The 57,671-nt window shown below is 46.2% G+C and carries 61 protein-coding genes and 1 pseudogene (1 of these 62 running past the window's edge); 60 read left to right on the forward strand and 2 right to left on the reverse strand.

Translation table 11 applies throughout. The features are described from left to right. The 5 genes and pseudogenes from ACAN55_RS00005 to ACAN55_RS00025 all read left to right on the forward strand — a co-directional run. Window positions 1–627 (forward strand): annotated as a pseudogene (locus tag ACAN55_RS00005) (DNA ligase); the annotation flags it as partial. Beyond that, window positions 624–926 (forward strand): EscU/YscU/HrcU family type III secretion system export apparatus switch protein, encoded by a 303-nt coding sequence (locus ACAN55_RS00010; protein WP_379126486.1) that lies wholly within the window; start codon window positions 624–626, stop codon window positions 924–926. The pseudogene ACAN55_RS00005 and the gene ACAN55_RS00010, both read left to right, overlap by 4 nt. Next, window positions 923–1,309, forward strand: coding sequence for a YraN family protein (locus tag ACAN55_RS00015; RefSeq protein ID WP_379126488.1), 387 nt, complete (start codon window positions 923–925; stop codon window positions 1,307–1,309). The genes ACAN55_RS00010 and ACAN55_RS00015 overlap by 4 nt, the downstream gene beginning before the upstream one ends. Before the next feature lie 330 nt (window positions 1,310–1,639). After that, window positions 1,640–1,882: a hypothetical protein gene (locus tag ACAN55_RS00020; protein WP_379126490.1), complete on the forward strand. Its 243-nt coding sequence runs from the start codon at window positions 1,640–1,642 to the stop codon at window positions 1,880–1,882. Between the two features lie 166 nt (window positions 1,883–2,048). Continuing rightward, on the forward strand, window positions 2,049–2,558 hold the full coding sequence (locus ACAN55_RS00025) for a metallophosphoesterase (protein ID WP_379126492.1): 510 nt from the start codon (window positions 2,049–2,051) through the stop codon (window positions 2,556–2,558). Window positions 2,559–2,695: 137 nt separating this feature from the next. Here ACAN55_RS00025 and ACAN55_RS00030 read toward each other — a convergent pair whose 3' ends face one another. Together ACAN55_RS00030 and ACAN55_RS00035 are read right to left on the reverse strand one after the other, a co-directional pair. Continuing rightward, window positions 2,696–4,564, reverse strand: a complete 1,869-nt coding sequence (locus ACAN55_RS00030; protein WP_379126494.1) for a YifB family Mg chelatase-like AAA ATPase — start codon at window positions 4,562–4,564, stop codon at window positions 2,696–2,698. Window positions 4,565–4,775: 211 nt separating this feature from the next. Beyond that, window positions 4,776–5,204: an organic hydroperoxide resistance protein gene (locus ACAN55_RS00035; RefSeq protein WP_379126496.1), complete on the reverse strand. Its 429-nt coding sequence runs from the start codon at window positions 5,202–5,204 to the stop codon at window positions 4,776–4,778. A 144-nt stretch (window positions 5,205–5,348) separates the two neighbouring features. Here ACAN55_RS00035 and ACAN55_RS00040 point away from each other — a divergent pair, with 144 nt between their 5' ends. The 55 genes from ACAN55_RS00040 to ACAN55_RS00310 all read left to right on the forward strand — a co-directional run. Next, a complete protein-coding gene (locus tag ACAN55_RS00040) occupies window positions 5,349–5,816 on the forward strand; it encodes a MarR family winged helix-turn-helix transcriptional regulator (protein ID WP_379126498.1) in 468 nt (155 codons plus the stop codon). 331 nt (window positions 5,817–6,147) lie between these two features. Beyond that, window positions 6,148–7,308 carry an ADP-forming succinate--CoA ligase subunit beta gene (gene sucC, locus ACAN55_RS00045; RefSeq protein WP_379126500.1) on the forward strand — a complete coding sequence of 387 codons (1,161 nt, stop codon included), beginning with the start codon at window positions 6,148–6,150 and terminating at the stop codon, window positions 7,306–7,308. Window positions 7,309–7,370: 62 nt separating this feature from the next. After that, window positions 7,371–8,300 carry a succinate--CoA ligase subunit alpha gene (gene sucD / locus ACAN55_RS00050; protein WP_379126502.1) on the forward strand — a complete coding sequence of 310 codons (930 nt, stop codon included), beginning with the start codon at window positions 7,371–7,373 and terminating at the stop codon, window positions 8,298–8,300. A 144-nt stretch (window positions 8,301–8,444) separates the two neighbouring features. Further along, window positions 8,445–9,563, forward strand: a complete 1,119-nt coding sequence (gene dprA, locus ACAN55_RS00055; RefSeq protein WP_379126504.1) for a DNA-processing protein DprA — start codon at window positions 8,445–8,447, stop codon at window positions 9,561–9,563. Window positions 9,564–9,699: 136 nt separating this feature from the next. Further along, complete coding sequence (topA, locus tag ACAN55_RS00060) at window positions 9,700–11,796, forward strand: type I DNA topoisomerase (RefSeq protein ID WP_379126506.1); 2,097 nt, start codon at window positions 9,700–9,702, stop codon at window positions 11,794–11,796. Window positions 11,797–11,821: 25 nt separating this feature from the next. After that, entirely contained in the window at window positions 11,822–13,180 is a 1,359-nt protein-coding gene (gene trmFO, locus ACAN55_RS00065; RefSeq protein ID WP_379126508.1) for an FADH(2)-oxidizing methylenetetrahydrofolate--tRNA-(uracil(54)-C(5))-methyltransferase TrmFO, read from the forward strand. Between the two features lie 14 nt (window positions 13,181–13,194). Further along, window positions 13,195–13,737, forward strand: coding sequence for an ATP-dependent protease subunit HslV (gene hslV, locus ACAN55_RS00070; RefSeq protein ID WP_379126510.1), 543 nt, complete (start codon window positions 13,195–13,197; stop codon window positions 13,735–13,737). A 26-nt stretch (window positions 13,738–13,763) separates the two neighbouring features. Continuing rightward, entirely contained in the window at window positions 13,764–15,164 is a 1,401-nt protein-coding gene (gene hslU / locus ACAN55_RS00075; RefSeq protein WP_379126512.1) for an ATP-dependent protease ATPase subunit HslU, read from the forward strand. 371 nt (window positions 15,165–15,535) lie between these two features. After that, a complete protein-coding gene (gene flgB / locus ACAN55_RS00080; protein WP_379126514.1) occupies window positions 15,536–15,943 on the forward strand; it encodes a flagellar basal body rod protein FlgB in 408 nt (135 codons plus the stop codon). Window positions 15,944–15,949: 6 nt separating this feature from the next. Continuing rightward, on the forward strand, window positions 15,950–16,405 hold the full coding sequence (flgC, locus tag ACAN55_RS00085) for a flagellar basal body rod protein FlgC (protein WP_379126516.1): 456 nt from the start codon (window positions 15,950–15,952) through the stop codon (window positions 16,403–16,405). 27 nt (window positions 16,406–16,432) lie between these two features. Next, on the forward strand, window positions 16,433–16,744 hold the full coding sequence (gene fliE / locus ACAN55_RS00090) for a flagellar hook-basal body complex protein FliE (protein WP_379126518.1): 312 nt from the start codon (window positions 16,433–16,435) through the stop codon (window positions 16,742–16,744). Between the two features lie 33 nt (window positions 16,745–16,777). Then, complete coding sequence (gene fliF / locus ACAN55_RS00095) at window positions 16,778–18,361, forward strand: flagellar basal-body MS-ring/collar protein FliF (protein WP_379126520.1); 1,584 nt, start codon at window positions 16,778–16,780, stop codon at window positions 18,359–18,361. Window positions 18,362–18,365: 4 nt separating this feature from the next. Continuing rightward, window positions 18,366–19,385, forward strand: coding sequence for a flagellar motor switch protein FliG (gene fliG, locus ACAN55_RS00100; RefSeq protein WP_379126522.1), 1,020 nt, complete (start codon window positions 18,366–18,368; stop codon window positions 19,383–19,385). After that, window positions 19,378–20,229, forward strand: coding sequence for a FliH/SctL family protein (locus ACAN55_RS00105; protein WP_379126524.1), 852 nt, complete (start codon window positions 19,378–19,380; stop codon window positions 20,227–20,229). Before fliG ends, ACAN55_RS00105 begins: the two co-directional genes overlap by 8 nt. Further along, on the forward strand, window positions 20,222–21,535 hold the full coding sequence (gene fliI, locus ACAN55_RS00110) for a flagellar protein export ATPase FliI (RefSeq protein ID WP_379127516.1): 1,314 nt from the start codon (window positions 20,222–20,224) through the stop codon (window positions 21,533–21,535). The genes ACAN55_RS00105 and fliI overlap by 8 nt, the downstream gene beginning before the upstream one ends. Window positions 21,536–21,544: 9 nt before the next feature. Further along, complete coding sequence (gene fliJ, locus ACAN55_RS00115; RefSeq protein WP_379126526.1) at window positions 21,545–21,988, forward strand: flagellar export protein FliJ; 444 nt, start codon at window positions 21,545–21,547, stop codon at window positions 21,986–21,988. A gap of 17 nt (window positions 21,989–22,005) precedes the next feature. Continuing rightward, window positions 22,006–22,944 carry a MotE family protein gene (locus ACAN55_RS00120; RefSeq protein ID WP_379126528.1) on the forward strand — a complete coding sequence of 313 codons (939 nt, stop codon included), beginning with the start codon at window positions 22,006–22,008 and terminating at the stop codon, window positions 22,942–22,944. Window positions 22,945–22,967: 23 nt separating this feature from the next. Next, window positions 22,968–24,365, forward strand: coding sequence for a flagellar hook-length control protein FliK (locus ACAN55_RS00125; protein WP_379126530.1), 1,398 nt, complete (start codon window positions 22,968–22,970; stop codon window positions 24,363–24,365). 15 nt (window positions 24,366–24,380) lie between these two features. Continuing rightward, on the forward strand, window positions 24,381–24,875 hold the full coding sequence (flgD, locus tag ACAN55_RS00130; RefSeq protein ID WP_379126533.1) for a flagellar hook assembly protein FlgD: 495 nt from the start codon (window positions 24,381–24,383) through the stop codon (window positions 24,873–24,875). Beyond that, a complete protein-coding gene (locus ACAN55_RS00135; protein ID WP_379126535.1) occupies window positions 24,872–25,255 on the forward strand; it encodes a TIGR02530 family flagellar biosynthesis protein in 384 nt (127 codons plus the stop codon). Before flgD ends, ACAN55_RS00135 begins: the two co-directional genes overlap by 4 nt. 117 nt (window positions 25,256–25,372) lie before the next feature. Then, window positions 25,373–26,191 carry a flagellar basal body rod protein FlgG gene (gene flgG / locus ACAN55_RS00140; protein WP_379126537.1) on the forward strand — a complete coding sequence of 273 codons (819 nt, stop codon included), beginning with the start codon at window positions 25,373–25,375 and terminating at the stop codon, window positions 26,189–26,191. A gap of 82 nt (window positions 26,192–26,273) precedes the next feature. Continuing rightward, a complete protein-coding gene (locus tag ACAN55_RS00145; protein WP_379126539.1) occupies window positions 26,274–26,498 on the forward strand; it encodes a flagellar FlbD family protein in 225 nt (74 codons plus the stop codon). Further along, the gene (locus ACAN55_RS00150) at window positions 26,495–26,962 is read left to right on the forward strand and encodes a flagellar basal body-associated FliL family protein (protein WP_379126541.1); all 468 of its coding nucleotides are present in this window, start codon (window positions 26,495–26,497) and stop codon (window positions 26,960–26,962) included. Before ACAN55_RS00145 ends, ACAN55_RS00150 begins: the two co-directional genes overlap by 4 nt. 39 nt (window positions 26,963–27,001) lie before the next feature. Then, window positions 27,002–28,000 (forward strand): flagellar motor switch protein FliM, encoded by a 999-nt coding sequence (gene fliM / locus ACAN55_RS00155; RefSeq protein WP_379126543.1) that lies wholly within the window; start codon window positions 27,002–27,004, stop codon window positions 27,998–28,000. Continuing rightward, a complete protein-coding gene (fliY, locus tag ACAN55_RS00160; RefSeq protein ID WP_379126545.1) occupies window positions 27,990–29,309 on the forward strand; it encodes a flagellar motor switch phosphatase FliY in 1,320 nt (439 codons plus the stop codon). The genes fliM and fliY overlap by 11 nt, the downstream gene beginning before the upstream one ends. 27 nt (window positions 29,310–29,336) lie before the next feature. Continuing rightward, window positions 29,337–29,702, forward strand: a complete 366-nt coding sequence (locus ACAN55_RS00165; protein ID WP_019910416.1) for a response regulator — start codon at window positions 29,337–29,339, stop codon at window positions 29,700–29,702. 12 nt (window positions 29,703–29,714) lie between these two features. After that, entirely contained in the window at window positions 29,715–30,239 is a 525-nt protein-coding gene (locus tag ACAN55_RS00170; protein ID WP_379126549.1) for a flagellar biosynthetic protein FliO, read from the forward strand. After that, window positions 30,236–30,994, forward strand: coding sequence for a flagellar type III secretion system pore protein FliP (gene fliP, locus ACAN55_RS00175; RefSeq protein WP_379126551.1), 759 nt, complete (start codon window positions 30,236–30,238; stop codon window positions 30,992–30,994). Before ACAN55_RS00170 ends, fliP begins: the two co-directional genes overlap by 4 nt. A 20-nt stretch (window positions 30,995–31,014) precedes the next feature. Continuing rightward, window positions 31,015–31,287 (forward strand): flagellar biosynthesis protein FliQ, encoded by a 273-nt coding sequence (gene fliQ, locus ACAN55_RS00180; RefSeq protein WP_379126553.1) that lies wholly within the window; start codon window positions 31,015–31,017, stop codon window positions 31,285–31,287. Window positions 31,288–31,292: 5 nt separating this feature from the next. Next, complete coding sequence (gene fliR / locus ACAN55_RS00185) at window positions 31,293–32,087, forward strand: flagellar biosynthetic protein FliR (RefSeq protein ID WP_379126555.1); 795 nt, start codon at window positions 31,293–31,295, stop codon at window positions 32,085–32,087. Between the two features lie 12 nt (window positions 32,088–32,099). After that, window positions 32,100–33,194 carry a flagellar biosynthesis protein FlhB gene (flhB, locus tag ACAN55_RS00190; protein ID WP_379126557.1) on the forward strand — a complete coding sequence of 365 codons (1,095 nt, stop codon included), beginning with the start codon at window positions 32,100–32,102 and terminating at the stop codon, window positions 33,192–33,194. A gap of 20 nt (window positions 33,195–33,214) precedes the next feature. After that, window positions 33,215–35,248 carry a flagellar biosynthesis protein FlhA gene (gene flhA, locus ACAN55_RS00195; protein ID WP_379126559.1) on the forward strand — a complete coding sequence of 678 codons (2,034 nt, stop codon included), beginning with the start codon at window positions 33,215–33,217 and terminating at the stop codon, window positions 35,246–35,248. Next, window positions 35,245–36,636: a flagellar biosynthesis GTPase FlhF gene (gene flhF, locus ACAN55_RS00200; protein ID WP_379126561.1), complete on the forward strand. Its 1,392-nt coding sequence runs from the start codon at window positions 35,245–35,247 to the stop codon at window positions 36,634–36,636. Before flhA ends, flhF begins: the two co-directional genes overlap by 4 nt. Then, window positions 36,633–37,514: a MinD/ParA family protein gene (locus tag ACAN55_RS00205; RefSeq protein ID WP_379126563.1), complete on the forward strand. Its 882-nt coding sequence runs from the start codon at window positions 36,633–36,635 to the stop codon at window positions 37,512–37,514. Before flhF ends, ACAN55_RS00205 begins: the two co-directional genes overlap by 4 nt. A 35-nt stretch (window positions 37,515–37,549) precedes the next feature. Continuing rightward, a complete protein-coding gene (locus tag ACAN55_RS00210; protein ID WP_379126565.1) occupies window positions 37,550–38,959 on the forward strand; it encodes a protein-glutamate methylesterase/protein-glutamine glutaminase in 1,410 nt (469 codons plus the stop codon). A 33-nt stretch (window positions 38,960–38,992) separates the two neighbouring features. Further along, window positions 38,993–41,074: a chemotaxis protein CheW gene (locus ACAN55_RS00215; RefSeq protein WP_379126568.1), complete on the forward strand. Its 2,082-nt coding sequence runs from the start codon at window positions 38,993–38,995 to the stop codon at window positions 41,072–41,074. A gap of 27 nt (window positions 41,075–41,101) precedes the next feature. Continuing rightward, window positions 41,102–41,563 (forward strand): chemotaxis protein CheW, encoded by a 462-nt coding sequence (locus ACAN55_RS00220; protein ID WP_379126570.1) that lies wholly within the window; start codon window positions 41,102–41,104, stop codon window positions 41,561–41,563. A 3-nt stretch (window positions 41,564–41,566) separates the two neighbouring features. After that, on the forward strand, window positions 41,567–42,193 hold the full coding sequence (locus tag ACAN55_RS00225) for a chemotaxis protein CheC (RefSeq protein WP_379126573.1): 627 nt from the start codon (window positions 41,567–41,569) through the stop codon (window positions 42,191–42,193). Further along, a complete protein-coding gene (locus ACAN55_RS00230; RefSeq protein ID WP_379126575.1) occupies window positions 42,186–42,683 on the forward strand; it encodes a chemotaxis protein CheD in 498 nt (165 codons plus the stop codon). The genes ACAN55_RS00225 and ACAN55_RS00230 overlap by 8 nt, the downstream gene beginning before the upstream one ends. After that, complete coding sequence (locus ACAN55_RS00235) at window positions 42,680–43,099, forward strand: hypothetical protein (protein WP_379126577.1); 420 nt, start codon at window positions 42,680–42,682, stop codon at window positions 43,097–43,099. Before ACAN55_RS00230 ends, ACAN55_RS00235 begins: the two co-directional genes overlap by 4 nt. Before the next feature lie 95 nt (window positions 43,100–43,194). After that, window positions 43,195–43,983 (forward strand): FliA/WhiG family RNA polymerase sigma factor, encoded by a 789-nt coding sequence (locus ACAN55_RS00240; protein WP_379126579.1) that lies wholly within the window; start codon window positions 43,195–43,197, stop codon window positions 43,981–43,983. 29 nt (window positions 43,984–44,012) lie between these two features. Continuing rightward, window positions 44,013–45,422 carry a flagellar assembly protein A gene (locus tag ACAN55_RS00245; protein WP_379126581.1) on the forward strand — a complete coding sequence of 470 codons (1,410 nt, stop codon included), beginning with the start codon at window positions 44,013–44,015 and terminating at the stop codon, window positions 45,420–45,422. Window positions 45,423–45,466: 44 nt separating this feature from the next. Further along, on the forward strand, window positions 45,467–45,787 hold the full coding sequence (locus ACAN55_RS00250) for a hypothetical protein (protein WP_379126583.1): 321 nt from the start codon (window positions 45,467–45,469) through the stop codon (window positions 45,785–45,787). A gap of 35 nt (window positions 45,788–45,822) precedes the next feature. After that, window positions 45,823–46,398: a hypothetical protein gene (locus tag ACAN55_RS00255; protein WP_379126585.1), complete on the forward strand. Its 576-nt coding sequence runs from the start codon at window positions 45,823–45,825 to the stop codon at window positions 46,396–46,398. Then, window positions 46,395–47,027, forward strand: coding sequence for a hypothetical protein (locus ACAN55_RS00260; protein WP_379126587.1), 633 nt, complete (start codon window positions 46,395–46,397; stop codon window positions 47,025–47,027). The genes ACAN55_RS00255 and ACAN55_RS00260 overlap by 4 nt, the downstream gene beginning before the upstream one ends. Before the next feature lie 169 nt (window positions 47,028–47,196). Then, on the forward strand, window positions 47,197–47,898 hold the full coding sequence (gene rpsB, locus ACAN55_RS00265; RefSeq protein WP_379126590.1) for a 30S ribosomal protein S2: 702 nt from the start codon (window positions 47,197–47,199) through the stop codon (window positions 47,896–47,898). 133 nt (window positions 47,899–48,031) lie between these two features. Next, on the forward strand, window positions 48,032–48,682 hold the full coding sequence (tsf, locus tag ACAN55_RS00270) for a translation elongation factor Ts (protein WP_379126592.1): 651 nt from the start codon (window positions 48,032–48,034) through the stop codon (window positions 48,680–48,682). A gap of 203 nt (window positions 48,683–48,885) precedes the next feature. Beyond that, window positions 48,886–49,614: a UMP kinase gene (pyrH, locus tag ACAN55_RS00275; protein ID WP_379126595.1), complete on the forward strand. Its 729-nt coding sequence runs from the start codon at window positions 48,886–48,888 to the stop codon at window positions 49,612–49,614. Next, on the forward strand, window positions 49,614–50,168 hold the full coding sequence (gene frr / locus ACAN55_RS00280; protein WP_379126597.1) for a ribosome recycling factor: 555 nt from the start codon (window positions 49,614–49,616) through the stop codon (window positions 50,166–50,168). Before pyrH ends, frr begins: the two co-directional genes overlap by 1 nt. 78 nt (window positions 50,169–50,246) lie before the next feature. Then, on the forward strand, window positions 50,247–51,014 hold the full coding sequence (gene uppS / locus ACAN55_RS00285) for an undecaprenyl pyrophosphate synthase (protein WP_379126599.1): 768 nt from the start codon (window positions 50,247–50,249) through the stop codon (window positions 51,012–51,014). A gap of 21 nt (window positions 51,015–51,035) precedes the next feature. Further along, window positions 51,036–51,839: a phosphatidate cytidylyltransferase gene (locus ACAN55_RS00290; RefSeq protein WP_379126601.1), complete on the forward strand. Its 804-nt coding sequence runs from the start codon at window positions 51,036–51,038 to the stop codon at window positions 51,837–51,839. A gap of 20 nt (window positions 51,840–51,859) precedes the next feature. Next, on the forward strand, window positions 51,860–52,999 hold the full coding sequence (locus ACAN55_RS00295) for a 1-deoxy-D-xylulose-5-phosphate reductoisomerase (protein WP_379126603.1): 1,140 nt from the start codon (window positions 51,860–51,862) through the stop codon (window positions 52,997–52,999). A gap of 135 nt (window positions 53,000–53,134) precedes the next feature. Continuing rightward, window positions 53,135–54,409, forward strand: a complete 1,275-nt coding sequence (gene rseP / locus ACAN55_RS00300; protein ID WP_379126606.1) for an RIP metalloprotease RseP — start codon at window positions 53,135–53,137, stop codon at window positions 54,407–54,409. 25 nt (window positions 54,410–54,434) lie between these two features. Further along, on the forward strand, window positions 54,435–55,883 hold the full coding sequence (gene proS, locus ACAN55_RS00305) for a proline--tRNA ligase (protein ID WP_379126608.1): 1,449 nt from the start codon (window positions 54,435–54,437) through the stop codon (window positions 55,881–55,883). 134 nt (window positions 55,884–56,017) lie between these two features. Then, window positions 56,018–57,671 carry the beginning of a PolC-type DNA polymerase III gene (locus tag ACAN55_RS00310; protein ID WP_379126610.1) on the forward strand. The gene runs 2,669 nt beyond the window's last position, so only the first 1,654 of its 4,323 coding nucleotides appear in the window; its start codon is at window positions 56,018–56,020; its stop codon lies off the right edge, out of view.

Below are 57,671 nucleotides of genomic sequence, written 5' to 3' on the forward strand. Positions count from 1 at the left end.
GGCGCGGGCAACGCCGCCGCGCACGGGCAAGGGACGCCGCTGGCACAGGCGGCGTCCTATGCGGCAGCCGGCGGCGATGAAGCCGCCGGCACGCTGAAGGGCGTGCTGCTGCAGCTGCTTGGCACAAGCGACGTTCCGCCGGCGGTGAAGGATGCCGCTGGCCAGGTTGTGCAGCAACTGACAGGACAGCAACTGCTGCTGAATACGGACCGCACGGCGCCATTCGCTCAGGTGACGTTGTTTCTACCTCTGAAAGGGCCGGACGGCGAAGAGACGGCATCCGTTCATATTCAGTCCCGCAGAGGACGCAAAGGTGAACTGGATGCGGCGAATTGCCGGTTGTGGTTTGATCTGAACATGAAGCAGATGGGACAGACCTTGGTGGATGTCCAGGTCGTCGATCATATTGTGAGTCTTAAGCTTCACAATGATAACCCGTGGGTGCTGGATTTGCTGGAGGAACGCCGGGATGATATTAAAACGGCGGTAGAATCCATTGGCTACCAGTTGTCCGCTCTTAAGACAGAACCTCTGCCTGTGCACAAGACGGCGGAGTCTGAGCGAACTGGCGGCAAGCTGGCGGATTTTGTACCGGACGCCTATAAAGGAGTGGACTTCCGGATATGAGTGAACCCTCTGAAGAAATTGCACAGCGTATGAAAAAAGCGGTAGCCCTTAAATACGTACCAGGCCAAAGTGATGCACCGGTTGTGATCGCCAAGGGGCAAGGGGCTGTCGCGGATATGATTTTACAGAAAGCCAAAGAGAACGGGATCGCAGTTCAAGAGGACGCAGCACTCGTGGAAGTACTGTCCAAGCTTGACTTGGATCAGCAGATTCCGCCTGAACTCTACCAATTGGTTGCGGAAATATTGAGTTATGTATACCGGAGTGACCGGTTGGCCGGAGCACGGAGGCAAGAATGACCCAAACAGGTTCCGGAGTTTTATATAATCGCAAACAAAAGGGACAGGCTGCCGAAGAAGCTGCAGTGACGTATTTAACTTCTCTCGGTCATACCGTTCTGGCGAGGAACTGGCGCTGCCGAAGTGGTGAGATCGATATTATCTATGAAGCGGACGGGCGGCTATTTGTCGTAGAAGTGCGAAGCCGCAGTCACAATGTGATGCAGGGAACACCAGAAGAATCAGTAAATACCCGCAAAATAGCACAGGTTCGCAGTACAGCGGCGGTATATCTGCACACAACACATCAAACGGAACGACTGCTTTCATTTGAAGTGATCAGTGTGAGGCTGAACAAGGATTTGAGTATAGCTTCTTTACATCATATACGGGAGGCGTTCTAAGAATCATACACTTCCTCATTTAATGAAAATAATTGGATTTTTTTGCCGAATGTCATCCGGAAGCCTGCACTTATGGGTCATTTGAGAACCTAAATGGGTAAACAGTATTGTAAACTTCAATGTCACGTAGAGGGGGGGGCTGGCCGGTTGAATAAGCAACCATATGACGTACATGTTGGTTTTGAGTGTCAGCAATGTACCCATAAAATAGAAGCGGTATTCAGCGGGAATCCGATCTTGGTTATATCATGTGCTAAATGTTATAGGACATACACCATTATGCGTCCAACGATAGCTGAGGAAATTTTGATTGACTGGGAAAATGAAGCCATGTTTCAAAAAATACGTGCCGACCGTACCCAAAGTGATAACAGCAGCTTGATGTCGCTGATTATTAAGGTCATCGAGCTTTTGACTTGGCGCGACAAAGGGGATGGACAGGTTATGGCGATCCAGGCTATGCGGGAATGGCTCGTCAAGAATGAAACCGCAGTTTCCCCGATTACGGAACTCATGCAGACCCAAGTCGATGAGAAGCGGAGAAGATTCAATAGGCGTGATTTTGGAAAGTAACCCGGTGACATGTGTCGAATATTCGGCGATAGGGAATTCCTTTCGGAAATAAGGAAATCGGATACATCTTTATTAAAGCTCCTGGAATGCTCCCAATATTGGAGAGCCGGAGCTTTTTTTGTATAGTGAAGGATAACTGAAAATGAGATGAAGGGAAGCGGATGATATGCAGGACGTTTATTTTACCTCAGACCATCATTTTGGACATAAGCAAATTATAGATTTTGAATCCCGGCCGTTTACGGATGTGGAACAGATGAATGAAACCATGATCTCGGCATGGAACAGTGTTGTTGCAAAAGGAGACAAGGTTTTTCACCTCGGGGATTTTTCCTTTTTGAATAAAGAAACCACCCAGGCAATCCTTGCCAGGTTGAATGGCTATAAAATACTGATAATGGGCAACCACGACCGCGGCCGAAGCCGGACCTGGTGGCTGGATGCGGGTTTTGCCGAGGTCATGGAATATCCGCTGATTTATAAGGAGTTCTTCTTTCTCTCGCATGAGCCGATGTACATGAATAAGCATATGCCTTACGTGAATGTGCATGGTCATATCCATGGGCAAAAGTATGAAGGGAAAAATCACTTCAATATTTGCGTAGAACACTGGGACTACAAGCCCTTGTCCTTTGAACAAATTCGTGATGCGGTAGTTGTGAGCGAAGAGGGCTAATAATTTCCGATATGGCCTATTCAATGGTAGCTGTAATTGTTCTTCACTAGATAATGATTTTGTAAAAGGGGTTCCTTGGCCTAACAGCCTAGGATACCCCTTTTTTTTGAATTCCAAATATTTTACGCACCTGTGTCTCAGCCGTGCTCCTCTGCCACCGCTTGCCGGTCCAGATTACGGTATTGAACAGCTTCAGCAAGATGAGCGGCTGTGATTTCTGTGGCCCCGTCCAGATCGGCAATAGTGCGTGCCAGCTTAATGATGCGGTCATGCGCCCGCATGCTAAGGCCGAGAGACTCCAGGATATGCTGCAGCATCTCTGACTCGGCGGCCCTAAGAGCGGCGTAACGCCGCAAAGCCGAGCCGGATAGCTCGCTGTTCCAGGAGATGGGAAGATTCTTGTAACGTTCGCTTTGTATCTGTTGGGCAGCTACGACATGCTCTCTCATTTCTGCTGAGGAGAGTGTAGGTCCTCTCCGGTCCAGATCCTTTGGCCTGGGAACATCAACCTGAAGATCGATACGATCTAGAAGCGGGCCTGAAATTTTAGATCTGTAATGGGCGATGCGGGCAGGACTGCATGTGCATCTCTGCTGGAGGCTCCCGCTACCCAGAAATCCGCAGTGACATGGGTTCATTGAGCAGGCCAGCATGAATTGTGCCGGAAAGGTGAAAGCTGCCCTGGCTCTGCTGATCGTCACGACCCTGTCCTCCAGTGGCTGCCGCAGTACTTCTAGCACATAACGCGAAAATTCCGGCAGTTCATCAAGGAACAGCAAGCCGCGGTGTGCGAGGCTCACTTCACCAGGCTTCGGAACGCCGCCGCCACCGATCAGACCGGCAGCTGATATCGTATGATGAGGTGAACGAAAGGGTCGGCTGCGTAGCAGTCCGCTGTGAGCATCCTTCAGCTTGCCTGAAGCGCTGAAGATCTTGGTTACTTCAAGTGCTTCACTGTCGGTAAGTGGAGGCAGAATTCCTGGCAGACGTTTAATTAGCATTGTTTTCCCTGTCCCTGGCGGTCCAATTAGAAGAATATTATGCATTCCCGCGGCTGCTATGGTTAAAGCTCGCTTCACATGGTGCTGGCCGATCACATCGCTGTAGTCGTCAGTCATATCCATAGCTACGGGCTGTACCAGAGTATGAATGGAGACAGGAGGGATGTATTTCAAATGCTCGATTGAGAGTGCCAAGACTGGTGGTGGCTCTTTGCCCGTATCGCTACCACCACCGCCACCTCCATTGCTGACGGTAACGGGAAATGGGAGTACGTTTAATGCCGCAACATCCGGACTGTTTATCGAAGACGACTCAGTATCCACCGGATCAAGGTACTGTAACGGGTGCTGTTCTCCTGAAAGAGATGGCGGGGTTCCGAAATCGCCGGATACCCCCGTCGTGGAGACACCGTATAATTCCACGCCGGATTCTCTGCGTGTCGGTGTCCCGTTACCCCCGGAGAACACTGGCTCGCCATCAATCTGATCATATTTCTCTTCATTCCTCCCTGGCGGCAGCTCTCGCAGGTGATCGGCGGCATATATGGTCATGCCGCTAATTAATGCTGCTTCCGCCGCGTTCCCTCGCGGCAGCAGTACCGCTTTGAAGCCGGCCCGGCGTGCGGCTTCAACCATCGCCAGTACGCCCGTTACCGGGCGAAGGCTGCCGTCAAGGGCAAGCTCTCCGATCAGCAGCATCTCCCCGGCAGAAGGCATGACAAGCTGTCCGCTTGTCGTCAGGATGCCGAGGGCGATGGCCAGATCGAAGGCCGAGCCTTCCTTGCGCAGGTCTGCCGGCGCAAGATTGATGGTGACGCGCTGCTGGGGATAGCGGTACCCGCAATTTTTAACCGCAGCGCGTACCCGTTCCACCGCCTCCCGGATCGCCGAGTCCGGGAGTCCGATGATATTCGATTGCGGGAGGCCGTTCGCCAGATCAATCTCCACACCGATCATTACGCCTTCTATGCCATACAGGCATGCACTGTACATCTTTCCATACATAACAAAAAGCACCTCTTCTTCGTTAGGTTTATGTCCTTAACTGGACGTCAAAACACTAAGAAAAAAGGTGCTTCCTTATTTTCCGGGCAGTATGTTCAATACATTCTCGTTCCATTATACAGAGCTTCAATGGTAAAACACAATGTCCATTTGTGCAGAAAGAGCCCTCCAATAGTCAGGTAAGGCTCAGGCTGGTCTTCAAGAGTATCGGTTACAGCACGTTCAGCTCTACAGCAATATTACCGCGGGTAGCGCGGGAATACGGGCAGGCAGCATGTGCACCTTCTACAAGCTTCTCTGCAGTTTCGCGGTCTACACCTTTTACCAGGACATCGAGCTTAACCGCGATTCCGAAACCGCCGTCTTCCACTTTGCCGAAGCTGACAGTCGCCGTAACTTCGCTGCCTTCAATTTTAACTTTACCTATACGGGCAACCATGTTCAGTGCACTGTCGAAGCAGGCAGAGTAACCGGCTGCGAACAATTGTTCAGGGTTAGTGCCTTCTCCGCCAGCGCCGCCCATTTCACGCGGAGTACTGATTTCCAACCGCAGCTCAGGGCTGCTGGACTCCACATATCCGCTTCTTCCGCCTACCGCTTTAACCGTTGTTTCATACATTTTTTGTTGTATAGTCATCATAATAATTTAATCGCTCCTGTCATAATTGTTTGTATACAATATAATTTAACACAATATAAATAGAAGTCAAATTATTTTTCGCTATTAACATGATATGAATTGCATTTTGTGATAAACTAAGGGCAAAAGGCGGGTGAATTTGATATGGATAAAAAGACAACAACTCCTGAACTGCTGCTAGAGAATCAGCTCTGCTTTACCATTTATGCCTGCTCACGGGAAATAACCAAGCTGTATCAGCCTTATCTGGACAAGATTGGGGTTACCTATTCCCAGTATCTTGTGCTGCTGGTGTTATGGGAGAAAGAGCAGTGTACAGTCAAGGAGATTGGTGAGGCACTGTTTCTGGATTCGGGAACACTGACTCCACTATTGAAACGTCTGCAGGCGGCAGGACTGATCGTGCGGGAGCGCTCGCTTCAGGATGAACGCAAAGTACTGATTTCCCTTACGGACAAAGGCTGGGCACTACAGAGTGAAGCAGCTTGCATCCCTAGTAAAATGATGGAAGGGACTGTCATGTCAGGCGATGAATTTGAGGATCTCCTTGGACAGTTTAAGAATCTTCTTAGCCGGGTGCATGAAGTGAATGTTAGCACTTCTATTAAATGAAGTAATTGGTTGTCAAGGTGATTGATCTCGGGACGGCATGAAATCAAGCGAAAATATGTGTATAAATGATGAAGGTTTTTAAGGAAAGCGTTTTAAAAACATGTTACAATATTCTGGGTTTCATTATTAGACATATAAGAAAGTATAAGGTCTGTTTATGCTTTCCTATATGTCGCTCGGAGAAGCAAGCCGCCCTCCGGGGCGTTATTTTGTTTCTGCTGGTTCCGGGAAAGTGTATATTGTACCTGTCTTACCATACCCTGCGGCAATCAAAACGGAAAGCGGAGACTGCAGCCGCCTGCAGAACCGCAACACTTAGGAGGCTTCCGGAATGAATATCCACGAATATCAGGGCAAAGAAGTGCTGAAGCAGTATGGAGTCGCAGTACCGAATGGAAAAGTGGCTTATACAGTGGAGGAAGCGGTCGAAGCCGCGGAGTCGCTGAATAGTCCGGTCGTCGTTGTGAAAGCCCAGATTCACGCCGGAGGACGCGGAAAAGCCGGAGGCGTTAAGGTTGCAAAGAGCCTCGAAGAAGTGCGTACGTATGCTAGTGAAATTCTCGGGAAGACGCTGGTGACACATCAGACGGGTCCGGAGGGCAAGGTAGTGAAGCGGCTTTTAATTGAAGAAGGCTGCCAGATTGTGAAGGAATATTACATTGGTCTTGTGGTTGACCGTGGCTCCGGCCGGGTGGTTATGATGGCATCCGAAGAAGGAGGCACGGAGATTGAGGAGGTTGCAGAGCATCATCCGGAGAAGATTTTTAAAGAAATCATTGATCCGGCTGTAGGATTGCAGACTTTTCAGGCCCGTAAGCTCGCTTATAGCATCTCCATTCCAGGTGAGCTGGTAGGCAAGGCTGTAAAGTTCATGCAAGCGCTCTATTCCGCTTTTGTGGATAAGGACTGTTCTATCGCCGAGATTAACCCTCTGGTGGTGACTGGTGACGGCAATATTATGGCGCTGGACGCTAAGCTGAATTTTGATTCCAACGCCTTGTTCCGCCATAAGGATATCCTGGAGCTTAGAGATTTTGATGAAGAAGACGAGAAGGAAATTGAAGCCTCGAAGTATGATTTGAGCTACATAGCACTGGACGGCAATATCGGCTGTATGGTGAATGGGGCGGGTCTGGCGATGGCGACGATGGATATTATTAAATATTATGGCGGTGAACCCGCCAATTTCCTCGATGTAGGCGGCGGTGCCACTACAGAGAAGGTAACGGAAGCATTCAAGATTATTTTATCCGACAGCAAAGTAAGCGGAATTTTCGTCAATATTTTCGGCGGTATTATGCGGTGTGACGTTATCGCAAATGGCGTTGTGGAGGCGGCAAGCCAACTGGGCTTAACTAAACCTCTGGTTGTCCGTCTGGAAGGGACGAATGTCGAGCTTGGTAAGCAGATTCTTGCCAGTTCCGGCCTGAATATCGTACCTGCCGATTCCATGTCTGATGGTGCCCGGAAGATTGTTGCTCTTGTACAGTAAACGGTTGACAATGAAGCTCTCATATATCGTATTTGACAATATAAGTAGGGATGTGACTAGTCATGAGCATTCTTGTAGATAAAAATACGAAAGTGATCACGCAGGGAATTACGGGTTCTACCGGATTGTTCCACACGAAGGGAGCACTGGATTACGGCACGCAGATGGTCGGAGGGGTTACTCCGGGCAAAGGCGGCACATTTGTCACTATTAAGCTCGACAATGGAACGGAAGCAAGCTTGCCGGTATTTGACACTGTGGTTGCAGCCAAGGCAGCAACCGGGGCAACAGCCAGTGTAATCTATGTTCCGCCTGCCTATGCAGCGGATTCCATTATGGAAGCAGTGGACGCAGAGCTTGATCTTGTAATTTGCATTACTGAGGGTATCCCTGTCCTGGATATGGTGAAAGTGTCGAGATATATGGAAGGGCGTTCTACAGTTCTAATCGGTCCGAACTGTCCGGGGGTTATTACGCCAGGAGAATGCAAAATCGGCATTATGCCCGGCTACATTCACATGCCTGGATATGTAGGGGTTATTTCCCGGAGCGGAACCTTAACCTATGAAGCTGTTCACCAGCTTACGACCCGTGGAATTGGCCAATCGTCAGCGGTCGGCATCGGCGGGGATCCGGTGAAAGGTTCGGAGTTCATTGATATACTAAAGTTGTTCAATGAGGATCCAGGCACGAAAGCAGTTATTATGATTGGTGAAATCGGTGGAACAGCGGAAGAGGAAGCGGCGGTTTGGATCCGGGATAACATGGTGAAGCCTGTGGTCGGCTTCATCGGCGGTGCTACAGCGCCTCCAGGCAAAAGAATGGGCCATGCGGGGGCTATTATTTCCGGCGGGAAAGGCACGGCAAGTGAGAAGATCGCGGTTCTCGAAGCTTGCGGAATTAAGGTAGCCCCAACCCCTGCGGAAATGGGTTCTACACTGGTAAGTGTTCTTGAGGAGAAAGGTATTCTTAATGCCTGTACGACACATTAAGACATATTTACCAGATGGCTCCACTTTGCCGTCATAATACGCTATAATCATTTCAAAGGTAAGCAACCTTTTGTTCCCAAGGGAATGAAAGGTTGCTTTTTTGTGTTTGTACGCAGTAACTAAACTCAAAGGGAGAGAAGAATCATGCTTGAACGCGATTTGGTGTTTGGACTAAATGAGATGGAAGGCATCGGTTGGAAAAGCATCAACCGTATCTACTGCGCGGGATTACTATCGGAGGATCTGTTTCGCTGGAGAAGCGAAGATTGGGAGGATGTCGGAATTAAGGGGAAGGTGGCAGTCAATCTGGCCTCCTTCTACTCGGAGGAATGGATTAATAGCAGGTACTCTTTAATGAAAGAAACCGGGGTTCAGATGATCACTGCTCTGGATGAGCAATACCCGGTCCGCCTGAAAGAAACCTCGCAGGCTCCCTGGGTGCTGTATTATATCGGGCATTTGGAACTACTTTCTCGCCCTTCTATAGCAATGGTTGGCACCCGTGTTCCAACTGCATATGGCAGAAGAGTGGGTACGGTGCTGGCAGGAGAGCTCAGCGCTGCAGGTCTAACTGTGGTGAGCGGCTTGGCAAGCGGGATAGATAGTGTGTGTCATGAGGCTGCACTTGTAGAGAGGGGAAGAACCATTGCAGTGATGGCTACAGGGATGCACCGTATCTATCCTCCCGAGAATAAAGAGCTGATGCGCCGGATAGCACACGACGGATTAGTATTGACTGAATATCCTATAGGAACCAAAAGCCATCCTGGATTGTTCCCGCAGCGTAACCGGATTATTGCCGGGCTTAGCCTTGGAACACTAGTAGTGGAAGCCGACAGCCGCAGCGGCTCGTTGATTACATCGGATGCGGCGCTTGAAGCTGGACGAGATGTCTTTGCTGTCCCGGGACCTATTACCTCCCCTAAAAGCCGGGGTGCGCTCGAGCTTATTAAGCAGGGGGCTAAACTGGTGACCGGTTCCGGCGATATATTGGAAGAATACCAGCATTATCTGCCTCAAAGTCCTGCTGAAGTGGCAGATAAACGGACTGGAGAATCTTTGGAGACCGACGCCCTTCTCGAAAAGAAATTGACAAGAGAGGAGTCCCAACTATACCATATACTGCATCAGGGACCATTTACTCTGGATGAACTGCTTGCAAGAAGCCGGTGGGATTTTGGACATTTGCATTCAGTTCTGTTATCTTTAATCATAAAAAAAGCGGTAACACAATTACCAGGCGCTATTTATAAGCTAATTTAAAAATATAAGAAGGTATAAGGTTCTCATTATACTATATATTTTTATATTTCTTCGAGAAATGGATGTCGCCCTATAAAGGATGGCATATCCGTTTGTTCTAGTATAGAAGTTGAGTTGTCAAGAGGGGGACGAATCCGTGGCGGATGCATTAGTTATTGTCGAGTCGCCGGCTAAGGCGAAAACGATCGGCAAATATTTAGGAAGTAAATATATCGTCAAGGCATCGATGGGACATATCAGAGATTTACCCAAAAGCCAGATTGGCGTTGAAGTGGAGAATGAATTCAATCCAAAATATATTACTATCCGCGGAAAAGGTTCTATTCTTAAAGAATTAAAAGACGCCAGCAAAAAAGTTAAAAAAGTATATCTGGCGGCTGACCCGGATCGCGAAGGGGAAGCGATTGCCTGGCATTTGGCCCATGCGCTGGATTTGGACAATACTCAGGAATGCAGGGTCGTGTTCAATGAGATTACGAAGCAGGCTGTGAAGGATGCTTTTAAGAGCCCGCGCAAAATTAATATGGATCTCGTTAACGCACAGCAGGCCCGAAGGATACTGGACAGACTCGTAGGTTACAAGATCAGTCCTCTATTATGGAAGAAAGTGAAGAAAGGTTTGTCGGCAGGCCGGGTACAGTCCGTTGCTGTGAAGATCATCATGGACCGAGAGAATGAGATATCCGCGTTTGTGCCTACCGAGTACTGGAGCATCACTGCAAAGCTTGCCATCCGTGAGTCTGAATTTGAAGCGAAGTTTCATAAGCTGAACGGCGAGAAGAAGGAGCTGCATCAGGAAAGTGAAGTCCGTGAAGTACTCGATGCAATTCAGAATTCTTCCTTTAAAGTAAGTGAGGTTAAGGAAAAAGAAAGACAACGTCACCCTTCTGCTCCGTTTACCACGAGCTCACTGCAGCAGGAAGCTGCACGGAAGCTTGGTTTCCGGGCAGCGAAGACAATGTCCGTGGCACAACAGCTGTATGAAGGCGTTGAGCTTGGCAAAGAGGGTACCGTGGGTTTAATCACTTACATGCGTACCGACTCCACCCGGATTTCTGTAACAGCACAGGATGAAGCGAAAGAATTGATAAGCGGCAAGTACGGAGATCAATTCATTCCGGAAACCCCTCGTCAATATTCTAAGAAAGCGGCCAATGCTCAGGAAGCGCATGAAGCGATTCGTCCTACCTCTGTGCTCCGCGAACCGGAGATGGTAAAGGAGTATTTGAGCCGTGACCAATTCCGCTTGTATAAGCTGGTATGGGAGCGTTTTGTCTCTAGTCAAATGTCCTCCGCCATTTTGGATACGCTGTCGGTGGATATAACAGCCGGCGCAGCAGTTTTCCGTGCTGTGGGATCCAAGGTTTCTTTTGCCGGCTTCATGAAGGTTTATGTGGAAGGCAATGATGACGGGAATACAGATGAAGAGAAATTCCTGCCGCAGCTTCAGGCTGGTGACGACTTGATTAAGAACGAGATCGAACCGAAGCAGCATTTCACCCAGCCGCCACCGCGATATACGGAAGCTAGACTGGTGAAGACGCTGGAAGAGCTCGGAATAGGGCGCCCGAGTACGTATGCGCCGACGCTTGAGACGATTCAGAAGCGCGGATATGTTGCCATCGAAGAGAAGAAGTTTATGCCCACTGAGCTGGGTGAGCTTATTATTGAGCAGATGGAACAGTTTTTCCCTGAGATCCTTAACGTAGAGTTCACGGCTAACATGGAGGGTGATCTTGACCATGTAGAAGAAGGTTCCGAGGATTGGGTTAAGGTACTGGGTGAATTTTACGAATCATTTGAGAAGCGTCTTATCTTTGCGGAAGAAGAAATGAAGGAAATTGAAATTGAAGACGAAGTCTCCGATGAGGTCTGCGAGAAGTGCGGTAAGCCGATGGTTTACAAGCTGGGCCGTTTTGGCAAGTTTCTGGCCTGCTCCGGTTTCCCGGATTGCCGTAATACCAAACCTATCGTGAAAGATATTGGTGTGAGCTGCCCGAAATGTCATGAGGGTAAAGTGGTTGAGCGGCGGAGTAAGAAAGGGAGAGTCTTCTACGGCTGTGATCAATATCCTGGTTGTGATTTCGTATCCTGGGATAGACCATCAGCCAAACCTTGCCCTGTATGTAATACATGGATGATCGAGAAGCGCAGTAAGCAGGGTACGAAGCTTCAATGTACGTCGTGCGACCATACAGAGGCCGTTGAGGACAACGAAGAAATAGCAGAATAATCGTCTCTACAGGAGGTATATGAAGTTGAAGGAAACAGCAAGAGTAACAGTAATCGGTGCAGGTCTGGCCGGAAGTGAAGCGGCTTGGCAAATTGCCTCGCGGGGGGTACCGGTAAGGCTGTATGAGATGCGTCCAGTTGTACAAACACCAGCGCATCACACGGCTCAATTTGCAGAGCTGGTATGCAGCAATTCGCTCCGGGCGAACGGACTTGGCAACGCGGTAGGCGTTCTGAAGGAAGAAATGCGCCGCCTCAATTCCCTTGTGCTTGGAGCAGCTGACCGTCATGCGGTACCGGCTGGAGGAGCACTTGCAGTGGACCGGGATGGGTTCTCAGGCGAAATTACCTCGGCCCTGCATAACCATCCTCTGGTAGAAGTCATAAATGAGGAACTTACGCATATACCGGAGGAAGGGATTGTTGTTATTGCCAGCGGGCCACTCACCTCTCCGGCGTTATCCTCGGAGATCAAAGCAATGCTTGGGGAGGAATATTTCTATTTCTATGATGCGGCTGCGCCGATTGTAGAGAAAGATTCTATTGATATGAGTAAGGTTTATTTGGCTTCCCGTTATGATAAAGGCGAAGCTGCTTATCTGAACTGTCCAATGACCGAAGAGGAATTTGACCGCTTTTACGAGGCCCTTATCTCTGCGGAGGTAACAACCCTAAAGGAGTTCGAGAAAGAGATTTACTTCGAAGGTTGCATGCCGATTGAGATCATGATGAAACGGGGCAAGCAAACGGCATTGTTCGGTCCGATGAAGCCTGTCGGATTGCTTAACCCTCATACGGGCAAGCTTCCCTTCGCAGTAGTTCAACTGCGTCAGGATAATGCGGCGGGAACGCTTTATAACCTGGTAGGTTTCCAAACCCATTTGAAGTGGGGAGAGCAAAAACGGGTATTCTCCCTCATTCCCGGCCTTGAGAATTCGGAGTATGTACGTTATGGTGTGATGCATCGTAATACATTCATTAACGCTCCCAAGCTGCTACATCCCACTTACCAGATGAAAGGCCGGGAGCGGCTCTTCTTTGCGGGTCAAATGACAGGAGTAGAAGGTTATGTGGAGTCTGCAGCTTCAGGGTTGATCGCCGGAATTAATGCGGCGCGTGCTGCTGAAGGCAAGGAAGGTTTAGTATTCCCGTCTGATACGGTGCTCGGTAGTATGCCGGCGTATATTACTTCTGCTGATCCGGAACACTTTCAGCCGATGAATGCCAACTTTGGACTTTTGCCAAAACCGGAGAAAAAAATACGAAACAAAAAAGAAAAAAATGAACTTCTCGCTAACCGCGCATTGGAGTCCTTGGCAGAGTTCGCCAGTCAAACAGGTCTGCCGCATTCCGCGCCTGAAGCAGAGGAACAGGTTCAATCCTAAGGAGGTCTGGAAGAATGGTTCCCAGTTTTCATGCAACCACGATCTGCGCAGTCAGACATAACGGACATGCGGCGATAGCCGGAGACGGTCAGGTTACCTTCGGGGAAAGTGTTATTATGAAGACGACCGCCAAAAAGGTGCGCCGTTTGTACCGTGGTCAGGTTATTGCCGGGTTCGCGGGTTCAGTTGCTGATGCAATAACATTGTTTGAGAAATTTGAAGGCAAGCTTGAGGAACATCATGGCAACCTGCAGCGTGCAGCGGTGGAGCTGGCAAAGGATTGGCGCCAGGACCGCATCCTGCGCAAGCTGGAAGCGCTCATGATTGTAATGGATAAGCAGGGCATGCTGCTGATCTCCGGCAACGGTGAGATTATTGAACCGGATGATGATGTGCTCGCTATTGGTTCAGGCGGCAATTTCGCTCTGGCTTCGGGAAGAGCGCTCAAACGCCATGCCTCCGGACTCAGTGCGGCAGAAATTGCTAAAGAGGCTCTACAGATCGCTTCTGAAATATGCGTGTACACGAATTCCAATATTATTGTGGAACAATTATAGCTTAAGAAGAGATGGAGGAAGTCACGATGGCGAATCAATCACTTACACCCCGCCAAATCGTTGCCGAACTTGATAAATATATTGTAGGACAGAAGCAGGCCAAGAAGTCGGTAGCAGTCGCACTTCGCAACCGTTACCGGCGCAGCCTGCTTTCTGAAGAACTTCGTGATGAAGTAGTGCCGAAGAATATTCTGATGATCGGCCCTACTGGAGTCGGCAAGACGGAAATTGCCAGAAGACTTGCTAAGCTAGTTAACGCACCTTTCATTAAAGTAGAAGCAACCAAGTTTACCGAGGTTGGTTATGTCGGACGCGATGTTGAGTCTATGGTTCGTGATTTGGTAGAGACGGCTATCCGGATGGTCAAACTGGAACGCACGGAGAAGGTCAAGGACCGCGCGGAGGAATTGGCTAATGAACGGATTGTGGGTATTTTGGTACCTTCGGCAACAAAGAACAAAGGCCAGCGTAATCCGTTTGAAATGATCTTTGGGAATAATGCCGGGCAGGAAGATTCAAAAGAAGATGCTGAGCAGGACGGAAGTCTCGGTGAGCGGCGTCGGGGTGTCCGCTTTAAGCTCTTGGCCGGGCAACTGGAAGATGACATCATCGAAATAGATGTGGAGGATACCGCTCCGACCATGATGGATATGTTCGCCGGACAAGGGAATGACCAGATGGGAATGAACATGCAGGAGATGTTAGGCAGTTTTCTGCCGAAACGGACTAAGAAACGTAAGCTCCCTATTCGGGAAGCGCGTAAAGTGTTGATTCAGGATGAAGCATCCAAACTGATTGATATGGATGATGTGATTCAGGAATCAGTGGCACGGGCTGAGCAATCAGGTATTATTTTTATCGACGAGATCGATAAGGTTGCCAGTCAAGGGAAAGGATCTGGTCCGGATGTATCGCGTGAAGGCGTTCAGCGGGACATCTTGCCGATTGTTGAGGGTTCGACGGTCATGACGAAATATGGCCCTGTGAAAACGGACTATGTGTTGTTTGTTGCCGCAGGCGCTTTTCATATTGCTAAACCCTCCGATCTGATTCCCGAGCTTCAAGGCCGTTTCCCGATTCGTGTGGAACTCAGCAGCCTGACGCTGGAGGACTTTGTGTCCATTTTGACCGAACCGGAGAATGCACTCACGAAGCAGTACGTCAATTTGCTGGCTACAGAGAATATTGAAATACAGTTCCAGCCGGAAGCGATACAGGAGATTGCCAGAATTGCCGCAACTGTCAACCAGAATATGGAGAATATTGGTGCGCGACGTCTGCACACGATTTTGGAGAAGCTGCTGGAGGATCTTTCCTTTGAAGCTCCAGAGCTGACGCTTGATACCATGGTCATAACACCGGAATATGTCCGCGAGAAACTTGCAAGTATCGCTATGGATCGTGATTTAAGTCAATACATTCTATAATTGACAACTTTCGTGCTGCTTTGTATAAATAGAGTGAAGAGAAGAATGAATTGAATGCATAATATTGTTTATTAAGTGCCATGAAGTGTCATTAATAACTTTTGTTGTGCTGAAAAAAGCAGAATAATGAAAGATATAGCAATAAGCCCTCTCTTTTCAGAAAAGATAGGGCTTATTTCTTATTGTAATTTTATACAAATTCTAAGAAAATCAATGTATATGGAAATGTCCATTACGATGTCAAACGACACTTTTCGACTTGTTTTCGACAATAAACTAATTTATCTAGCTTTTTTTGTCGAAAAAGAAGGATTTTTTGAAAGAGTTGTGGAATTCTCTTCACTATGATAGCTTTGGAAAGGAGATAGTTCATGGGATTGCTGAATAGTGTCAGTTTTCAACGATTACAGGGCGGCTTGGAAGCTGCCAATTTACGACAAAGTGTTCTTTCCAATAATGTAGCAAATATTGATACGCCGAATTATAAACGATCGGATGTTTCTTTTGAAAGTTTCCTGCGGCAGCAGGAGAGTGGACTAAAGTCAAAACTCAGTGCAAAAGTGAGCGATTCCCGTCATTTTCAATTTGGATCTAATTCAATCGTACCGGCCGCCGTTGTACAAACGGATGAGACCTCGTCTATGAATAACAATAACAATAACGTTGATATTGATCGGGAAATGTCACTAAGTGCTGAGAATCAGCTCAGATACAACTCATATGTACAACAAATTAACAGTCAGTTTTCGATGATGCGAACTGTGATTGAAGGGAGATAACCGGGTATGAATTTTGGAAGCAGTTTTGGAATCAGTGCTTCGGCATTAACTGCCCAACGCCTCCGGATGGATGTCATCTCATCTAATATAGCAAATGCTGAAACGACAAGAGCATCGGTGGTCGACGGTAAGGCTGTTCCATACCGTCGTAAGTTGGTGGTGCTTGAGTCTGTACAGAAAGACAAGTTCTCTGACATTTTGAACACTAAAATGAGTGGTGCTAACAGCTCCTCAGGCGGTGTTAAGGTACAGGCGATTACCGAAGATTCTTCTCCGCTCAAGCCAGTATATAACCCTAGTCATCCTGATGCGGACGAGAACGGTTACGTTTATATGCCAAACGTTGATATTACTAAAGAAATGGTTGATATGCTTTCTGCATCCAGGTCTTACGAAGCAAATGTAACAATGCTTAATGCAAGTAAAGCAATGGTCATGAAGGGTTTGGAAATTGGACGTTGATTCTAAACAGAGATAGGAGGCAGAGAATTGATACAGAACATTGCTTTAGGTACACAAACTATACAGCAGCTTGCTATGAAAACCCCAACATCACCAACTAACCAGATACCGGCAAGCTCAACGCAGAGCTTCGGTTCTTATCTCGAAGACGCGCTGAATCAGGTAGCTGCCCAGGAGCAGCAAGCAAAAGATATGAACAATAAATTCGTACTCGGAGAAGTAAATGTAGATGAAGCACTAATCTCTTCCCAGCAGGCATTACTAAGTTTGCAGTTGACTACACAAGTCCGGAACAAAGTGATTGAAGCCTATCAGGAAATTATGAGAACTCAGATCTAAATATCCTAGCTTAGTTTCGGATGGGGTGACACTGTGAATGAAAGATTTGCCCAGTACAGGGACAAAGCGGTCCAGTATTGGAACAGATTTAGCAGCAAACAAAAGATTCTATTCTTTTCAACGCTGTTTATTATTATTCTAGTCATCGTTGTTGCAACGATGCAGCTTACAAAAACTCAGTATGAAGTAGCATTCCAAGATCTGGACAGTACAGATTCCGCAGCGGTTATGGCCTATTTGGACTCCGCAGGGATTCCTTACAAATTGAGCCCAAATGGAAAAGATATTTCTGTACCTAGTACGGAAGCTCCCAGAATAAAAGTGGATATCGGATCTCAGGGGATCGTGCAAGGGGGATCAATCGGATATAAAATATTCGATGAGAACTCATCCATGATCGGTACTACCGACAGTGAGTTCGATGTGAAATACAATAATGCCCTTAACGGCGAAGTGGAACAATTGATGAGAAGAATGCAAGGCATCAAGGATGCCAAGGTTCTGATCAATCTACCTAAAGAGACCGTGTTTGTCGCCCAAGAGGGCCAAGAGAAGGCTTCTGCTTCTGTAGTGTTAACCTTTGATCCGGGTTTTAGACCAAGCCAGGATAATATTGACGGGTACTTCAATTTGGTAAAGACCGCCGTACCAAATCTCCCGATAGATAATATTACGATTGCCAATAATGAAGTGGAGCTCATGCCGACATCAAAAGGCGGACAAGCTGGAGTTTCGAGTCAAGTCGAAGAGAACTTCGCTCTTCAGAAGAAGTTTGAGGAAGAAGTTAAGAAGAATGTGAAGCAATTTCTGAGCACATTAACAGGTCCCGATAAAGTAGATGTTCTAGTATTCTCCAAGCTGAATTTCGATAAAGAGAACCGCAAGGAAGATCTTGTATTGCCAGTGGATACAGAGAATATGAAGGGGATTGAAATAAGCTCGCAAATTATCAGCAACACTTATTCCGGGCAGGCCAGTACTGATGGTGGTGTTGCGGGTACAGGTTCGCAAGATGTTGCGGGTTATCCTTCTGGAACGAATGCAGGCACTTCTTCTTCGGAAGAATCGTCTGAAACGAGAAACTACGAAGTTAGCCGAATTACAAAGGATATTATAGCCAGCCCTTATACTGTTAAAGATTTAACCATTAATGTTGCCGTTGAACCACCTGACGGTCAAACGAGTTTGGATCAGCCTACTACAGATGCCATTCAGAACATTCTCGTTAATATCGTCCGGGCTTCGCTGGCAGATTCTGGTGTCAACTATACAGACGCAGACTTAACCAAGAAAGTTTCGGTCTATTCACAGCAATTTGGCTCAAGTACAACGGTAGCCGCTGCAGGCGGACTCGCAAACTGGATGATGTGGGCGATAGGAGCCGGCGCATTGGTTATCGGGGCAGGTGCAGGATATCTGTTCTACCGCAGCCGAAAGAAGAAAGTGGAAGAAGAAGAAGAGATACCATTACAAGTTCCAACCGAGTTTCCATCTATCAATATGGAGAGCATTACGAACGAAAGCCAAGTCCGCAAGCAACTTGAAAGTCTGGCCAAGAAAAAGCCGGATGAATTCGTAAATCTGCTGCGTACATGGCTTGCTGACGAACAGAGGTGAAGGAATGGCAAAAGCAGCTAGCCAGCAGGGACTTAGTGGCCGTCAAAAGGCTGCGATCCTGCTAATCACACTAGGGCCTGAAGTATCTGCACAAATATTTAAACATTTGAGGGACGAAGAGATTGAGCAGCTTACGCTGGAAATTGCCAATGTCCGTAAAGTAGACAGTGGTGAGAAAGAATCGATCATGTCAGAGTTCCATCAAATATGTCTCGCTCAAGAATATATATCGCAAGGCGGTATTAATTACGCAAAAGAGATTTTAGAGAAAGCGCTGGGTTCAGCTAAGGCGCTTGAGGTCATAAACCGCTTGACTGCTACGCTCCAGGTAAGACCTTTTGATTTTGCCAGAAAGGCAGATCCCAATCAGATTCTCAACTTTATTCAGAATGAGAATGTTCAGACGATCGCTCTGGTATTATCCTACTTACAGTTTGAACAGGCGGCTGCTATTCTTTCATCACTGCCACAAGAGAAACAAGCAGAGGTAGCAAGAAGAATTGCGATTATGGACAGCACATCTCCAGAGGTTATTTCTCAGATTGAACGAGTTCTGGAGCAGAAACTTTCGGCTACCGTTACTCAGGACTATACAAATGCCGGTGGTATTGAGTCTATTGTTCAGATTCTGAACGGAGTTGACCGCGGTACTGAACGTACCATTCTGGATTCCTTGGAGATTCAGGATCCGGAACTTGCTGAAGAAATCAAAAAACGGATGTTTGTATTCGAGGATATCGTCAATATCGACAATCGTTCCATTCAGCGGATTATCCGCGATATCGAAAATGCGGATCTGCAGCTTGCGCTTAAAGTGGCAAGCGAGGAAGTTCGAGATGTTATTTTCCGGAATATGTCCAAGCGTATGGCTGAAACATTCCGTGAGGAAATGGAGTACATGGGCCCAGTGCGCCTGCGTGATGTGGAAGAAGCTCAGACCCGGATTGTTGGTACAATCCGCAGACTGGAAGAATCCGGTGAAATCATCATTGCTCGCGGTGGAGGAGATGACATAATTGTCTAAACTGATTAAACACTCCCAATACGTTCCGGTGGAAGTGCTAAAGAGACTGGAGCAGGCTAGAAACTACGCTGGTATCACAGAAGAACCTGCATCAGTGGAAGAGTCATTGACCGAGACACACTATAACGATCCTGCCCGCGAAGAGGCCGAACGATTCCGTAAGCAGATGCTTCGGGATGCTCAGGAATTCGCAGAAGGGCAGGTAAGGGATGCTTCCCGGGAAGCAGAGCAAATTCTGGAGAGAACGCGTATAGAAGCAGAACAATGGTGGCTTGAACGGCGTGAACAGGACGAGCATCTCGTGGAGGCTGTGAAATCAGAAGCATACCAGCAAGGTTATCAGGAAGGTGTATCAAAGGCTGAAGAGGATATGAGACTAAAAATCGCAGAAATGATGGAAGAGGCCAGAGCGGTGCTTAGTGAGGCTTACCGGGCCAGAGAGGTCATTATTCAGGAAGCTGAACCATTCCTTGTTGAACTTAGCTGCGATATTGCCGAGAAAGTAGTAGATAGACAACTTACAGTGGAACCCAGCTTTACGGTAGAACTGATCAAGAAGAACCTGGCACGTAAGCGGGAGCAAGGAGTCATCTCTCTCTGTGTATCGCCTTCTCAATTCACTTTTGTGAATGCGGCACGCGAAGAGCTTACACTTGCCATTGATTCCCAGGCTGAATTGCAAATTTTGCCAGACTCTACGGTTAAGGATCACGGTTGTGTCATAAGATCTTCCTTTGGTAGTATTGATGCCCGCATCGACACTCAATTGACCGAAATTAAAAAGGAACTGCTCAGAATCGCTTTGGATACCGATGAAGGAAGAAGTGGTGAAGACAATGCTTGACAGTCGGCGCTACAAAGAGCAATTGCATAATTTCGATCCAGTGAGAGTCAACGGTAAGGTTACTCAGGTTATCGGGCTTATGGTCGAATCCGAAGGACCTGATGCAAGCATTGGCGATGTTTGTTATATCTATCCTGCCAAAGGTAATAAACCACTCAAGGCAGAGGTTGTTGGATTCCGGGACAATAAGGTGCTGTTGATGCCACTTGGAGAACTTCAAGCGATTGGCCCAGGATGCGATGTTGTTGGAACCGGGAAGCCGCTAAGTGTACAGGTAGGTTCAGAATTGCTCGGCAAAGTACTGGACGGCTTAGGTCAGCCGCTGGATGGCTCGTTAATCCCTTCACGAATGCCTTACAGTTCTACATTCAATATTCCGTCCAATCCTCTAAATCGTCCACGAGTTCAGGAGCCTATCAGTATTGGAGTACGGGCAATCGATGGATTGTTGACTATCGGCAAAGGACAGCGGGTCGGTATTTTTGCCGGTTCGGGGGTAGGGAAAAGTACACTGATGGGCATGATTGCCCGTAATACTGCTGCAGATGTCAATGTGATCGCCCTGATCGGTGAGCGGGGGAGAGAGGTACTGGATTTCATAGAGCGTGATCTTGGACCTGAAGGATTACAGCGGTCCGTAGTAATCGTAGCTACCTCAGACCAGCCAGCATTGATACGGATTAAAGGCGCATTGATCGCTACGACAATCGCTGAATATTTCAGAGACCGGGGCTTAAACGTCATGCTCATGATGGACTCGGTTACCCGGTACGCAATGGCTCAGCGTGAGGTGGGGCTGGCTGTTGGTGAACCTCCGGCAATGAGAGGATACACTCCTTCAGTGTTTGCAAGCTTACCGAAGCTGCTGGAGAGAGCAGGGACTGGCCCGCTTGGTTCCATAACCGCATTTTATACGGTTCTGGTTGACGGTGATGATATGAATGAGCCTATCGCAGATGCGGTACGGGGTATACTCGACGGGCATATTGTCTTGAACCGCAGTATTGCTAATAAAGGACATTTTCCGGCGATCGATGTTTTGTCTAGTATTAGCCGAGTTATGAAGGATATTGCTCCGGAAGAACAGATTGATGCCGCTGAGAATGTTAAACGGCTTATGGCAGTTTATAAGGATTCCGAAGATTTAATAAATATTGGTGCGTATCAGCGAGGCTCTAACGCCCAGATTGATGAGTCTATCCATTATATTGATAGCATTTGGAACTTTACCAAACAAAAGGTGAATGAGAAAGTTACATTGGCTGAAGTTCAAGAATCTTTAATCTCGCAGTTCTCGAGGAGTTGATTTCGTATTATGAGATTTCATTATACTTTCCAAAAAGTCGTAGATTTGAAGGGCAATGAGAAGACACAGGCAGAATGGTTGCTCTCAACGGCGCTTGGAGAACTGAAGGCACAGGAACAAAGCCTTGATGAATTAATGACTCAACGGAGCGAAGTTATCTCTACTCTACAAAACTTCGTTGAACAGAGCACCTCCATGGTAAAGATTCGGGAAATGCAGGATTATGTGGATTATCTCGATACATGCATCGCACGAAAGCTTAAAGATATCAGCCGGGCACATCTTGAAGTACAGCACAAACAGGATCATCTCAGTACGAAAGTTTTGGATGAGAAGGTTTGGTTGAAGGCGAAAGATAAGGCACAGGATCTTTTTCAGAAAAGTATGAATTTACGGGAACAAAACGAACTGGATGAGATGGCTACAGTCCGCTTCGCAATGAAATCCCTCTAATCCCGGAGGTTTCACTAGTGGCAAATAATGAATTGGAACTTGACAATGGAGAGTCGGCAGGTAAATTTGAAAGGTTTCTCTTTTTGATGATACCGATCATCTTCACGCTGGTATTGCTTGGAGTTTTGTTGACTCTTTTCAATATGGATATTCGCAACAATGTGCTGTCCGTAGCCAATAAGATTCCTTTTGTGGAGAAATGGGTTCCGGATCCTGTGGTAGAAACGAACCTTACCGAGCAGCAGCAAGCGCAAGAGCAAGCTGCCAGCTCAGAGACGACGATTAAAGAGCTGAAGGCACAGCTGGCTCAACAGTCAGCCGATTTAAAGAAGGCTACTGAAGAAAAGGCAGCTCAGGATACACAGGTACAGGCGCTTCAATCACAGATTGATGGTATGGAAAAAGAAGCAACTGCAAGTGTTGATCCTGCAAGTGAAGAGGATGCCTATCAGAAGCAAATTACTGAATTGGCTAAGCTCTATGCAGGGATGAAAGCTTCCAAAGCGGCGCCGATTATGGAGAATTTGACTACAGAAGAAATGGTACAGATTTTCAGTGTTATGAACAATACCAGTAAGACCGCGATTTTAGAAAAAATGACTCCTAAAACAGCTGCAGATGTGTCAATCAAGCTGAAGGAGACGACTACTTCTACGGATCTTGCGATAGCTGCTCTGCAATCGAGATTGAAGAAGGAGAGCGGTACTACAGCTGCAACGACAGGCAGTACGAGTACCAACCTTGATAAGGAAAAGCTGAACCAGACATTTACTACAATGCCTGCTGCCAACGCAGCGAGCTTACTTGGAGAAATGTATAACATCAGTCCGGATAAAGTAATTACAATTTTAAACTCGGTTAGCGACAGTACGAGATCCTCTATACTTGGCGAAATGACGAAAAACGACAGTGCTCAGACCGCTAAAATAGTCAACAGGCTAATGGGCGGTAAATAATCCTTGAGAGGAGGTGAAAAATAATGGGTTTAGTATTTCAAATGATTTCTGCCGGCAATGGTTTGACTTCTAATTCTGCTTCAACTACTGCTGGTCAAGCTGGAAATGCTGAGGCAACAGGAACCTTGCTTCCCTTTGCAGCAGCGCTTATTCAAAAGATGAGTGGAGCAGTTGAGGGTGCTGACACTTCGGCAGTTGTGCCTGCGGATGCATTGACTTTGCTGCAAGGATTGCTAAAGGATATTAAGCTTTCCGGTGCAAGTGAAGACAAGGCTGTAACGGAAGGAAACGATGTGCTTAGTACTTTGACTGAAAATGTGGAAAATCTTGATGACTCTATCACTAATAACCCTGATTTGTTGGCACAACTGCAAGCATGGCTTTTGCAAGTAGCTACATTGTTGACAGGCAGTGTTCAACCGGAGGCTCAGGGACAGTACGAAGAGACAGCAGCTCCGGCTCTATCACCACTTGCACAGAATCCCGAGACTCTGCGCTTTGCGGTTCAAGATGATTTAAACCGTTTAGTTCATATGATTCAGGAAGCTGCATCCACTGGAGATGAAACTTCGACAGTCAAAGGTTTGAGTCTTCTTAATCAATTCAGTGACTTAATGACAGAAGCTATTCCTGCTAGTGATAAGAGCAAGCAAGTCATTCAGACCACACCTGCTTCCTCACAAGGGATGACAATGAAGACAGAAAATCTTCAAACCTCTATACCAGCTGCATCAGCTTCATCAAGTGAGAATCAGACGGATCTAGCGGGTACGCTGCAGACTAAAGTTACTGTGAAAGCCGACAGCAAAGAAACAGTGACTGAAGAGGAATCGGCAACTGATTTTGCAGTTCCTGATAAAGGGAATGAAGTTGTTACAGCAGGACAATTGGCACTTCGTGGCGGAATAACAGCACCTCTAAAAGTTGAAACACCAAAAGTACCAGTGCACCAATTTGCAAAAGAAATGACGGGGATGATTACCGGTAAGCTTGAAATTGTAAGAAAAGAAGGTTTCGCTGAGGCTACAATTTCTTTATTTCCGGACAATCTTGGACAGGTTGATGTTAAAATCTCCATGCAAAATGGTCATCTGGTTGCACAATTTGTAACCGAGCATGCCGCTGCTAAGGACTTGCTTGAGCAACAAATGGTTCAACTCAAGGCAGCCTTGCAGTCCCAGGGCTTGCAAGTAGAAAAACTTGAGGTAACACAAAACAATACACCACTTCAATCGCAAATGCAGCAGGAAGGACGTCAGCCAGGTTCTGGTGGTCGTCAATCCGACAAACGTTCCAAAAATGACAATGAAGCTGTGACCGATGCTATTTTGACAGCTGAGCTGAATGAAGAGTGGAAGGATTGGGTCGAGAACGGTTCCTCAGCAGACGGGCAAGGCGGTTCCTTCTCTGCCAAAGCATAATTTGATGAAGGAGAGGTGGAGACAATGGCGGATTTTATTTCTACCAGCAACACATGGCCGAATTATTCGGCAGCTAATGTAGCGAATGCAAGTAAGACAACGGGTAGCTCGGTTATGGGGAAGGATCAGTTTTTGAAAATTCTGATTACTCAGCTTCAGAATCAGGACCCGATGCAACCGATGGAGGACAAGGAGTTTATCGCTCAGATGGCTCAGTTCACATCTGTTGAACAACTAATGAACATTTCTACACAGTTGACATCGCTTAACCAATCACTTGGATCGGCTTCTAGCCTTATTGGTAAGCAGATCACCTGGACAGATAAGGAAACTCTGCAACCAGTATCCGGTTTGGTCAATTCGATCGTTGTGAAAGATGGAGTTAATTACGCAGTAGTTGATAATAAGAAAATAGCACTTACGGATATTACACAAATTCAAAATGCTTCCGCAGATGATGCCGGAACTAGTACAACTGCAGACAGCGAGGAGAGCGGGGCGTCACAATGAGTGAAAGGCTAACTATTGGCCAATTGTTCCCCACAGCAGTGCATCCAGCCGCCATTCAACGGCAGTCCGGATCGAAGAATACTGCGGCATCCGACGTTTCCTTTGAAAATGTATTGCAGCGGAACATGCTTAAATTCAGTAATCATGCTGCGAAACGCCTGGAACAAAGAGGTATTGAGCTTGAAAGTCGACAATTGGATCAAATCTCTTCTGCGGTTGATAAAGCTGCTGCTAAAGGCAGTAAGGAATCATTAATACTCCTGAAGGATATGGCCTTAATTGTCAGTGTAGCAAATCGTACCGTGGTTACTGCGATGGACGGGAACTCAATGAAAGATAACGTATTTACCCAGATTGATAGTGCTGTAATTATTTCATAAACGGCTGGTCCTGACGGAAAGCCGGAGTGGTCGCCGACCGACTGACGCGGCCATAAGCTCCAGTAAGAAGACTTTTCAGAAAACAAGTAGATTTTACATTCCGGGAGGATGATATAAATGTTAAGATCGATGTACTCAGGGGTTTCAGGTATGCGCGGGTTCCAAACCAAGCTCGATGTAATCGGCAATAATATAGCCAACGTTAATACGATCGGCTTCAAAGCTGGACGTGTAATGTTTAAAGATATTATGAGCCAGACAGTTTCAGGTGTAACCGCACCAACCGATGGAGCTCAGGGTGGTGTCAACGCTAAACAAATCGGACTTGGAGTTAGTATCGGGTCTATTGACAACATGCATCTCGCAGGTAGTGCTATGACAACCAACAACCCTACTGATTTACGGATCGACGGAGACGGATTTTTCCTTGTCAAACTTTCTGATGCACAAGAAACACCGTTTCTGACGCGTGCTGGTGATTTCCACGTCGATGCAGGCGGCAACCTGCTGACTTCGGATGGATTGCATGTTGTGGATTCCGGCGGAGCCGTAATCCAGCTGGAAGCAGGGGTAACCGGATTCTCAATTTCCAATGATGGCACGCTCATTCAATCCATGAGTGATGGAACTACAGTCCCTGGGGTTCAAATTGGTATCGGCAAGGTAACAAATCCGCAAGGTCTTGAAAAAATCGGCGGCAACCTATACCGCATGACGCTGAATGCCAACACAGATGGCGCACTTGAACCAACAACAGCCAACAACACAGAGACAGGAACTGGGGCCATCGTAGCTGGTCAGCTGGAAATGTCCAATGTGGATCTGACCAACGAATTTACGGAAATGATCGTTGCTCAACGGGGTTTTCAAGCGAACTCCCGGATTATTACAACATCTGATGAAGTGCTTCAGGAAGTTGTCAATCTGAAACGATAATAAATAACGTTTTTAAAAAGTAAGGGATCGTGTTAAACGTGGGGGAGAACTCCTCCCCCTATTTTTTGTTAGGAGGCCTGTGATGATTTCAGTAACACGATTAAACGGAATGCCCATGTGGCTGAACGCCCTGTTGGTAGAGATAGTGGAGGAAAGCCCGGATACATATATTACACTGGTCACGGGCAAGAGGCTGATCGTGCTGGAAAAGGCCGATGAAGTTATTGCGAAGATTAAAGAATACAACAAGGACATCGGGTCGCATACGGCGACTATCAAAGTCCAATCATTGGAGGAGCTTTCATGAAAAAAATGCTGCCATGGCTCATAACAATCTTACTTGCGATTACATTAATCGTATTAGCGGCATTTCTCTTAATGGGAAAGTTCTTTCCGGATAACTCAAACGATGTTGAGGCCGCTGTGGAGAGTGTAGAAACCAAACATCTGAGCGCGGATGAAATCGTCGAGCTCACTTCGGAAATAACCGACATTAAAACTAATTTGGCAGACCCCGATTTTATCGTTCAAATAAATTTTGCTTTTCAATTAGATTCGACAAAAGCTAAAGAAGAATTTGATAAGATCAAAGAAATCAAAATCAAACCGATTATCGTTAAGACTCTGGCCGATACTCAACCTGAAGAGATGAATGGGGCGCAAGGCAAGGATCAGCTCAGCAGTAAGCTAGTCAACCTGATCAACAAAACCCTGACTGATGGAAAACTGACTCAGGTGGATATCACCAGCTTCATATTAGCTCCATTATAACTTGTATTACGTTTATTCATTGATGGGGGGGTGATTGAAATGGTTGATGTACTGTCACAAAATGAAATTGATGCTCTGCTGGCCGCGCTATCATCCGGTGAAATGGATGCCGATGAACTAAAAAAAGAAGAATCCACTAAGAAAATTCGTTCTTATGATTTTAAACGGGCTGTACGTTTTTCAAAGGATCATATTCGCAGCCTTACGCGGATTCATGACAACTTTGCCCGCTATCTTACGACGTACTTTTCAGCCCAATTACGCACCTTTGTACAAATCAATGTCGTTCAGGTAGAGCAACTTCCTTATGATGAGTTTATCCGCTCCATCCCTAAAATGACGATTCTTAATATTTTCGAGGCGGAGCCTCTTGAAGGCAGAATGGTAATGGAGGTTCATCCGAATATTGCCTTTGCGATGCTGGATAGACTGCTTGGAGGCTTTGGAACAGCACCTACCAAGATAAACGTATTGACTGAAATTGAAACTACTATTATGGAGCGGATCTTCAGCAGATGTTTTGAAAGTCTTCGTGAAGCTTGGAAAACAGTGCTTGATATAGAGCCTCGAATGGAAGCTTTGGAAACTAATCCGCAATTTATGCAGATAGTTTCCCCCAATGAGACGATAGCACTGATCTCTCTTAGCACTAAAATAGGTGATACCACAGGAATGATTAATCTTTGTATCCCTCACGTTGTGCTGGAGCCTATCATGTCCAGACTCTCGGTCCATCAATGGTTTGTTTCGGAGAAAAAGTTACGGGACGCAGACGAATTGGAAGTGATCAAGAACAGGGTACAGCGGGCTCATCTCCCGATTGTTGCCGAACTTGGAGAATCTAATTTATCTATCTCTGAGTTTCTTGGGCTTAATATTGGTGATGTAATTTCTCTGAATAAAACAGTTGATTCCGGTCTGTCGATCAAGGTGGGTAACAAGCTGAAGTTCATTGGAAGTCCGGGAATGATTAAAGACCGGGTTGCCGTGCAAATAGATGAGATTGTTCACGAAGGAGTTGAGGAAATTGACGAGTAAGGATTATTTATCCCAAGAAGAAATCGATGCTCTTTTGAGGCAATCCGCGGAAGGCACGATGAGTGCGCCGGTTAAAACGGTTAACGATTTTTTAACTGCTTTTGAACAGGATGCACTGGGCGAAATTGGAAACATCACCTTTGGCAGTGCGGCTACCGCGCTTTCAACTCTTCTCGGGAAAAAGGTTGATATTACAACCCCTCAGGTTTCCATTATTACCCGCAATGAGTTCGAAGAAGCTTTTCCAAAACCCCACGTGGCCATTCATGTTCAATATGTGGATGGATTCCAGGGGATTAATTCACTCGTAATCAAAATCAGGGATGCGCAGGTTATCGCCGATTTGATGCTTGGAGGGGAAGGGGATCCCAAAGACGAGGAATTAAACGAAATTCATATCAGTGCAGTGCAGGAAGCAATGAATCAAATGATGGGTTCATCGGCCACCTCAATGTCGACAATATTCAACCGATTCGTTAACATTTCACCACCTGGGATCGATATTCTGAACATGTCCAGCGGTGAAGGTGTCGGAAGCTTGCCTGATGATGAAACTTTAATCCGTATATCTTTCCGATTGAAGATTGGCGATCTTATCGATTCAACAATCATGCAGCTTCTGCCAGTCGCCTTTGCGAAAGATATGGTTACCATGCTTCTAGGTGATGTCAGTGCGATGGAACAGGAAGTAGCACCATCTGCTCCGGCAGCTCCACCTAGCGCTCCAGCGGCAGCCGCAGCACCTCCAATGGAGCAGCAAGCTCCTACGTATCAGCAGCCACCAGCGGGTCAGCCACCGTATTATCCGCCGCCGCAAGGGATGCCGCCGTATCCGGGAATGCCGGAAGGTGGATACTATTATCCTCCGGCAGGTATGCCAGCATATGGAATGCCGGGCATGCCACCATACGGTATGCCGCCTCAGGGAATGCCTTACGGGCAAGCTCCTGGACAGCTCCCACCGCAAAATAATGCACCAAACCGCAACGTAAATGTGCAGCCGGTACAGTTCGCAAATCTTAACGGTGGAGCTTTTGGCAATATTGACGAAAATAATTTAAATTTATTGATGGACATACCACTGAGAGTCACCGTAGAATTAGGAAGGACCCAAAAGCAGATCAAAGATATTTTAGAGATGTCTCAAGGTTCTATCATCGAGCTGGACAAGCTTGCCGGTGAACCCGTGGATATTCTAGTGAATAATAAATTGATCGCCAAAGGTGAGGTCGTGGTAATTGACGAAAACTTCGGCGTACGCGTCACGGATATTGTCAGCCAGTGGGACCGAATTCAAAAATTACAATGAGCATAAACTAGGGAGGATTTTGTAAAAATGGCAAATCGAATTCTAATCGTGGACGATGCAGCATTTATGAGAATGATGATCCGTGACATTTTGTCGAAGAACGGATTTGAAGTGGTGGGCGAAGCTCAGGACGGTTCTCAGGCAATTGAGAAATTTAAGGAATTACGTCCTGACCTGATTACGATGGATATTACCATGCCTGAAATGGATGGAATCGCTGCCCTGAAAGAAATAAAGAAAGTTGACGCCAATGCAAAAGTAATTATGTGCTCAGCCATGGGCCAGCAGGCTATGGTTATTGACGCCATTCAAGCAGGGGCTAAGGACTTTATTGTGAAGCCTTTCCAAGCTGACCGTGTAATTGAAGCAATCAACAAAACATTGGGTGTATAGGAATCTGATAGGATGAACGATCCCGGAACTCTGGGTAACAGTAGCCCCCTGCTGAGCTTACTTAATGTTATTCTTGTCCTTGCAGTTATTATTGTACTTATTGTATTGCTGATCCGCTTCTTGGGTCGTCGCAATCAGATGTTGACCGGGGTGCGGTCTATGCGCACGCTCGGTGCTATGGGGCTCGGGCCGAACAAATCGATGCAGATAGTTGAGATTGGTAATAGCCTGTACCTGATCGGGGTAGGTGAGGATATATCCTTATTGGATAAAATCACCGACCCGGTTGAGGTAGCTATGGTTATCGCGGCTTTTGAGGATCCTTCCACTGGACAGAGCAATCCTCTCTTGCCGCTGATATCCAAGCTCAAAAGCAAGCTGCGCGGTGAAGTGGAGTCACAAGAAATTGATCTGAATGAGACCTCAACTTTTTATGAAACTCTGCAATCCAAACTTCGCTCTAATCCAGAGCGTAAAGAGAAATTAGACGAACTGCTTTCGGACGATATCAACAAGAATGAGTCGAGGGATCTATGAAAAAGAAACTTATCCTTGCTGTTCTTCTACTGGGGATCATCAGTCTGGTAGCCCTGCGTCCGACATATGCCGAACCTATACCAAACATTGATATTCAGATCGGTAATGGCGGAACAAATGATACAAGTTCAATATCCATACTGCTCCTAATTACAGTGATCAGTATTGCTCCGGCCTTGCTTGTTCTTATGACGAGCTTTACCCGAATTATCATAGTACTCGGATTTGTTAGAACTGCGTTGGGGACTCAACAAATGCCTCCCAACCAGGTTCTGGTAGGGCTTGCATTATTCATGACGCTATTTATAATGTCACCTACGATTGCTACAGTGAATGAAAATGCACTGCAGCCGTATATCAAAGGAGAGATTACCCAGACTGTAGCGTTTGAGAAGGCCGCTGATCCAATGAAGGCGTTTATGTTTAAACAAACGGACTCCAAGGATCTGCTGTTGTTCATGAAATATAATGGATATACCGGCTCTGCAAAACCGGCTACGTATTCTGATATTCCACTTACAGTAATGGTGCCAGCTTTCGCAATTGGGGAAATGAAAAAAGCGTTCACTATGGGTTTTATGATATTCATTCCTTTTTTAGTAATTGATATTGTAGTGGCTAGCACGCTCATGGCGATGGGTATGATGATGTTACCACCTGTGATGATCGCATTACCTTTTAAAATTTTACTCTTTGTACTGGTAGACGGCTGGTACTTGGTCATTAAATCACTATTAGTAAGCTTTAACACCTGATTGCTAAGGAGGCAAATGATATGAATACGGACTTTGTAATCGGTCTGGCAGGCCAAGCCGTATATATCGTGCTTCAAACTAGCGCGCCAATGCTGATTCTGGGTCTGGTGGTAGGGCTGATCGTAAGTATTTTTCAAGCGACAACACAGATTCAGGAGCAGACTCTTGCATTCATACCGAAAATTGTTGCGGTTATGCTCGCGCTGCTGATATTTGGTCCTTGGATCTTGACGAAATTGATCGATTTTACAAGCCAGATTCTAGGCAACCTCGATCAATTTATCGGTAGATAAAAGCTATGGAGACGATTCTGCAGAGCTTTCCCGTCTTTCTGCTTATTTTTTGTCGAATTACATCATTTTTTGTTGTAGCGCCTGTTTTTTCTTCAAGAGGTGTACCCACAAGATTCAAAATTGGACTTTCTTTTTTTGTTTCTCTTGTTATCTATAGCGCTAGAGCAGATGTAACCGTTATACCGCAGGATCTGAGTTATGTTTTACTGATCTTCAAGGAAGTTCTAATCGGGTTGATGCTTGGATTTGTAGGTGTCTTAATATTTACTGCTATCCAGATAGCTGGAGGGTTTATCGATATCCAAATCGGCTTTGCGATTGCGAATGTTATTGACCCTATGACCGGAGCATCCTCACCCATTACGGGTAACTTCAAATATATGATCGCGCTTCTTATGTTTCTGGGTATGAACGGACATCATTATATGCTTGATGCAATTATTTACAGTTATAATTGGATTCCCATCGATAATGATTTGTTTATCCGAATGGTAAGTGGAAACCTGTCCGATTTTATGATCCGTACGTTTTCGCAATCGTTTGTGTTGGCTTTTCAAATATCGGCTCCATTGGTAACTGCATTGTTTCTTACGGATATCGGGCTTGCCTTTCTGGCCAGAACGGCTCCGCAGTACAATGTGTTTGTCATAGGCGTACCGCTAAAAATCATTGTTGGACTTATACTTCTTTTTTTGCTAATGCCGAGTCTGGCAGTGTTGTTCCAAAGCCTGTTTGACATTTTGTTTGAATCAATGCATAACTTACTGGGCGTGATGGGGAATAATCCGCAATCACCTTAAGAGGAGGATATCATGCCGCGGCCGAATCGCTATAAATTGGATCTTCAGTTATTCGCCGGTGAAAAAACGGAAAAAGCCACCTCTAAAAAGCGTGGAGATGCCCGTAAACAGGGACAGGTTCCCAAAAGTGCTGAACTCTCAAGCTCGGTGGTTCTGCTGTCGGCTGTGCTTTCCTTAAGCATGTTTGGAGGATTTATCAAAGAACGTCTGATGGCTTTATATACAGATATATTTATGAATAGATTATCAATGGAATTAACTACTGATAATGTAACAACGTTGCTTAGTGACTATGGGTTACAAATATTTATTATACTTGCCCCATTGCTGGGGATTACCTTTGTTCTTGCAATTGTCGTTAACGTGGCGCAGGTGGGATTCTTGACTGTAACTGAAGGATTGACACCCAAGTTCAGTAAGCTCAATCCAATCAAAGGTCTTAAAAATATCTTTTCGATCCGCTCACTAGTTGAGATGTTAAAATCAATCTTCAAACTTTTGGTTATAGCATATCTGGTATACAGCACAATATGGGCTCAGAAAGCCAACTTTTCTTTACTCTCTCATATGGACCTGGAAGCTATCTTTAAATTTGCGGCAGGCATGACCCTAAGTCTAGGTACCAAAATTGGAGCAGCATTAATTATCATGGCAATTCTGGATTACATCTATCAACGTTATGAGCATGAAAAAAGTCTTAGAATGTCTAAGCAAGACATCAAGGATGAATACAAGCAATCAGAGGGCGATCCCCTCATTAAAGGGAAAATCAAGGAGCGGCAACGGCGGATAGCGATGCAGCGAATGATGCAGGAGGTTCCTAAGGCTGATGTAATCATCACCAACCCGACCCACTTTGCAGTTGCTCTCAGGTATGACGGCTCCCAAATGGATGCTCCTGAAATCGTGGCCAAAGGTCAAGATTATGTAGCTCTTCGGATTCGTGAACTGGCTAAGGAACATGGAATTATGACAATGGAAAATAAACCGCTGGCAAGGGCTCTTTTTCAAAGAGCAGAGATCGGGGATACAGTCCCTGCCGATCTGTTTCAGGCAGTTGCCGAAGTGCTGGCTTATGTATATAGGCTTAAAGGAAAGACTAGATAAGACGGGGGAGGTCAAGACCAGTGAAAGCAAAAGATCTGACAGTTCTACTGGGTATCATCGGTATCGTGCTGATGATGATTCTTCCGATCCCGGAATGGCTTCTGGATGTTCTTCTTGTACTCAATATATCAATAGCGTTAACTATTATCCTCGTAGCAATGAACACGAAAGAGGCTCTGGAATTTTCAATATTCCCTTCGCTTCTGCTTATTACGACATTGTTTCGATTGGCCTTGAACATCTCTACAACCAAACTAATTTTGACCCATGGTCATGCTGGTGAAGTTGTATCTACTTTCGGAAGCTGGATTGCCGGTGGACAGATCGCAGTTGGTTTTATCGTGTTTCTGATTCTGGTGGTTGTACAGTTTATCGTTATCACCAAAGGTTCAGAACGTGTGGCTGAGGTTGGTGCCCGATTCACACTCGATGCGATGCCCGGTAAACAGATGAGTATTGATGCTGACCTTAATGCTGGTATGATCAACGAACAGCAGGCCCGTGACCGCCGCCAAAAGGTATCGCAGGAAGCGGACTTCTATGGAGCCATGGATGGTGCCAGTAAATTCGTTAAGGGAGATGCCATCGCGAGTATTATTATCCTCCTGATCAATTTGATCGGAGGATTTATCATCGGAATGACCATTAAGGGTCTTACTTTTCAAGATGCGATCTCCACTTATTCTATACTGACTATTGGTGATGGTCTGGTAAGTCAGATCCCGGCTCTTCTGATATCAACAGCTTCAGGTCTTATCGTAACGCGTGCAGCTTCTTCAGGCAATCTGGCTGAGGACCTAACCAAGCAATTAACATCCTATCCCAAGCTATTATACATCGTGGCTGTAACCGTGGCATTTTTAGGGTTGTTCACCCCGATCCAGCTTATAACCACTCTCCCGCTCGCAGGGTTGTTGGCATATGCTGCTTACCGGATGGGACTAAATTTAAACAAAAGACAAATGGCCGAGGAGCAGCTTGTGGAGGAAAAACAGATCGAAGAGGTGCGAAGTCCGGAGAGTGTCATCAATCTGCTCACTGTTGATCCGATCGAATTCGAGTTTGGCTATGGCCTAATTCCACTGGCCGATACAGGTCAAGGTGGCGATTTACTGGACCGAATTATTATGATCAGGCGGCAGTGTGCTCTAGAAATGGGACTTGTAGTACCTGTGATTCGCATTCGCGACAATATTCAACTAAAACCGAATGAATATGTCATCAAAATTAAAGGAAATCAAGTTGGCGGTGGTGAATTATTACTTAATCACTATCTTGCCATGAGTCCAGGATATGATGATGAGTCGATAAATGGGATTGAAACTGTGGAACCATCGTTTGGATTACCTGCGTTATGGATTGATGAGTCCGTTAAGGAACGCGCGGAGTTGTCGGGGTACACAGTGGTAGACCCACCATCTGTTGTTGCCACGCATTTGACAGAATTAATTAAGCGATTTGGTCACGAGTTACTTGGCCGCCAGGAAACAAAGATGCTAATCGACAATCTTCGCGAAAATTATCCTATTTTAGTGGATGAGCTCATTCCTTCTGTACTTGCAGTCGGAGATATTCAGAAGGTACTGGGCAAACTGCTCCGCGAGAAGATCTCCATTCGAGATCTGGTGACAATTTTCGAGACTCTTGCTGATTACGGCACCTATTCCAAAGATCCGGATATTCTGACTGAATATGTACGCCAGTCGCTGTCCAGACAGATTACTCAGCAGTTCTCTCAAGCCGGTGAAACCTTGCGTGTGATTACCGTGGGGCCGTCACTTGAGAAAAAAATCGCCGAAAGCGTGCAGCAAACGGAGCAGGGCAGTTATTTAGCTCTTGATCCTGTTTCTACTCAAACCGTGTACCAGCGGCTGATGGAACAAATCAACAGGCTACTGCAGGCTGGACAACAGCCTATTGTACTGACCTCTCCTACAATCCGCATGTATCTGCGGCAGGTTATTGAAAGGACTATGCAGGATATTCCTGTATTGTCCTATAGTGAGCTTGAACCCAATATTGAAATTCAAAGCGTTGGAGTGGTGAATTTATGAGAGTGAAGCGTTACGTGGTCGACACGATGCCGGACGCCATGCAATCCATTCGCAGCGAGCTTGGAAGCGACGCCGTCATCTTAAGTACCAAGGAAATCAAGGTCGGAGGTTTTCTTGGGTTATTTAAGAAAAAGAAGATAGAGGTTGTAGCTGCGGTTGAAAAGGATCAGAAGCGTACAAATATTGAAAGAACGGCTCCTTCACTCAGTGTTCCGAGAAGTGCTGTACCGCAAGCATATGCCAAGGCATCCGCTCCTCAACAGGTACCAGAGGCGAAGAAGCCGGTAGAAAATCGTAATTATGCAGAATTCGCTGCGGCTTTAACAGATGCGGTTGGGGTGCAGGCAAGCGTAGCAGTTCTGCAAGAGTCTAGGGAACTAGAAAGCGTTAGTGAGGTAACAGAGTCCAATTTGCCTGAGCAGCCTGTCTCAGATAAAGCATTCAAAGCCTCTGTATCTGCTCTATATGAATCAATGGGGGTAGAGCATACCCCAGCCGTGTCCTCAGTGCTGGATAGCGAAGTTCTGCAAGAAATAAGAGATATGAAGCAGTGGATGGAGCGAATGGCAAGGCAGGCATCGGGCAGAAAGGACCTCCCTGAACCACTAGAAGCGATTAGAGAGCGTCTGATCGATCAGGAGCTGGATACTGTCCTGATTGAACAATGGATTGATGCGATTTTTGAACGATGGACTCAAGAGGGCGGCAAGTGGCTGCAGACACAGTTTGAATATTCATTTAGAGAGCAGATCAATCAATTTCTTTCAGGCAGAATCGGTAACGGAATTCAGAAGGATACACGAATATTATATATTGCTGGACCAACCGGTGTAGGTAAGACAACTACAATTGCTAAGCTTGCTGCAGAGCAACTATACAAAAGAGGGCGTAAGGTCGGGCTAATTACTTCTGATACTTATCGGATTTCAGCGGTAGATCAGCTTAGAACTTATGCATCAATTCTTAATGTTCCACTAGAAGTTGTTCAGTCCCCTGGCGATATGCAGCGTGCATTGACTCGGCTTGAAGGCTGTGATCTTATCATAATGGACACGGCGGGCCGCAATTATCGCAATGAGATTCTTGTAGCTGAACTGCAGAGTCTATTAGCCAAAGAAATGCTAAGCGAGACCTATCTTGTGCTAAGCATGACTTCAAAAAGCCGTGATATGAAAGTTATCACAGAGCATTTTAGCAAGTACAAGCTGAATAGAGTTATTTTTACCAAGCTTGATGAAACAGGAAGTTACGGTCCTTTATTTAATCTTTTGAAGGACTTTCCGCTTGGATTATCATATCTCTCGAATGGCCAGAATGTACCTGACGATCTGCTAATGGCTTCTGATGAACTACTGGGAAGTATGCTGTTAGGAACAGGAGGGAAATGATGGATCAGGCGCAATCCCTAAGACAGCTTGTATCCAGCCAAGGTCCCAAAATTGGAAGTAGTGAAGGGAAATCCGCCCGTATTATCACTGTATGCAGTGGAAAAGGCGGAGTCGGGAAATCGAATTTCACCCTAAACTTCGCGCTTACCTTGAAGGCCATGGGACGGAAGGTCCTTCTGTTCGATGCCGATATCGGAATGGCAAATATTGATGTTCTGATGGGTGTTACAGCGAAGTTTAATTTGTATCATTTACTTAAGCGAGAAGCACAAATTGAGGAAATTATCCAATTAGGCCCCAATTCTCTGCCGTTTATAGCTGGCGGATCAGGAATGGATGAATTATTTTCCTTATCAGATTCGGATTTGAACCATTTCACATCCCAAATCAGCCAAATTGCTGATAGTATGGATTATATCCTCTTTGATACCGGAGCAGGCCTTTCGAAAGAGACGATGAAGTTTATTACTTCAGCAGACGACTGTCTGGTAGTCACCACTCCGGAGCCAACGGCTATCACCGATGCATATGCTTTAATGAAGGTCGTTCATAATTCGCATCCTGAGGTTTCCTTTAAGCTGATAGTAAATCAGGCTGGTGATGAGAAGGAAGCAACTATGACAAGTGACAAGATACGCATGGCTGCAGACCGCTTTTTGCAGATGAACATTCCTTTTCTTGGTTACATTAGTACAGACTCACATGTAGTACAAGCTGTAAAGAAGCAGGTACCATTTACGATGGCATTTCCGAATAGTCTCGCAGCTAAGGATATTCATAGACTTGCGCTCAGCTATCTGTCGCTTGGTCCAGAAGAAAACTCTAAAATGCAAGGCATTAAAGGATTTATCAGTAAGTGGTTAAAGCGTGGTAAATAAGTGTTCTGAAATATGGGAACAGAGGTGGAAATGTTATGGAGCCATATAAAGTATTGGTTGTAGATGATTCAGCATTTATGCGCAAAATCATTTCCGATTTGATTGAAAATGACGCTGACTTTCGAGTAACGGCAACGGCTACAAACGGTCGTGAGGCTATTGACAAGATTAATGAGCTCGCTCCGGATCTTGTAACAATGGACGTGGAAATGCCGGAAATGAATGGCTTGGAAGCGCTGAAAATAATAATGGCTACTCATCCTCTTCCGGTGATTATGCTGTCTGGAATTAATGAAGAGGGGATGAAGGAGACCATACTGGCTTTGGAGTCAGGTGCGTTTGACTTTATCCGCAAGCCTTCTATTTCAAATTCCCAGGATATCATTAGCGTAGGGGAATCGCTGCGGGAGCAAATGAAAGAAGCGATGCTCGCAAAGCAGCAGAGAGAAGCTAGAGCCTCCGCTTTTAAAACCGCGGAAGTTGAAATACCAAAAGAAATTGAGCCGTCTGTTCCTGACGTTCCATCAGAGGAAGTCCGGCCTGCCAAGATTCTTAAACCGGACGAAGGGGCTATTCGTTCACCGGGAAATGTATCTAAACTCAGTCCTCCTGAGAGAAAACCTTCTTCACCGGGCAATTTCAGGGAAAAGGTGCCCAAGCCGGTTAAACCTTCAGTTCTGGACAAGAAATCTAAGAGTAAACTGGAACCTGTTAATGATCCACCTAAACCAGGGTTCGAGAAACCGGTTGTTAAGCCGAGAGCTGCAGCAAAATCTGTTCCTCCGGTTCCGCAGTATCCTCCTGTCGCCGAAGCACTTCCCGACATACCTGTATACGGCGGGGACAAGAGAATCGCGGGCAAAGAGGGGCTCCGGAAGCTTGTAGCTGTTGGATGCTCGACAGGAGGACCGCGAGCGCTTAAGGCGTTGCTGGAAAATATTCCAGCGGATTTTCCCGCACCGATAGTTATCGTGCAGCATATGCCGCCTAATTTCACTAAATCACTTGCCCAGCGACTTAACACCTTCAGTCCTTTAGTTGTGACAGAAGCTGAGCAAGGTATGGTATTACGGCAGGGAACGGCATATATTGCTCCCGGCGGGTACCATATGAAAGTTACCCCAAGTACCGGGGGGCAGTATACGATTAACTTAACTAAGGAAGATGCCCGCAATGGTCATCGTCCTTCAGTGGATACATTGTTCGAGTCCATTCTTCCATTGACGTTACTTGAGCGCCATGCCGTAATTATGACAGGGATGGGAAGCGACGGAGCTAAAATGATGAAGTCACTCTATGATTCAGGTGTAACATCAACCTTTGCTGAAAGTGAAGAAACCTGTGTTGTATATGGAATGCCGCGTTCAGCGGTGGAGTTGCAGTGTGTTAAGCATATCCTGCCTTTGCAAGAGATTGCTCCAAGGCTGGTGCAAGTTGTCAAGTAATGGAAAAGCGAACTCACGAGGAGGTGTCTCACAATGGACATGAACCAATACTTATCCATGTTTATTGATGAGTCAAATGATCATCTGCAGTCTTTAAACGAAAATATGATGGGACTTGAAGCAAACCCTGAGGATCTAAGTATCGTTCAGGTGATTTTCCGGTCTGCCCATACCCTTAAAGGTATGGCTGCCACAATGGGATATGAAGATTTAGCTTCACTTACGCATCAGATGGAGAATGTGCTCGATCTGGTTCGGAATAGCAAACTTCGTATGCAGGATTTTATTTTTGATACTTTGTTTAAGAGTTTGGATGCCCTTGAATCTATGGTGCAGGATATCACAGGCGGTGGAGACGGGAAAGCGGATGTTTCATCCATTGTTTCTTCACTTCAAGCTATCGTGCGTGGAGAGAATCCAAATGCCGCTGCGAGTCCAACTTCTGGAGCAGCAGCAACACCCGCAAAAGCAGATAACCTTTCGATCGTTCTTGACGAATTCCAGTTCTCTGTGCTGGAGCAATCGATACTTGAAGGGCATAAGGTCCTTTATGTAGATGTAACGATACGGAAGGATTGCCAGCTTAAAGCTGTACGTGCTTATATGGTATTTGATCTGCTCGAAAGATCCGGCGAAGTGGTAAAGTCTTTTCCTTCTGTTCAGGATATCGAACAAGAGAAATTTGAGCAAAGCTTCTCGCTATACTACATAACTCAAAAGGATGCCCCGGAAATTGAGTCGATGATTCTCAACCTTTCCGAGATTGAAAAAGTTACTGCAGTTGCGCTTGATGCAGAATCCTTGCAGCAAATGGGACAAGATGCTAGTGCAAGTTCTGCATCAGCAGCTACTCTTGAGGCTGTACCAGTAGCAGGAAATACTGCGGTATCCGCTCCTGTTCCTGTAGCTTTGAAAGAAGAAAGTGCAAAAACAGTGACTAGACCTGCCACTGGAGGCGCTCCTTCAAGAACGATTCGTGTTGATATTGAACGATTGGATGTTTTGATGAATTTGTTCAGCGAACTCTTGATTGACCGTGTCCGTCTGGAACAGTTGGCTTCTGAAGCACAAAATCAGGACCTAACGGAAACTGTTGAACATATGAGCCGGGTCAGTGCAGATTTACAGAATATTGTAATGAAGCTGCGGATGGTGCCTGTGGATACAGTCTTCAATCGTTTTCCTCGTATGGTTCGTGATCTAGCTAAGTCTCTGGATAAGAAAATTGAGCTTATCGTTACTGGTGCTGAAACAGAACTTGACCGGACAGTTATCGATGAAATCGGTGATCCGCTGGTTCACTTGCTGCGTAATGCTGTAGACCACGGCGTAGAGTCAGTAACCGACCGTATTGCAGCTGGCAAACCGGAGACAGGTACGATCAATCTTCGTGCATTCCATAGCGGCAATCACGTCTTTATTGAAATTGAAGAAGACGGAGCAGGGATCTCACGTGAAAAGGTTCTGAAATCGGCCATCAAAAAAGGAGTAGTTACTAAAGAAGAATCGGCTAATCTTACCGACTCTGAAGTGTACCAGCTTCTGTTCGCTCCTGGATTTAGCACAGCTGAAGTTATCTCTGATATTTCTGGACGCGGTGTTGGTCTGGATGTGGTGAAGTCAAAGATCACTTCACTTGGCGGAAATGTGACGATTCACTCAGAATTTGGTAAGGGCACCAACTTCTCAGTTCAACTTCCACTGACACTGTCAATTATCGCGGCTATGCTTATCAAAGTGGGGTCAGAGAAGTATGCGATTCCATTATCCTCCATAGTTGAAACCGGTATTGTGAAGCGATCCCAAATTCGGACGATTCACGGTACCAAAATGCTAGAATTCCGAAATTCGCATATTCCGCTTGTTTCTTTGAGTAAGATCTTTTCAGTTCCAGATTTCGATGAGAACACCGAAGATGAGACGGAAATTGTGGTTGTCCGTAAAGCAGACCGTTTGGTCGCACTAGCGGTACAGGATTTTATCGGACAAAATGAAATTGTAATCAAGAATTTGGGTAAATACTTGCCTGAAGTTCAAGGGATTTCAGGTGCAACGATTCTTGGTGACGGGCAAGTCGCACTTATTATTGATCCGAATGCTTTTTTCATTAAATAACTAGGATAGAACAGGGAGGTTCATTCCATGGCTGCAGATATTAAAGTAATCGTGTTTAAACTAGGCTCAGAGGAATACGGAATTGAAGTTGAAAAGGTGCAAACCATCGAACGCATGATGCCAATTACCCGAGTTCCTAAAACGTACTCTTTTATCAAAGGTGTTATCAATCTTCGCGGAGTGGTTATTCCGGTTATAGATCTTCGCGGCCGTTTTGGCATAGAAGAGGCTGAACACAGTGATCAGACTCGTATCATTATCGTTACGGTCAACGAGATGGAAGTCGGATTTATTGTTGACTCGGCGAATGATGTTATCGATTTGGATCGCGACTCCATCGATACACCACCGGATGTAGTTGGAGGAATAAAGGCTAAATATCTGGATGGAGTAGCAAAGATCGGAGAAGATCGGCTGCTTATTATGCTAAACCTGTCCGAAGTGCTTAACAGAAGCGAAATCGTGCAATTGGAAAGCCTAGAGGATTAATTTATGGAACTGTTCAAGCATTTGAAGGATTTCAAAATGGATGTGCTTAAGGAAGTTGGTAATATCGGAGCTGGGAATGCTGCTACTGCACTTTCCCAGCTCCTGAATAAACCGATTGACATGGCTGTCCCCAAAGTACAGCTTCTCAGTTTTGAGGAGATTACGGAACGGGTCGGAGGAGCGGAAAAACTGGTATATGCAGTTTTTCTGCGTGTCGATGGGGAAGCTCCTGGCAATCTTTTCTTCATTTTATCTCCGGAAGCGGCGAAGAATTTGCTTAGCCGTATTGCAGGCATAGAAATCTCAGAGGGCGATGAGTTGGATGAGATGGAGTTGTCTGCATTAAATGAGATTGGCAATATACTAGCAGGTTCTTATTTATCTTCTCTGGCTGATTTTACATCTCTTTCTATGTATCCTACGGTTCCGGCACTGGCAATGGATATGGCAGGTGCGATTCTTGGTTATGGACTGTTGCAATTCGGTCAGATGGGCGATAACGCCTTATTAATCGATACAACGTTTATTGAGGGCAATGACGAAATAGAAGGTCAATTCTTCCTCATACCTGACCCTGAATCTTTTCCGAAAATTTTCAAATCATTAGGAGTACCGTTTGAAGATGATTGAGGAACAAAGTATTATCAAGGTAGGGATGGCTGATCTCAATGTAGGAAGCCAGGAAAGCTTGGTCCGGACAACAGGTCTAGGCTCCTGCGTTGGATTAACCTTGTATGATCCCGGAAAGAAACTTGCCGGGTTAGCTCATGTGATGCTCCCTTCTTCAGACATTGCAAGGGAGGGACAGATGAATATCGCTAAGTTTGCGGATACGGCTGTGCCTGAGCTTTTATCCCGTCTTTTGGAGCTTGGAGCCACACGCAGCAGGATTGTTGCCAAAATGGCCGGAGGATCTCAAATGTTTGCATTCGCCGGAGGTAACGATACAATGAGAATTGGACCCCGCAATGTTGAGTCCTGCAAACTTGCACTTCAAGCTTTAAACATCCCTCTTATCGCTGAGGATACTGGCGGCAGTTATGGCCGTACTATTGAAATCGCCTGCAGCACCGGAATTCTGTATATCCGAAGTGTGCAAAAAGGCGCCAAGGAAATATGATGATCGGGAAGATGAGGTTTAATGTCCTGTTCGGATTGATAGGTTTTGTATTTACCTTTCTGGTTTCTATTGGCAATAATTTATTGATGACCAGTTTACTACGTGGCTTATTCGGGTTTATTCTGTGGTTTATGCTTGCTTTTCTCATACGATGGGTATTAGGTGTCATATTTACTCAAGCACCCAAGCCGGAAGAGGGATCTTCCACAATACCTAACAACAATGAGGGGCTTGGCAATTCTTTTGATGTGATGACTCCTGATGAGGATGAAGAATTAAAGGACCTGCTGAAACCTAAGCCGGGTCAAGGGAGTGGCGATGAACTGGGATTTAAGCCATTGCAGCCCCCGAAACTGGTCTCAACATTAAATCCTGAAGAATTGGCTCAGGCCGTTCGTCACCTGAAAGAAGAATAAGCGGTAGCTGTGGCGAAATCGTTTAAGCCGGATAGCAGGCAGGGTTTCGCCTCCGCATAAGCCCGCTGACTAAACTTTGGGAAGGGTGAAATCTATTGAACGAGCGTAAAGCTTCTCAATTGGATACTGACAGGCTGTGGGAACAGTGGAAAGAGCACGGAGATCCGGAAGCCAAGAAAATGCTGATTGAGAGTTATCTCCATATTGTAGATTATGTTTCTAGCCGTCTGGCGGTAGGTCTGCCCAAAAATGTATCTAAAGAAGATCTCGCCAGTAACGGGGTCATGGGGCTAATTGACGCCATTGAGAAGTTTGACTATAAACGCGGCCTTCAATTTCAGACCTATGCCTCTTGGCGGGTCCGCGGGGCGATTCTGGATTCTTTAAGACAAAGTGATTGGGTACCCCGTTCGGTTCGAGAAAAAGCCAAAAGAATTGAAGAAGCATATCAACATTTGGAACAAAAGTACTTAAGATCTGTTACCGATGAGGAAATGAGCCGTTATCTCAATATCAGTGAAGATGAATTTCAGACCATGCTTCAGGATGTTTCGGTCATGACGCTTTGTTCCCTCGAGGATCCGATTCGTGAAGAAGAATCAGAGACACGTATGTCCTTGCTGGTTGACGACAAAGCCAAGAATCCGGACCGTAAGGTAAATGAGTTCTACTTACGAGAAACACTAACAAGAGGCATTGAGAAATTAACCGTGAAAGAACGGACCGTAGTGTCCCTATTATATTATGAGGATTTATCATTAAGTGAGATTGCTGAAGTGATGTCTTTATCGCCTTCACGCATTTCGCAGCTTCACTCCAAAGCTATCTTGCGTTTAAAAGGGACTTTGGAGAAAAACAGGGATCTTCTGATGCAAAAAGATTAGTTGGTAAATGGCTTGGAGGGGGCAAAACTATGATCGGGCATTATGCTTTGAATCACTATATGAGTATTACGTTCTCCGAGGACAAAGTGATTGCATATCTTCAGTTCATCAAAAGAGAAGAGAATTTCACTTGTACCGTGGAAGATGTAGAAGGATTCTTGCAAAGCCACAATATTCGCTTCGGCATACAACGGAATATTATCGAGCGTTTAGCCAGTCATCCAGAGGAGTATTTCTTTAATAAAGTAACAATAGCCACGGGTAATTCTGCTGTAAGCGGAAAAGACGGACAAGTTATAATGGCTATTGATATGAATCATGGAACTGATCATAAGCCTCTGGAAAAAGAAGATGGAAAAGTTGACTATAAGGAACTGCTGCGACTGAGCAATATCCGTAAAGGCCAACTAATTGCCACAATCAAACCTCCACAGCCCGGTGTACCTGGGATGACGGTAACAGGTGAAGAAATACCTTGTAAAGCCGGGAAAGAAGTTTTCTTCAAAGTTGGTAAAAATGTTCTTGTAGATAACAATCAAACTTCCATGTACGCAGCTATTGATGGATTAATTACTTTAACTGATAAAGGTAAAATCAACGTGTTTCCGATCTATGAAGTTAATGGTGACGTTGACTATAGTGTTGGAAATATTGATTTTGTTGGCACTGTTGTTATTCGCGGTAATGTTCTATCCGGATTTACAGTGAAATCTGAAGGGGATATCCGTGTAGTTGGTGGTGTAGAAGGTGCAGAACTAATTTCCGGAGGATCCATCGAAATATCGGGTGGCATTATTGGCTATAACAAGGGACTTGTAAGCGCGGGACGCAATGTTAAAGTCTCATTCATTCAGGATGGTAATGTTGTTGCCGGTGAAGATGTAATCGTCTCCCAAAGTATTATGCATTCCAATATCCGTGCTGGCCGGGATGTGTTATGTAACGGAACAAAGGGTTTGATCGTTGGCGGTATTGTTCAGGCAGGTGAACGTGTTGTTGCACGAACAATCGGTAATACGATGTCCACTTCAACAGCTGTAGAGGTTGGCGTTCTGCCTGAGATGAGAAACGAGATCAATGAACTGCGAAATCAGCTAAAGCAATTGCTGGAGAATGCAGATAAGACAAATAAAGCGTTGTATTTATTAAATCAGTTGGCTTCGCATGGTCAGTTATCACCAGATAAAGTAGCTCTTCGGGTTAAGCTGAATGCCACGAAGCAATCTCACCTTCGAGAAGAATCCGTCATTAAAAGCCGAGTGCTTGAAATTGAAAGATTACTCGAAGATACAGGGAAAGCCAAAGTTGAAGTAATCAAAACGATCTATGGCGGTTCTAAGATTGTGATTGGCCGATATACACGATTTGTGAAAGACCCTACGGAACGAGTTGTTTTTAAGTACAGTGAGGGAGATATTACGATAGTTCCTTACATCTAACACCAGGCGGGCAGCGAGAGCGGCCGGCCATTATCTATGAGAAGGTGATTGCCTTGAGTCTAAAACCGGTGGAATTGCAAATTGCTTTGCCACGGTCAACCGAGGCGGCTAAACTTCATAATGATATGCAGCACCGGCCTTCCTTGCATCAACAGCAATTGGCTGGACAAAATGTGAAAAATAGCCTCGAGATGGCACAGCGCAGTACTGAGGTGGATGAGTCTTCGGAAGCATCCATACGGGATGACGGGGAGCAGGAGAATCATCAAGGAAGGCAGTCTTCATCAGGCCAAAAGAACAAGTCCGAGAAGTACCAGGATGCAAAACATCCGTATAAAGGACACAACATAGATTTTACAATGTAATCTTATAATTTATAAAGCCAAAGGAGACCAGACACTTGCAACCATGGGTGTATATTGTACTGCTTGGCGTTGCAGCTATCGCATATTCGCTGATGATGCCACGCCGTTCCAAACAGGAGAACTTGGAGCAGCGGGCTCTGAAGGAAACTGAGGCAGCTCTTGAAATGTACGTGGCAGATATTGAACGTGAAAATGAAGAAATCATTAATCTAGTAGGCAGTATTAAACAGCAGTCTCAAGCGACGCAGGGTGCTCTGCAGGAACAGCTTGTGGAGCTGAAAGCCCAGCTCGCAGAGCAGCAGCGTATTTCTGCGCAATTGGAGTCACGTCTAACCGCCGGAGAGAGCGGACTGTTGCAGCTGGCCATGTTAAGTAAAGGGCAACCTGATGCAGTTAATGAACGAATTGTACCGGAGAAGACGGAAAACAGCATTGCTGAAGAACAAACAGAACCCGCGAAACCGGTGAATTCTATCAAATTGCGTTATCCAAAACTGTTTGAGCTTAACGAGCAGGGGAAATCGATTGATGCCATCTCCAAAATAGTCGGACTCCAACGAGGAGAAGTACAGCTTATTTTGCAACTCTCCAAACAGGAGGAATCGCTGTGATCAAGAACCGTTCCTTTATGTTGGGACTTGGCGTCGGTCTGCTGGCTGGTGCTCTTTTGCTCCAATTAATGATTTCTGCGAGAGTAGAAGAACCTACTAAAGAGCGGGTCGCAGCGGATGCAGCCCGGCTTAATTTGAAGGTAGTTGGTGCAGAGGATGATTTGCTTACACGCGAGCAATGGGAGTCTCTTAAGACGACTGAAACGGACGATCCTTCGGCAAGTCAAGCTCCGTCCGGTACAGATACTGCGGCATCTCCTACTCCAGCAGCAACGTCAAAGAATGCGCAACAGCCAGATCAGGCAGTAAGTCCGTCAGAACCGGCTGCACCAAGCAGTGATGCGGTAGAAGAGCCTGAACAAGAGGCTGTATCTACTCCTAAACCTGCAGATGCACCCACCGGCACTGCCTTGGAAGACTCAATTTCATTGAGCATCCCTTCCGGCAATACTTTGAGTGATGTGGCCGAGCTCCTTACACAAGCGGGTGTTATAGAGGATACCAGTGCCTTTTTACGTGAGGCTGATAGCCGCGGGGTCAATACTAAAATCCAATACGGTAAATATGTATTTGCTAAAGATGAGAGTTTTGAATCCATCATTAAGAAGTTGATTACTTTGAAAAAATAGTATTCAACCGTTGCATCGGCTTGCAGATTGTGATATATTAATTGACGGTGTTAAAACACACGCCGGTTGATTTCAGGCAGGAGGTGCTTTCTTCTGAAGAAAGTCTTGCCGAAAGATGACACATGGCGGAGGGAACACACAATAAACCAAAATTAGGAGGTGTGTGAAGATGGCAGTAATCTCCATGAAGCAGCTTCTTGAAGCTGGGGTACACTTCGGTCATCAGACTCGTCGTTGGAATCCGAAAATGGATCGTTATATCTTCACTGAAAGAAACGGAATTTACATTATTGACCTGCAAAAAACGGTTAAAAAGGTAGAGGAAGCTTACAACTTTGTAAAAAGCGTCGCTGGCGACAACGGCACTATCCTGTTCGTAGGAACAAAGAAACAAGCTCAAGATTCCGTAAAAGAAGAAGCTGAACGTTCAGGTATGTTCTACATCAACCAACGCTGGTTGGGTGGTACTCTGACTAACTTCCAAACTATTCAAAAGCGTATTGATCGCCTGAAGAAATTGGAAGCTTGGGAAGAAGATGGTACTTTTGCAGTTCTGCCTAAGAAAGAAGTTATCATTCTCCGCAAAGAGAAAGATCGTCTTGAGAAATTCCTGGGCGGTATCAAGAACATGAAAGGTCTTCCAAGCGCGTTGTTCATCATTGATCCGCGTAAAGAGCGTATTGCTGTAGCAGAAGCTCGCAAATTGGGTATTCCTATCGTAGCTATCGTTGATACTAACTGTGATCCGGACGAAATCGACTACGTGATTCCAGGTAACGACGATGCAATTCGCGCCGTTAAACTGCTCACTGGTAAAATGGCTGATGCAGTTGTTGAAGCTCACCAAGGCGAAGACACAACAACAGCTTAAGAATTAACCGGATATTATACAAGAACTTAAATGAAAAGGGTGGTTGGCAGGTGGATAACCTCTCACTGCCCTTTTTTTAGGATAATGGACTTGAAATCAGGAATAAAACCACAATTACTTGGAGGGAATAACAATGGCAGTAGATGCTAAAGCAGTAAAAGAACTTCGTGAAAGAACAGGCGCAGGTATGCTGGATTGCAAAAAAGCACTGGAAGAAGCTAATAACGACATCACTAGAGCGGCTGAATTGCTTCGTGAGAAAGGCCTTTCCGCAGCAGCTAATAAAGCAGGCCGCGTGGCAACTGAAGGTACTGTAGAATCTTACATCCACGCTGGCGGACGTATCGGTGTGCTTGTAGAAATCAACTGCGAAACTGACTTCGTAGGCAAAACTGATTCTTTCAAAGAATTCGCTCGTGATATCGCAATGCAAATCGCTGCAGCTAACCCGCGTTATGTACGTCGTGAAGAAGTTCCTGCTGAAGAAGTTGAGAAGGAAAAAGAAATTTTGAAAGCTCAAGCTCTTAACGAAGGCAAACCAGAGAAGATCATTGAGAAAATGGTTGAAGGACGCATCAGCAAGTTCTACGAAGAGTATTGCCTGCTTGAGCAAACTTTCGTTAAAGACCAGGATAAAACAGTTTCCCAATTGCTGAATGAAAAAATCAGCACCATTGGTGAAAACATCTCCATCCGTCGTTTTGCTCGTTTCGAGCTTGGCGAAGGTCTTGAAAAGAAAGTTGACAACTTCGTAGAAGAAGTTATGGCACAAGTTAATCAATAATCAGAAGACAATAAAGTGATTTGTACGGTGAGCTGTATAAATCTATAATAGGTTAAGAAGAACGGGACACGTGCACGTAGTGTTCCGTCTTTTATAAAAAGAGAGTAGAAATTCCATATTTCCGGTATGAGAGTATTCGCGCAGGCCGGAAAGTGGTTAAACTGGGGCCTGAAAGGGCACCATCGCAAAGTGAGGGTAAACATTTGGAACAGCCGGTATTTAAGAGAGTAGTCCTGAAGGTTAGCGGAGAGTCTCTGGCGGGGCAAAACGGATACGGTATTGATGCCGACACGATTATTTCCATCGCGGAGCAGGTTAAAGAAGTCGTTGAGATGGGCGTTCAGGTTTCGATCGTCTGCGGCGGAGGTAACATTTGGCGTGGGATTGCCGGTAGTGCAAGCGGAATCGACCGGGCGACAGCAGATTACATGGGTATGCTGGCTACAGTGATGAATTCACTCGCACTGCAGGATGCGTTGGAGCAGATTGGTGTGCCAACACGCGTGCAATCCTCAATCTCGATGCAGCAAATCGCTGAGCCTTATATCCGTCGGCGTGCGATTCGGCATTTGGAGAAAGGGCGTGTCGTTATTTTTGCGGCAGGTACGGGAAATCCGTTCTTCTCCACAGATACGACAGCTGCACTTAGAGCCGCTGAGATCGAAGCAGAAGTCATTCTTATGGCGAAAAACAAAGTGGATGGCGTGTATTCCGCGGATCCATTTAAAGACAGCACAGCTGAGAAATTTGAACAGCTAACCTACATGGATATGCTGAACAAAAATTTAGGCGTGATGGATTCCACCGCATCCTCTCTCTGCATGGATAACAATATACCGCTGATAGTGTTTGCCATTACAGAACAAGGCAATATCAAACGTGTCGTCCTCGGTGAGAAGATCGGAACGATTATTAAAGGGAGTGTAGATTAATGCCACAATCGGTTAAGAAAAATGCCGAAGAACGCATGGAAAAAGCGATTGGTTCGCTGAAGCGTGATCTGGCTACACTGCGTGCCGGCCGCGCGTCTTCAGCGCTGCTGGACCGTATTCAAGTTGAATATTACGGTTCACCTACCCCTATTAATCAGCTTGCCAACATTAACACACCGGATTCCCGGACCCTGCTGATCCAGCCTTGGGACAAATCCTCGGTTTCGGACATCGAACGGGCAATCATGAAGTCGGACCTAGGGCTGACCCCTGCTAACGACGGAACTACGATTCGCCTTTCCATACCGCCGCTTACTGAAGAGCGCCGTAGTGAACTGGTGAAGTTTACGAAGAAATTTGGGGAAGAGGCTAAGGTAGCCATCCGCAATATTCGCCGCGATGCCAACGATGATATCAAGAAGATGGAGAAGAACGGAATCTCCGAAGATGAATCCCGTGGCCATCAGGAAGATATTCAAAAGACAACAGATAAGTACATTGCTGAAGTCGACAAAGTGTTAGCTGGCAAAGAGAAAGAAATTATGGAAGTCTAAAGAAATTCAAGAGATAAAAGGCCCCTCCGCATATGGTGGGGTTTGTCTCTTTCTGATAAGAGCTTGGAGGAAACGGAAATGATCAAACGGGTTCAAGCGTGGCTGAACCGGGAGGACCGGCCGAAGCCGGCCGGAATTTCTTCAGACAACATCCCCCGGCATGTAGCGATCATTATGGACGGTAACGGGCGCTGGGCCAAAAGGCGCGGACTTCCTCGTATTGTCGGGCACCAAAACGGAATGAAGGCGGTAAAGCGTGCTACAATTGCTGCCGATGAACTGGGCATTCAATATTTGACCATGTATGCTTTTTCGACGGAAAATTGGAAACGCCCGAAAGAAGAGGTTGATTTCCTGATGCGTTTACCTGAAGAGTTTTTGGCACTGGAGCTGGATGAGCTTATCGCCAAAAATGTTCAGGTGCGGATGATGGGGGATACCGAAGCTCTTCCTTCCTATACACGCAGAGCAATGGAAGAAGCAATAGCCCGAACGGCTGGGAACACTGGACTTATTTTGAATTTTGCGTTGAATTATGGATCGCGTAAAGAAATTCAGGATTGCATGCGTTCACTAGGCGAGGATATTCAGGCTGGAAGGTTAGCTCCTGATCAGATTACAGCGGAGATGATTGACAGCCGTCTTCTAACCGGTGGGATTCCCGACCCTGATCTGCTGATCCGGACAAGCGGGGAAATGCGGCTGAGCAACTTTATGCTCTGGCAGCTGGCTTACAGTGAATTTTGGTTTACAGATGTGTTTTGGCCGGAGTTTGACAAAGAACATCTACTGGAGGCAGTGGCCGAATATCAGCGCCGCTCACGCCGTTATGGTGGATTGAAGTAGCTTAATAGGAGAGGGTTGCCTTTGAAGCAGCGAATAATAACCGGGATAGTAGCCGGAGCTTTATTTATTGGTTTATGCCTGCTAGGCGGGTGGTGGTATCATCTTTTACTGACCGCGATGGCACTGATTGGATTTTATGAGTTTGTGAAGATGATTGGAACTTCCCCTTTTGGCGGAAGTGCTCTGATCGGATTTGCAGGTATCTTATATTTTATGATGCCGTGGGAGATGCTTGGGGTTAGCGCGCCCTTGTCTTTGGAACATGGAGTTTGGCTAATAATGTTTCTTCTTCTTGTCATCACGGTATTTACCAAGAACAAACTAGATATTCGAATTGCAGCAATGTTGTTGACAGGCACGGTGTATATAGGAGCCGGCTTCTCTTTTATGGCGATTTCTCGTGCCTCCGAAGATGGTTATGGTTTACTATGGACATTTTTGCTTCTCTCCTGTATCTGGGGAAGTGATGCTGGTGCTTATTTCGTTGGAAGAAGTTTGGGACGACACAAACTTTGGCCGGCGATTAGCCCCAATAAGACTGTCGAGGGAGCCGTGGGAGGCGTATTAATCTCCATGGTGATTTCCATTATTTTTGCCCTTATCGTTCCTGAACAGCTGTCGGTAGGCCGTGCTTTATTGATCGGTCTTTCGTGCGCCTGTGTAGGCCAGCTTGGAGATCTTGTACAATCCGCCTATAAGAGGGTATACGGTATTAAGGATTCGGGGTCGCTTCTGCCCGGACATGGCGGTATTCTCGATCGCTGTGACAGCTGGATTATCGTATTTCCGTTCGTACATATTATTATGTTAATGCCTTATTACTAAACGTAGGAGAAGGTGCATCTGTGAAGAAGATCAGTGTTCTTGGTTCAACGGGTTCTATTGGCACACAGACACTGGATGTTGTGGCCATGCACCCGGAAGCTTTTGAAGTGGATGGATTGGCAGCAGGAAGCAATACTGCACTTCTTCTAGAACAGATTAGCCGCTTTAAACCGCGGCGCGTTTCGGTAGCAACTCAGCGTTTGGCTGATGATATCAGAAGTGTCATACCGGATGGCGTACAGCTCTTTTACGGGTCAGAGGGACTTACGGAAATTGCGGCTGGTGGGGACGCAGACACCGTAGTTACTGCCGTAGTGGGAAGTGTCGGACTGAAGTCCACACTTGCTGCAATCGATGCAGGCAGAAATATCGGCCTGGCCAACAAAGAGACATTGGTTACGGCAGGTCACTTGGTAACAGATCGGGCAGCCCGCAAAGGGATCGCTCTATTGCCGATAGACAGTGAACACTCTGCGATTTTTCAATGCTTGAATGGGGAGAACATCAAGGAAGTCGCGGGGATCACGATTACTGCATCCGGCGGCTCTTTTCGGGACTTATCACGGGAGCAGCTTAAGAATGTCAGTGTAGAAGATGCGCTGCGTCATCCGAACTGGAGTATGGGGTCCAAGATCACAATTGATTCTGCGACTATGGTCAATAAAGGACTCGAAGTGATTGAAGCACATTGGTTATTCGGATTGCCCTATGAACGTATTAATGTACTTCTCCATCCAGAGAGCATTATCCATTCCTATGTAGAATATCGTGACAGCAGTATTATTGCCCAGCTTGGAACACCTGATATGCGGGTGCCTATCCAATATGCACTTACCTATCCACAACGGTGGGATTCTCCGGCCAAGTGGTTGTCTCTGGCTGAAGTGGGTAAGCTGACTTTCCGGGAAATGGACTACGTGAGATTTCCAGCCTTGAAGCTTGCTATTGAGTGTGGTAAAACAGGCGGAACAGCCACTACGGCTTTTAATGCAGCCAATGAAATGGCTGTAGGACGTTTTCTCCGTTCCGAAATTCCTTTCCTGAAGATAGAAGAGATTATTGCCGAAGTCCTGGAGCGTCACGATAATATAAACCATCCGGATCTGGAACAGATTGAGCAATGCGACAGATCGGTACGTGAGCTTGCGGGGCGGTTGTAATCCTATTGTTCACACCTTTGTATTGCCCTGTTAAAAATTAGGTTAGGACTGTTGATTCTCTTGTGCCTGATCGGAGAATAATGATAAATTAAGAGGACATACTTCGGTCTTACACCTAAAGGGGGATGTTACGCTTTGGAAATGGTTCAAGTCGTATTTTTGACGGTGCTCATGTTTTTTGTGCTGGTGACAGTGCATGAATGGGGTCATTATTATTTTGCCAAGCGCGCCGGTATATTGGTGAGGGAATTTGCCATCGGTTTCGGTCCGAAACTGTTCTCTTATAAACGCAATGAAACCCAGTTCACACTTCGGCTTTTGCCATTTGGCGGTTATGCACGGATGGCTGGTGAAGATCCGGAAGTGATCGAGATCGGGGTTGGACAGACCATCGCCGTAAGACTGGGTCAGGATAATAAAGTGAAGACCATTTACCTGGACAGCCTGGATACACGGAGAAATGTGATCCGCGGTGAAGCCCAACATACTGATCTGGAGAATGATCTGGTGATTCGGCTAGATGTGGATGGAGACGTAACCACCTACGCTGTACATCCGCAGGCGATGATGGTCCGAGGAGGACAGCAGACACAAATCGCACCTAAAGACCGCCAATTTGGCAGTAAAACGGTGGGACAACGTGCGCTGGCTATTTTTGCCGGACCTGTGATGAACTTTCTGCTAGCTTTCGTGCTTTTTGCAATTCATCAGCAAATGGTAGGGGTTCCACTGGAAAATCCGACCTATGTAAAAATCGGTGATGTGTCCAAGGGGATGCCTGCGGAAGAGGCTGGAGTGCAAAAAGGTGATATTGTAGATTCGATCAATGGCGAGAAGATTGGTGCCGATTATCAAAAGATGATTGAGATGACCTCTGCCTCCAAAGGTAAAACCATGGAATGGACCATTCTTCGCGGAAGCGAGACCATTACTTTCTCCATGATCCCGCGTTCAATGGAAGGTCAGGAAGGCGGAAAAGTAGGTATAACTCCCGAACTGCCAAGCCGGAAGGCCTCTTTCGGAGAGACGATTACAGGCTCGGGTCACGCAATGGTTAATACAACAAAAGCCATTTTCATGGGCTTTAAACAGTTAGTCAACCAATTCAACATGGATGACATCGGAGGACCGGTCCGTACTTTTGAACTTACGGGTCAAATCGCTCAACAGGGGATAGAGTATCTCACCTCGTGGGCAGCGATTCTTAGCCTGTATCTGGGTATCTTCAATCTGCTGCCGATACCGGCACTGGATGGAAGCCGCCTTGTGTTCCTGGGCGTCGAAGCGCTTCGCGGCAAACCGATTGATCCCGGCAGAGAAGGCATGGTTCACTTTGTGGGGTTCGCGATGTTGTTCCTGCTTATGTTAGCAGTGACTTATAATGATATTTTACGACTGATCAGCGGTTAATATTGTTTAGGGGGATTTCATTACTATGTCTAAAGACAAACAGTTCGTTACCGAAATCACACCGCAAGGTGAAGATTTCTCACGTTGGTATATTGATGTAATCAAAAAAGCCGATTTAATGGATTACTCCCCGGTTCGGGGCTGTATCGTATTTAAACCGGACGGTTATGAAATCTGGGAGCATATCCAGAAAGAGATGGATCGCCGTTTTAAAGAGACAGGACACCGCAACGCCTACTTCCCGATCTTTATTCCAGAGAGCTTTTTCCAGAAGGAGAAGGAGCACGTGGAAGGGTTTAATCCGGAGCTGCCTTGGGTAACGGAAGCCGCTGGTGAGAAACTGGAAGAAAGACTGGCAATCCGTCCGACCTCGGAAACCATGTTTGGACATATGTATTCCAAATGGATTCAATCTTACCGCGATCTGCCTGTACTTATTAATCAGTGGGCGAATGTAGTCCGCTGGGAGAAACGGACAATGCCGTTTATCCGGACCAGTGAATTCCTGTGGCAAGAAGGTCACACTGCGCATGAGACGGAAGAGGAAGCACGTCAAGAGACGATGCAGATGCTGGAGATTTACCGTGACTTTGTAGAAGGTTACCTGGCGATTCCGGTTATTACCGGACAAAAGACACCTTCAGAAAGATTTGCCGGTGCAATTGATACGTATTCCATTGAAGCAATGATGAAAGACGGTAAAGCTGTACAAGCCGGAACCTCACATTACCTGGGTACTAAATTCGCAGTAGCTTTTGATATTCAATATTTGAGCCGTGAGAACAATCTGGAGTACGTGCATACGACTTCATGGGGTACAAGCACGCGCCTCATAGGTTCATTAATTATGGTGCATGGTGATGACCGCGGGCTGGCTCTGCCTCCTAAAGTTGCTCCTACACAAGTTGTTATGATTCCGATCGGGCCTCCAAAAACTCGCGAAGCAGTCATCGGACGGACGGACGAGCTGTTCGCACAGCTTAAGAAAGCGGGCATCCGTGTAAAAGTGGACGACCGCGCTGATGTAACACCGGGCTGGAAATTCAACGAATACGAAATGCGCGGAGTGCCTGTCCGTTTAGAACTCGGACCTCGGGATATGGAGAACGGAGTTTGTGTACTCGTCTCGCGTATCTCAGGAGAGAAAAGAATTGTTCAACAGGACAACCTGGTTGAAGAAGTTCAAACCATGCTGGAGCAGGTGCATAACGAAATGTTTGAGCGCGCACTGAAATTCCGTGAGGATCATTTCTATTCCGTGGATACGCTGGAAGAAATGAAATCCTCCATGGAAGAGAAACGCGGCTTCGCGCTTGCTGGCTGGTGCGGCTCCGAAGCATGTGAATCTCAGGTGAAGGAAGAGACCGGTGCTACCAGCCGTAATATTCCTTTTAACCCGGCTGAGAAGAAATCCGTTTGCATTTGCTGTGGAGAACCGGCCGAGCATACGGTTGTTTTTGCCAAAGCATATTAATATTCCTTCAAGTTTTGTATAGTTAACTTAAGTAGCTTCTGGCGAAAGGAGTCGGCGGGCCGAAAGAACCCAATGCTTTTTGACACCGGAAGCTTTTCATTTGGATTTGTGCGGATTTAAGGTGGGGGGAAGGCATGGAGCATAACGAGGAAAGAAGAAAACGATTCGAATTGCTGATGAAGCAGGGTGACATTCCGCCTGGACTGATGGATCCCTACTTCTTGGATGGCTATATAGAACGAGTGGAGATCAGCCGGGGCAACCGTGACTGGCACATAATCATTATTAAGGATACTCTGCTGCCGGCTCAGATTTATCGTACGTTTTGTCTCCGGATGCGGGAGAAGCTGCAGCACATCGCCAAGGTCAGCTTTTTATTCCAGTATGATGACAAGCTAAGCCGTTCAGATATTTTCCATGAATATTGGGGACTGTTTCTGGAGTGGGTGCACCGCGAGATTCCGTCAGTGAATGGTTGGTTGACCCGTTCGTCTCAGGAGCTCGAGGGGCAGAACCTCCTCCTTACTATGGCTGATTCTACCTCGCTGGAGCTGGCCCGCAAAAAAGGTATAGATAGCGCAATTATACGATTCTATGAAACATATTTTGGATTATCCCTGAAAGTTAAGGTGCAGATGGCGGAGAGTGAAACGCATGCAGATGCCATTGAAGAGTTCCAGCAGAAGCTGCAGCAGGAAGAGCGGCAGTTCATTGAAGAACTGATGACATCCGAACCGGAGCCTCTTCCAGAGGAAACGGACAGCGGTGAGGTTGTTAAACTGCAAGTGGGATATGATATTAAAGAGCCTCCTGTTCCAATTGTTCAGATTCAGGATGAAGAGAAGAAAATTACGATTCAAGGCACAATTTTCGGCTTGGACCGTAAAGAGCTGCGCAATGGCAGCACCTTATTCACTTTCTGCTTAACTGATTTCTCGGATTCACTTCAAATGAAGATGTTCGCTAAAAATAAAGAAGATCTAAAAGTCATGAGCCAGCTTGCCAACGGCAAATGGGTTAGGGCGCGCGGGAAAGTTGAATATGACCGCTTTATGCAGGTTCCCGAGCTCGTTATGATTCCATCTGATTTATCTGAGGTACAATCTCCGCCTCCACGGAAGGACAATGCGCCCAAGAAGCGCGTAGAGTTCCACCTTCATACAACGATGAGTACCATGGATGCGGTCACTCCAATTGATGCCTATGTCAAAACAGCTGCCAAATGGGGCCATCCGGCAATAGCAGTTTCCGACCATGGCGGGGTGCAGAGTTTTCCAGATGCGAATCATGCTGCTCATAAACATAAGATCAAAATGATATATGGCGTTGAGGCCAATGTGGTCAATGATTCGGTAAATATTGTCGAGAATCCTCTCCCGCTGGATCTGAAGACCGCCACTTATATCGTATTCGATATCGAGACCACCGGCTTGTCGATTACCCGTAATAACATTACTGAGCTGGCAGCCGTTAAAATGTGCGAAGGCAAGGAGATTGACCGGTACGCCACTTTTGTGAATCCGCATGAAAAAATCCCATACCATATTCAGCAGCTTACGAATATCACTGACGAGATGGTTAAGGATGCTCCGGATTTGGAGCCTGTACTGAAGCAGTTCGTAGAGTTTATTGGTGACAGTATCTTGGTTGCGCATAATGCCAGATTCGATATGGGCTTTATTCAAGCCTCACTGGTCAAGCTGGGATTGCCAGTACTCACAAATCCTTCTCTGGATACACTGGAGCTGGCGAGACTTTTGTTTCCAAACATGAAGAATCACCGGCTGA

This window comes from Paenibacillus oryziterrae, assembly GCF_042610485.1.
In the GTDB taxonomy this organism is placed as follows: domain Bacteria; phylum Bacillota; class Bacilli; order Paenibacillales; family Paenibacillaceae; genus Paenibacillus_AQ.

Excerpts from the sequence above, each read along its gene's own strand:
- ACAN55_RS00035 (WP_379126496.1), bottom strand. The coding sequence starts at position 5,204 with ATGATGACTATACAACAAAAAATGTATGAAACAACGGTTAAAGCGGTA.
- flhB (WP_379126557.1), top strand. The coding sequence starts at position 32,100 with ATGCCGCGGCCGAATCGCTATAAATTGGATCTTCAGTTATTCGCCGGT.
- ACAN55_RS00125 (WP_379126530.1), top strand. The coding sequence starts at position 22,968 with ATGGGTTTAGTATTTCAAATGATTTCTGCCGGCAATGGTTTGACTTCT.
- flgB (WP_379126514.1), top strand. The coding sequence starts at position 15,536 with ATGGGATTGCTGAATAGTGTCAGTTTTCAACGATTACAGGGCGGCTTG.
- ACAN55_RS00165 (WP_019910416.1), top strand. The coding sequence starts at position 29,337 with ATGGCAAATCGAATTCTAATCGTGGACGATGCAGCATTTATGAGAATG.
- rpsB (WP_379126590.1), top strand. The coding sequence starts at position 47,197 with ATGGCAGTAATCTCCATGAAGCAGCTTCTTGAAGCTGGGGTACACTTC.
- ACAN55_RS00235 (WP_379126577.1), top strand. The coding sequence starts at position 42,680 with ATGATGATCGGGAAGATGAGGTTTAATGTCCTGTTCGGATTGATAGGT.
- flgG (WP_379126537.1), top strand. The coding sequence starts at position 25,373 with ATGTTAAGATCGATGTACTCAGGGGTTTCAGGTATGCGCGGGTTCCAA.
- ACAN55_RS00040 (WP_379126498.1), top strand. The coding sequence starts at position 5,349 with ATGGATAAAAAGACAACAACTCCTGAACTGCTGCTAGAGAATCAGCTC.
- ACAN55_RS00150 (WP_379126541.1), top strand. The coding sequence starts at position 26,495 with ATGAAAAAAATGCTGCCATGGCTCATAACAATCTTACTTGCGATTACA.
- fliP (WP_379126551.1), top strand. The coding sequence starts at position 30,236 with ATGAAAAAGAAACTTATCCTTGCTGTTCTTCTACTGGGGATCATCAGT.
- ACAN55_RS00215 (WP_379126568.1), top strand. The coding sequence starts at position 38,993 with ATGGACATGAACCAATACTTATCCATGTTTATTGATGAGTCAAATGAT.
- ACAN55_RS00170 (WP_379126549.1), top strand. The coding sequence starts at position 29,715 with ATGAACGATCCCGGAACTCTGGGTAACAGTAGCCCCCTGCTGAGCTTA.
- hslU (WP_379126512.1), top strand. The coding sequence starts at position 13,764 with ATGGCGAATCAATCACTTACACCCCGCCAAATCGTTGCCGAACTTGAT.
- ACAN55_RS00145 (WP_379126539.1), top strand. The coding sequence starts at position 26,274 with ATGATTTCAGTAACACGATTAAACGGAATGCCCATGTGGCTGAACGCC.
- ACAN55_RS00015 (WP_379126488.1), top strand. The coding sequence starts at position 923 with ATGACCCAAACAGGTTCCGGAGTTTTATATAATCGCAAACAAAAGGGA.
- ACAN55_RS00245 (WP_379126581.1), top strand. The coding sequence starts at position 44,013 with ATGATCGGGCATTATGCTTTGAATCACTATATGAGTATTACGTTCTCC.
- fliR (WP_379126555.1), top strand. The coding sequence starts at position 31,293 with ATGGAGACGATTCTGCAGAGCTTTCCCGTCTTTCTGCTTATTTTTTGT.
- uppS (WP_379126599.1), top strand. The coding sequence starts at position 50,247 with ATGATCAAACGGGTTCAAGCGTGGCTGAACCGGGAGGACCGGCCGAAG.
- ACAN55_RS00010 (WP_379126486.1), top strand. The coding sequence starts at position 624 with ATGAGTGAACCCTCTGAAGAAATTGCACAGCGTATGAAAAAAGCGGTA.
- ACAN55_RS00220 (WP_379126570.1), top strand. The coding sequence starts at position 41,102 with ATGGCTGCAGATATTAAAGTAATCGTGTTTAAACTAGGCTCAGAGGAA.
- fliG (WP_379126522.1), top strand. The coding sequence starts at position 18,366 with ATGGCAAAAGCAGCTAGCCAGCAGGGACTTAGTGGCCGTCAAAAGGCT.
- dprA (WP_379126504.1), top strand. The coding sequence starts at position 8,445 with ATGCTTGAACGCGATTTGGTGTTTGGACTAAATGAGATGGAAGGCATC.
- flgC (WP_379126516.1), top strand. The coding sequence starts at position 15,950 with ATGAATTTTGGAAGCAGTTTTGGAATCAGTGCTTCGGCATTAACTGCC.
- fliJ (WP_379126526.1), top strand. The coding sequence starts at position 21,545 with ATGAGATTTCATTATACTTTCCAAAAAGTCGTAGATTTGAAGGGCAAT.
- sucD (WP_379126502.1), top strand. The coding sequence starts at position 7,371 with ATGAGCATTCTTGTAGATAAAAATACGAAAGTGATCACGCAGGGAATT.
- ACAN55_RS00135 (WP_379126535.1), top strand. The coding sequence starts at position 24,872 with ATGAGTGAAAGGCTAACTATTGGCCAATTGTTCCCCACAGCAGTGCAT.
- ACAN55_RS00230 (WP_379126575.1), top strand. The coding sequence starts at position 42,186 with ATGATTGAGGAACAAAGTATTATCAAGGTAGGGATGGCTGATCTCAAT.
- ACAN55_RS00225 (WP_379126573.1), top strand. The coding sequence starts at position 41,567 with ATGGAACTGTTCAAGCATTTGAAGGATTTCAAAATGGATGTGCTTAAG.
- ACAN55_RS00205 (WP_379126563.1), top strand. The coding sequence starts at position 36,633 with ATGATGGATCAGGCGCAATCCCTAAGACAGCTTGTATCCAGCCAAGGT.
- ACAN55_RS00025 (WP_379126492.1), top strand. The coding sequence starts at position 2,049 with ATGCAGGACGTTTATTTTACCTCAGACCATCATTTTGGACATAAGCAA.
- fliI (WP_379127516.1), top strand. The coding sequence starts at position 20,222 with ATGCTTGACAGTCGGCGCTACAAAGAGCAATTGCATAATTTCGATCCA.
- ACAN55_RS00210 (WP_379126565.1), top strand. The coding sequence starts at position 37,550 with ATGGAGCCATATAAAGTATTGGTTGTAGATGATTCAGCATTTATGCGC.
- tsf (WP_379126592.1), top strand. The coding sequence starts at position 48,032 with ATGGCAGTAGATGCTAAAGCAGTAAAAGAACTTCGTGAAAGAACAGGC.
- fliQ (WP_379126553.1), top strand. The coding sequence starts at position 31,015 with ATGAATACGGACTTTGTAATCGGTCTGGCAGGCCAAGCCGTATATATC.
- ACAN55_RS00030 (WP_379126494.1), bottom strand. The coding sequence starts at position 4,564 with ATGTATGGAAAGATGTACAGTGCATGCCTGTATGGCATAGAAGGCGTA.
- sucC (WP_379126500.1), top strand. The coding sequence starts at position 6,148 with ATGAATATCCACGAATATCAGGGCAAAGAAGTGCTGAAGCAGTATGGA.
- fliM (WP_379126543.1), top strand. The coding sequence starts at position 27,002 with ATGGTTGATGTACTGTCACAAAATGAAATTGATGCTCTGCTGGCCGCG.
- flhF (WP_379126561.1), top strand. The coding sequence starts at position 35,245 with ATGAGAGTGAAGCGTTACGTGGTCGACACGATGCCGGACGCCATGCAA.
- hslV (WP_379126510.1), top strand. The coding sequence starts at position 13,195 with ATGGTTCCCAGTTTTCATGCAACCACGATCTGCGCAGTCAGACATAAC.
- ACAN55_RS00020 (WP_379126490.1), top strand. The coding sequence starts at position 1,640 with ATGTTTCAAAAAATACGTGCCGACCGTACCCAAAGTGATAACAGCAGC.
- frr (WP_379126597.1), top strand. The coding sequence starts at position 49,614 with ATGCCACAATCGGTTAAGAAAAATGCCGAAGAACGCATGGAAAAAGCG.
- proS (WP_379126608.1), top strand. The coding sequence starts at position 54,435 with ATGTCTAAAGACAAACAGTTCGTTACCGAAATCACACCGCAAGGTGAA.